The 56,182-nt window shown below is 37.3% G+C and carries 68 protein-coding genes and 1 tRNA gene (2 of these 69 only partly in view); 11 read left to right on the top strand and 58 right to left on the bottom strand.

The features are described 5' to 3' along the window. The 33 genes from carA to rpsL form a co-directional block, all read right to left on the bottom strand. Nucleotides 1–649: the 5' portion of a glutamine-hydrolyzing carbamoyl-phosphate synthase small subunit gene (carA, locus tag AEQU1_RS08460; RefSeq protein WP_111880357.1), read on the bottom strand. 473 nt of this gene lie to the left of the window's left edge; 649 of the gene's 1,122 nt are visible here — the first part of the coding sequence; it begins with the start codon at nt 647–649; the stop codon falls past the left edge of the window. Nucleotides 650–792: 143 nt separating this feature from the next. Then, nucleotides 793–1,302, bottom strand: a complete 510-nt coding sequence (gene rplQ, locus AEQU1_RS08455) for a 50S ribosomal protein L17 (RefSeq protein WP_111880355.1) — start codon at nt 1,300–1,302, stop codon at nt 793–795. Between the two features lie 65 nt (nt 1,303–1,367). Then, nucleotides 1,368–2,360: a DNA-directed RNA polymerase subunit alpha gene (locus AEQU1_RS08450; protein ID WP_111880353.1), complete on the bottom strand. Its 993-nt coding sequence runs from the start codon at nt 2,358–2,360 to the stop codon at nt 1,368–1,370. Nucleotides 2,361–2,381: 21 nt separating this feature from the next. Next, on the bottom strand, nt 2,382–2,987 hold the full coding sequence (rpsD, locus tag AEQU1_RS08445; protein WP_111880352.1) for a 30S ribosomal protein S4: 606 nt from the start codon (nt 2,985–2,987) through the stop codon (nt 2,382–2,384). Between the two features lie 89 nt (nt 2,988–3,076). Next, nucleotides 3,077–3,478 (bottom strand): 30S ribosomal protein S11, encoded by a 402-nt coding sequence (gene rpsK / locus AEQU1_RS08440; protein WP_111880350.1) that lies wholly within the window; start codon nt 3,476–3,478, stop codon nt 3,077–3,079. Between the two features lie 11 nt (nt 3,479–3,489). Beyond that, entirely contained in the window at nt 3,490–3,864 is a 375-nt protein-coding gene (gene rpsM, locus AEQU1_RS08435; protein ID WP_111813983.1) for a 30S ribosomal protein S13, read from the bottom strand. Between the two features lie 3 nt (nt 3,865–3,867). Continuing rightward, nucleotides 3,868–3,984: a type B 50S ribosomal protein L36 gene (gene ykgO / locus AEQU1_RS08430; protein WP_009779203.1), complete on the bottom strand. Its 117-nt coding sequence runs from the start codon at nt 3,982–3,984 to the stop codon at nt 3,868–3,870. A gap of 44 nt (nt 3,985–4,028) precedes the next feature. After that, nucleotides 4,029–4,244 (bottom strand): translation initiation factor IF-1, encoded by a 216-nt coding sequence (gene infA, locus AEQU1_RS08425; RefSeq protein ID WP_068763107.1) that lies wholly within the window; start codon nt 4,242–4,244, stop codon nt 4,029–4,031. 2 nt (nt 4,245–4,246) lie between these two features. Then, complete coding sequence (gene secY, locus AEQU1_RS08420) at nt 4,247–5,590, bottom strand: preprotein translocase subunit SecY (protein WP_111880348.1); 1,344 nt, start codon at nt 5,588–5,590, stop codon at nt 4,247–4,249. Nucleotides 5,591–5,602: 12 nt separating this feature from the next. Further along, nucleotides 5,603–6,055: a 50S ribosomal protein L15 gene (rplO, locus tag AEQU1_RS08415; protein WP_111880347.1), complete on the bottom strand. Its 453-nt coding sequence runs from the start codon at nt 6,053–6,055 to the stop codon at nt 5,603–5,605. A gap of 13 nt (nt 6,056–6,068) precedes the next feature. Continuing rightward, nucleotides 6,069–6,248, bottom strand: a complete 180-nt coding sequence (gene rpmD / locus AEQU1_RS08410; RefSeq protein WP_111880345.1) for a 50S ribosomal protein L30 — start codon at nt 6,246–6,248, stop codon at nt 6,069–6,071. A 12-nt stretch (nt 6,249–6,260) separates the two neighbouring features. Then, nucleotides 6,261–6,785: a 30S ribosomal protein S5 gene (rpsE, locus tag AEQU1_RS08405; protein WP_068763104.1), complete on the bottom strand. Its 525-nt coding sequence runs from the start codon at nt 6,783–6,785 to the stop codon at nt 6,261–6,263. Nucleotides 6,786–6,793: 8 nt separating this feature from the next. After that, entirely contained in the window at nt 6,794–7,150 is a 357-nt protein-coding gene (rplR, locus tag AEQU1_RS08400; RefSeq protein ID WP_111813973.1) for a 50S ribosomal protein L18, read from the bottom strand. An 11-nt stretch (nt 7,151–7,161) separates the two neighbouring features. Next, nucleotides 7,162–7,704, bottom strand: coding sequence for a 50S ribosomal protein L6 (gene rplF, locus AEQU1_RS08395; RefSeq protein ID WP_111880343.1), 543 nt, complete (start codon nt 7,702–7,704; stop codon nt 7,162–7,164). A gap of 15 nt (nt 7,705–7,719) precedes the next feature. Beyond that, on the bottom strand, nt 7,720–8,121 hold the full coding sequence (gene rpsH / locus AEQU1_RS08390) for a 30S ribosomal protein S8 (protein WP_111880342.1): 402 nt from the start codon (nt 8,119–8,121) through the stop codon (nt 7,720–7,722). 85 nt (nt 8,122–8,206) lie between these two features. Beyond that, nucleotides 8,207–8,476, bottom strand: coding sequence for a 30S ribosomal protein S14 (gene rpsN, locus AEQU1_RS08385; RefSeq protein ID WP_111880340.1), 270 nt, complete (start codon nt 8,474–8,476; stop codon nt 8,207–8,209). Nucleotides 8,477–8,479: 3 nt separating this feature from the next. Next, nucleotides 8,480–9,031: a 50S ribosomal protein L5 gene (gene rplE, locus AEQU1_RS08380; RefSeq protein WP_111880338.1), complete on the bottom strand. Its 552-nt coding sequence runs from the start codon at nt 9,029–9,031 to the stop codon at nt 8,480–8,482. A gap of 2 nt (nt 9,032–9,033) precedes the next feature. After that, on the bottom strand, nt 9,034–9,348 hold the full coding sequence (gene rplX / locus AEQU1_RS08375) for a 50S ribosomal protein L24 (RefSeq protein ID WP_111880423.1): 315 nt from the start codon (nt 9,346–9,348) through the stop codon (nt 9,034–9,036). 13 nt (nt 9,349–9,361) lie between these two features. After that, nucleotides 9,362–9,730 (bottom strand): 50S ribosomal protein L14, encoded by a 369-nt coding sequence (gene rplN, locus AEQU1_RS08370; RefSeq protein ID WP_111880337.1) that lies wholly within the window; start codon nt 9,728–9,730, stop codon nt 9,362–9,364. A gap of 2 nt (nt 9,731–9,732) precedes the next feature. Next, nucleotides 9,733–9,996 carry a 30S ribosomal protein S17 gene (gene rpsQ / locus AEQU1_RS08365; RefSeq protein WP_014782644.1) on the bottom strand — a complete coding sequence of 88 codons (264 nt, stop codon included), beginning with the start codon at nt 9,994–9,996 and terminating at the stop codon, nt 9,733–9,735. A 15-nt stretch (nt 9,997–10,011) separates the two neighbouring features. After that, nucleotides 10,012–10,203 carry a 50S ribosomal protein L29 gene (gene rpmC, locus AEQU1_RS08360; RefSeq protein ID WP_111880335.1) on the bottom strand — a complete coding sequence of 64 codons (192 nt, stop codon included), beginning with the start codon at nt 10,201–10,203 and terminating at the stop codon, nt 10,012–10,014. An 11-nt stretch (nt 10,204–10,214) separates the two neighbouring features. Next, nucleotides 10,215–10,634, bottom strand: coding sequence for a 50S ribosomal protein L16 (rplP, locus tag AEQU1_RS08355; protein WP_014782642.1), 420 nt, complete (start codon nt 10,632–10,634; stop codon nt 10,215–10,217). Nucleotides 10,635–10,652: 18 nt separating this feature from the next. After that, nucleotides 10,653–11,381 carry a 30S ribosomal protein S3 gene (gene rpsC, locus AEQU1_RS08350; protein WP_111880333.1) on the bottom strand — a complete coding sequence of 243 codons (729 nt, stop codon included), beginning with the start codon at nt 11,379–11,381 and terminating at the stop codon, nt 10,653–10,655. A gap of 4 nt (nt 11,382–11,385) precedes the next feature. Further along, entirely contained in the window at nt 11,386–11,796 is a 411-nt protein-coding gene (gene rplV, locus AEQU1_RS08345; protein ID WP_111880332.1) for a 50S ribosomal protein L22, read from the bottom strand. 6 nt (nt 11,797–11,802) lie between these two features. Further along, entirely contained in the window at nt 11,803–12,081 is a 279-nt protein-coding gene (gene rpsS / locus AEQU1_RS08340; RefSeq protein ID WP_111880330.1) for a 30S ribosomal protein S19, read from the bottom strand. A 3-nt stretch (nt 12,082–12,084) separates the two neighbouring features. Beyond that, nucleotides 12,085–12,909, bottom strand: coding sequence for a 50S ribosomal protein L2 (rplB, locus tag AEQU1_RS08335; protein ID WP_111880329.1), 825 nt, complete (start codon nt 12,907–12,909; stop codon nt 12,085–12,087). A gap of 26 nt (nt 12,910–12,935) precedes the next feature. Next, on the bottom strand, nt 12,936–13,226 hold the full coding sequence (rplW, locus tag AEQU1_RS08330) for a 50S ribosomal protein L23 (protein ID WP_045079239.1): 291 nt from the start codon (nt 13,224–13,226) through the stop codon (nt 12,936–12,938). A 7-nt stretch (nt 13,227–13,233) separates the two neighbouring features. Beyond that, nucleotides 13,234–13,863, bottom strand: coding sequence for a 50S ribosomal protein L4 (rplD, locus tag AEQU1_RS08325; RefSeq protein WP_111880327.1), 630 nt, complete (start codon nt 13,861–13,863; stop codon nt 13,234–13,236). Then, the gene (gene rplC / locus AEQU1_RS08320; RefSeq protein WP_111880325.1) at nt 13,863–14,474 is read right to left on the bottom strand and encodes a 50S ribosomal protein L3; all 612 of its coding nucleotides are present in this window, start codon (nt 14,472–14,474) and stop codon (nt 13,863–13,865) included. Before rplC ends, rplD begins: the two co-directional genes overlap by 1 nt. A 180-nt stretch (nt 14,475–14,654) precedes the next feature. Continuing rightward, the gene (gene rpsJ, locus AEQU1_RS08315) at nt 14,655–14,960 is read right to left on the bottom strand and encodes a 30S ribosomal protein S10 (protein ID WP_010181931.1); all 306 of its coding nucleotides are present in this window, start codon (nt 14,958–14,960) and stop codon (nt 14,655–14,657) included. Between the two features lie 8 nt (nt 14,961–14,968). Further along, on the bottom strand, nt 14,969–17,104 hold the full coding sequence (fusA, locus tag AEQU1_RS08310) for an elongation factor G (RefSeq protein ID WP_111880324.1): 2,136 nt from the start codon (nt 17,102–17,104) through the stop codon (nt 14,969–14,971). A 3-nt stretch (nt 17,105–17,107) separates the two neighbouring features. After that, on the bottom strand, nt 17,108–17,584 hold the full coding sequence (rpsG, locus tag AEQU1_RS08305; protein ID WP_111880323.1) for a 30S ribosomal protein S7: 477 nt from the start codon (nt 17,582–17,584) through the stop codon (nt 17,108–17,110). A gap of 60 nt (nt 17,585–17,644) precedes the next feature. Beyond that, on the bottom strand, nt 17,645–18,019 hold the full coding sequence (gene rpsL / locus AEQU1_RS08300; RefSeq protein ID WP_014782632.1) for a 30S ribosomal protein S12: 375 nt from the start codon (nt 18,017–18,019) through the stop codon (nt 17,645–17,647). Between the two features lie 187 nt (nt 18,020–18,206). On the opposite strand from rpsL, the gene AEQU1_RS08295 reads away from it, so the two are divergent. The 5 genes from AEQU1_RS08295 to rlmB all read left to right on the top strand — a co-directional run bounded on the left by AEQU1_RS08295 (nt 18,207) and on the right by rlmB (nt 25,903). Continuing rightward, a complete protein-coding gene (locus tag AEQU1_RS08295; protein ID WP_111880322.1) occupies nt 18,207–19,904 on the top strand; it encodes a BamA/TamA family outer membrane protein in 1,698 nt (565 codons plus the stop codon). A 119-nt stretch (nt 19,905–20,023) separates the two neighbouring features. Further along, entirely contained in the window at nt 20,024–23,116 is a 3,093-nt protein-coding gene (locus AEQU1_RS08290; protein ID WP_111880321.1) for a SusC/RagA family TonB-linked outer membrane protein, read from the top strand. A gap of 18 nt (nt 23,117–23,134) precedes the next feature. Then, a complete protein-coding gene (locus tag AEQU1_RS08285) occupies nt 23,135–24,577 on the top strand; it encodes a RagB/SusD family nutrient uptake outer membrane protein (RefSeq protein WP_111880320.1) in 1,443 nt (480 codons plus the stop codon). A 21-nt stretch (nt 24,578–24,598) separates the two neighbouring features. After that, nucleotides 24,599–25,024: a hypothetical protein gene (locus tag AEQU1_RS08280; protein ID WP_111880319.1), complete on the top strand. Its 426-nt coding sequence runs from the start codon at nt 24,599–24,601 to the stop codon at nt 25,022–25,024. 138 nt (nt 25,025–25,162) lie between these two features. After that, nucleotides 25,163–25,903 (top strand): 23S rRNA (guanosine(2251)-2'-O)-methyltransferase RlmB, encoded by a 741-nt coding sequence (rlmB, locus tag AEQU1_RS08275; protein ID WP_111880318.1) that lies wholly within the window; start codon nt 25,163–25,165, stop codon nt 25,901–25,903. Here the strand turns inward: rlmB and AEQU1_RS08270 are convergent. Continuing rightward, nucleotides 25,898–26,659: a rhomboid family intramembrane serine protease gene (locus AEQU1_RS08270; RefSeq protein ID WP_111880317.1), complete on the bottom strand. Its 762-nt coding sequence runs from the start codon at nt 26,657–26,659 to the stop codon at nt 25,898–25,900. The genes rlmB and AEQU1_RS08270 overlap by 6 nt on opposite strands. Before the next feature lie 90 nt (nt 26,660–26,749). On the opposite strand from AEQU1_RS08270, the gene AEQU1_RS08265 reads away from it, so the two are divergent. Beyond that, complete coding sequence (locus AEQU1_RS08265) at nt 26,750–28,027, top strand: replication-associated recombination protein A (protein WP_111880315.1); 1,278 nt, start codon at nt 26,750–26,752, stop codon at nt 28,025–28,027. Here AEQU1_RS08265 and AEQU1_RS08260 read toward each other — a convergent pair. The 6 genes from AEQU1_RS08260 to radC are packed head-to-tail and all read right to left on the bottom strand — an operon-like array spanning nt 28,024 to nt 33,510. After that, the gene (locus AEQU1_RS08260) at nt 28,024–28,821 is read right to left on the bottom strand and encodes a hypothetical protein (protein ID WP_111880314.1); all 798 of its coding nucleotides are present in this window, start codon (nt 28,819–28,821) and stop codon (nt 28,024–28,026) included. The two genes, AEQU1_RS08265 and AEQU1_RS08260, sit on opposite strands and share 4 nt — an antisense overlap. Continuing rightward, a complete protein-coding gene (locus tag AEQU1_RS08255; protein WP_111880312.1) occupies nt 28,818–30,233 on the bottom strand; it encodes a DUF5723 family protein in 1,416 nt (471 codons plus the stop codon). The genes AEQU1_RS08260 and AEQU1_RS08255 overlap by 4 nt, the downstream gene beginning before the upstream one ends. A gap of 4 nt (nt 30,234–30,237) precedes the next feature. Beyond that, nucleotides 30,238–30,783, bottom strand: a complete 546-nt coding sequence (locus AEQU1_RS08250) for a hypothetical protein (protein WP_111880311.1) — start codon at nt 30,781–30,783, stop codon at nt 30,238–30,240. A 50-nt stretch (nt 30,784–30,833) separates the two neighbouring features. Further along, nucleotides 30,834–31,523 carry a YjjG family noncanonical pyrimidine nucleotidase gene (locus AEQU1_RS08245; protein ID WP_111880309.1) on the bottom strand — a complete coding sequence of 230 codons (690 nt, stop codon included), beginning with the start codon at nt 31,521–31,523 and terminating at the stop codon, nt 30,834–30,836. Beyond that, a complete protein-coding gene (locus AEQU1_RS08240; protein ID WP_111880307.1) occupies nt 31,513–32,808 on the bottom strand; it encodes a DUF7033 domain-containing protein in 1,296 nt (431 codons plus the stop codon). Before AEQU1_RS08240 ends, AEQU1_RS08245 begins: the two co-directional genes overlap by 11 nt. A 6-nt stretch (nt 32,809–32,814) precedes the next feature. After that, nucleotides 32,815–33,510 (bottom strand): DNA repair protein RadC, encoded by a 696-nt coding sequence (gene radC, locus AEQU1_RS08235; protein ID WP_111880305.1) that lies wholly within the window; start codon nt 33,508–33,510, stop codon nt 32,815–32,817. 130 nt (nt 33,511–33,640) lie between these two features. On the opposite strand from radC, the gene AEQU1_RS08230 reads away from it, so the two are divergent. Continuing rightward, a complete protein-coding gene (locus tag AEQU1_RS08230; protein ID WP_111880303.1) occupies nt 33,641–34,081 on the top strand; it encodes a DUF1569 domain-containing protein in 441 nt (146 codons plus the stop codon). 180 nt (nt 34,082–34,261) lie between these two features. Here AEQU1_RS08230 and AEQU1_RS08225 read toward each other — a convergent pair. The 15 genes from AEQU1_RS08225 to mraZ form a co-directional block, all read right to left on the bottom strand. Beyond that, nucleotides 34,262–34,335 (bottom strand) — tRNA-Arg (locus AEQU1_RS08225). A gap of 12 nt (nt 34,336–34,347) precedes the next feature. Next, the gene (locus tag AEQU1_RS08220; protein ID WP_111880302.1) at nt 34,348–34,797 is read right to left on the bottom strand and encodes a GatB/YqeY domain-containing protein; all 450 of its coding nucleotides are present in this window, start codon (nt 34,795–34,797) and stop codon (nt 34,348–34,350) included. 154 nt (nt 34,798–34,951) lie between these two features. Then, the gene (ftsZ, locus tag AEQU1_RS08215; protein ID WP_111880300.1) at nt 34,952–36,904 is read right to left on the bottom strand and encodes a cell division protein FtsZ; all 1,953 of its coding nucleotides are present in this window, start codon (nt 36,902–36,904) and stop codon (nt 34,952–34,954) included. Nucleotides 36,905–36,946: 42 nt separating this feature from the next. Next, nucleotides 36,947–38,305: a cell division protein FtsA gene (gene ftsA / locus AEQU1_RS08210; RefSeq protein WP_111880298.1), complete on the bottom strand. Its 1,359-nt coding sequence runs from the start codon at nt 38,303–38,305 to the stop codon at nt 36,947–36,949. 4 nt (nt 38,306–38,309) lie between these two features. Continuing rightward, a complete protein-coding gene (locus AEQU1_RS08205) occupies nt 38,310–39,026 on the bottom strand; it encodes a cell division protein FtsQ/DivIB (protein WP_111880296.1) in 717 nt (238 codons plus the stop codon). After that, nucleotides 39,016–40,371: a UDP-N-acetylmuramate--L-alanine ligase gene (gene murC / locus AEQU1_RS08200; protein WP_111880295.1), complete on the bottom strand. Its 1,356-nt coding sequence runs from the start codon at nt 40,369–40,371 to the stop codon at nt 39,016–39,018. Before murC ends, AEQU1_RS08205 begins: the two co-directional genes overlap by 11 nt. Continuing rightward, entirely contained in the window at nt 40,368–41,462 is a 1,095-nt protein-coding gene (gene murG / locus AEQU1_RS08195) for an undecaprenyldiphospho-muramoylpentapeptide beta-N-acetylglucosaminyltransferase (RefSeq protein WP_111880293.1), read from the bottom strand. The genes murC and murG overlap by 4 nt, the downstream gene beginning before the upstream one ends. Next, nucleotides 41,459–42,649 (bottom strand): FtsW/RodA/SpoVE family cell cycle protein, encoded by a 1,191-nt coding sequence (locus tag AEQU1_RS08190; protein ID WP_111880292.1) that lies wholly within the window; start codon nt 42,647–42,649, stop codon nt 41,459–41,461. The genes murG and AEQU1_RS08190 overlap by 4 nt, the downstream gene beginning before the upstream one ends. Before the next feature lie 26 nt (nt 42,650–42,675). Next, nucleotides 42,676–44,013 carry a UDP-N-acetylmuramoyl-L-alanine--D-glutamate ligase gene (gene murD, locus AEQU1_RS08185; RefSeq protein WP_111880421.1) on the bottom strand — a complete coding sequence of 446 codons (1,338 nt, stop codon included), beginning with the start codon at nt 44,011–44,013 and terminating at the stop codon, nt 42,676–42,678. A gap of 1 nt (nt 44,014) precedes the next feature. Next, nucleotides 44,015–45,247 (bottom strand): phospho-N-acetylmuramoyl-pentapeptide-transferase, encoded by a 1,233-nt coding sequence (gene mraY, locus AEQU1_RS08180; protein WP_111880290.1) that lies wholly within the window; start codon nt 45,245–45,247, stop codon nt 44,015–44,017. Between the two features lie 3 nt (nt 45,248–45,250). Next, nucleotides 45,251–46,714 carry a UDP-N-acetylmuramoyl-L-alanyl-D-glutamate--2,6-diaminopimelate ligase gene (locus AEQU1_RS08175; protein WP_111880288.1) on the bottom strand — a complete coding sequence of 488 codons (1,464 nt, stop codon included), beginning with the start codon at nt 46,712–46,714 and terminating at the stop codon, nt 45,251–45,253. Beyond that, on the bottom strand, nt 46,711–48,711 hold the full coding sequence (locus tag AEQU1_RS08170) for a penicillin-binding protein (protein ID WP_111880287.1): 2,001 nt from the start codon (nt 48,709–48,711) through the stop codon (nt 46,711–46,713). Before AEQU1_RS08170 ends, AEQU1_RS08175 begins: the two co-directional genes overlap by 4 nt. 40 nt (nt 48,712–48,751) lie before the next feature. Next, nucleotides 48,752–49,072: an FtsL-like putative cell division protein gene (locus tag AEQU1_RS08165; protein WP_111880285.1), complete on the bottom strand. Its 321-nt coding sequence runs from the start codon at nt 49,070–49,072 to the stop codon at nt 48,752–48,754. 1 nt (nt 49,073) lies between these two features. Further along, nucleotides 49,074–49,970: a 16S rRNA (cytosine(1402)-N(4))-methyltransferase RsmH gene (rsmH, locus tag AEQU1_RS08160; protein WP_111880420.1), complete on the bottom strand. Its 897-nt coding sequence runs from the start codon at nt 49,968–49,970 to the stop codon at nt 49,074–49,076. Then, nucleotides 49,957–50,430, bottom strand: a complete 474-nt coding sequence (mraZ, locus tag AEQU1_RS08155; RefSeq protein ID WP_111880284.1) for a division/cell wall cluster transcriptional repressor MraZ — start codon at nt 50,428–50,430, stop codon at nt 49,957–49,959. The genes rsmH and mraZ overlap by 14 nt, the downstream gene beginning before the upstream one ends. A 205-nt stretch (nt 50,431–50,635) precedes the next feature. Between mraZ and AEQU1_RS08150 the strand changes: the two genes are divergently transcribed. Both AEQU1_RS08150 and yihA read left to right on the top strand, forming a co-directional pair. Beyond that, nucleotides 50,636–51,400, top strand: coding sequence for an alpha/beta fold hydrolase (locus AEQU1_RS08150; RefSeq protein WP_111880282.1), 765 nt, complete (start codon nt 50,636–50,638; stop codon nt 51,398–51,400). A 53-nt stretch (nt 51,401–51,453) separates the two neighbouring features. After that, nucleotides 51,454–52,065 carry a ribosome biogenesis GTP-binding protein YihA/YsxC gene (gene yihA, locus AEQU1_RS08145; RefSeq protein ID WP_111880280.1) on the top strand — a complete coding sequence of 204 codons (612 nt, stop codon included), beginning with the start codon at nt 51,454–51,456 and terminating at the stop codon, nt 52,063–52,065. A 6-nt stretch (nt 52,066–52,071) separates the two neighbouring features. On the opposite strand, the gene gldC is transcribed toward yihA, so the two are convergent. Together gldC and gldB are read right to left on the bottom strand one after the other, a co-directional pair. After that, a complete protein-coding gene (gldC, locus tag AEQU1_RS08140; RefSeq protein ID WP_111880279.1) occupies nt 52,072–52,410 on the bottom strand; it encodes a gliding motility protein GldC in 339 nt (112 codons plus the stop codon). Next, complete coding sequence (gene gldB, locus AEQU1_RS08135; protein ID WP_111880277.1) at nt 52,410–53,366, bottom strand: gliding motility lipoprotein GldB; 957 nt, start codon at nt 53,364–53,366, stop codon at nt 52,410–52,412. Before gldB ends, gldC begins: the two co-directional genes overlap by 1 nt. A gap of 194 nt (nt 53,367–53,560) precedes the next feature. Here gldB and nadE point away from each other — a divergent pair, with 194 nt between their 5' ends. Continuing rightward, a complete protein-coding gene (gene nadE / locus AEQU1_RS08130; RefSeq protein ID WP_111880276.1) occupies nt 53,561–54,349 on the top strand; it encodes an NAD(+) synthase in 789 nt (262 codons plus the stop codon). A 164-nt stretch (nt 54,350–54,513) separates the two neighbouring features. Beyond that, nucleotides 54,514–55,146, top strand: coding sequence for a response regulator transcription factor (locus AEQU1_RS08125; RefSeq protein WP_111880274.1), 633 nt, complete (start codon nt 54,514–54,516; stop codon nt 55,144–55,146). Here AEQU1_RS08125 and dnaG read toward each other — a convergent pair whose 3' ends face one another. Next, nucleotides 55,147–56,182 carry the 3' portion of a DNA primase gene (dnaG, locus tag AEQU1_RS08120; RefSeq protein WP_111880273.1) on the bottom strand. Its footprint extends 923 nt past the window's final position, so 1,036 of the gene's 1,959 nt are visible here — the last part of the coding sequence; the start codon falls outside the window, past its right edge; its stop codon occupies nt 55,147–55,149. It lies immediately after the preceding gene.

Genomic DNA, 56,182 nt, shown 5'->3' with positions numbered 1-56,182 from the left:
TATCTGAAAAAGTGGCGTTGTATGGAAAAACTTTTATGTAGCAATCTCTTTTATCAAGATTTCGGAGGATGTTTTTCTTTATTCCCAAATCCAATGCTGAAATTTTAAATTTGGCATTTTCGTTTCCAAAGAAATAAGGGGCTGTAGTAGAAACTTTTGAAGCAAGCTCCAAACCGTTCATTTCAGGCACTTCAGCCAATTGCTTTTTAAGCCCTTCAATGTTATCAACTTCGGTAGAAATTACCGCATTCATTGCGCCATTGTCGCGAATGTAGCTTACCAAGGCTCGTGTATCAACATCGCTGATGGCTAGCAAATTGTTTTTGTTTAGAAATTCTTCCAAAGAGTCATCTGCAGCAGCTCGTGAATAATGGTAGCTGAAATTACGGACAACCAAACCTGCAATTTTGATTCCATCAGATTCCACTTCATCTTTATTAACACCATAATTCCCAATATGGGCGTTAGTGGCAACCATAATTTGTCCAAAGTAGGATGGGTCAGTAAAAATTTCCTGATAGCCCGTCATACCTGTATTGAAACAAACTTCTCCAAAGGCTGAGCCTTCTTTGTTTCCAACCGCTTTTCCGAAGAAAATGGTTCCATCTGCGAGTAAAATAAGTGCTTTTTTTCGTGTTTGATATTTCATTTATAGAAGGTTTCAAGTTTCAACCCTTTGACAAGCTCAGGGTGACAATTTTAGGTTTCTCAAAAATCTTTGCAAAAATAGTATAAAAAAAAGGGATAAACGAAAACGCTTATCCCTTTGTTATTTAATGAATTTAAATTCATCTATTCTTCTTCTTTCTTAGCTTTACTTTCAGCTTTTGCTGGAGCGGCTTTTGCAGCTGGTGCAGCAGCATCAGCTTCAGTAGGAGTTCCGCTTCCACGACGACTTCTACGCGTAGTTTTCTTCTTGGTAGCTTTGCCTACATTATAAATTTCGTTGAAATCTACAAGCTCTATCATTGCCATATCAGCGTTATCACCTAGACGGTTACCCAATTTAATGATTCGGGTGTAACCTCCTGGACGATCACCAACTTTTGGTGCAACAGTTCTAAAAAGTTCTGCAACTGCTTCTTTTTGACGCATTTTTGCAAAAACCAAACGACGGTTATGGGTAGTGTCTTCCTTAGATTTTGTTACCAATGGCTCAACAAATTTTTTCAACGCTTTCGCTTTCGCTACTGTAGTGTTGATACGTTTGTGTTCAACAAGTGAACAAGCCATGTTTGCCAACATTGAATGTCTGTGGGCGGTTTTTCTTCCTAAGTGATTTATTTTTTTTCCGTGTCTCATGACATTTTTGTTTTAATCATCATCTTGCTACGACCCATTTTGGGGAGCAAAATATGACGTATTAACTAATCTTTATCTAATTTATATTTTGCAAGATCCATTCCGAAGTTTAGGCCTTTTACATTTACAAGCTCTTCAAGCTCTGTAAGCGATTTTTTACCGAAGTTGCGGAACTTCATCAAGTCATTTTTGTTGAAAGAAACAAGATCTCCCAAGGTATCAACCTCTGCAGCTTTCAAACAGTTTAGCGCACGAACAGAAAGGTCCATATCTACTAATTTTGTTTTAAGCAACTGACGCATATGAAGGGATTCTTCATCATAAGTTTCAGTTTGTGCAATCTCATCAGCCTCTAAAGTAATACGCTCATCGCTGAACAACATAAAGTGGTGAATCAATGTTTTTGCAGCTTCGGTCAAAGCATCTTTTGGGTGAATAGATCCGTCTGTAACGATTTCAAAAACTAATTTTTCGTAATCTGTTTTTTGCTCTACACGGAAGTTTTCAATGCTGTACTTCACATTTTTTATTGGAGTGTAGATAGAATCTGTAAAGATGGTTCCTAAAGGAGCGTTCGCTTTTTTGTTCTCTTCAGCGGGAACATAGCCACGACCTTTTTCGATAGTGATTTCGAAATTAAGATTCACTTTTGGATCCATATTGCAAAGAACCAATTCTGGGTTCAATACTTGGAATCCTGAAATGAATTTTTGGAAATCACCAGCCTTTAACTGCTCGTTTCCAGAAACGGAAATAGTAACGGTTTCGTTGTCTATCTCGTCAATCTGTCTTTTGAAACGAACTTGTTTCAGGTTCAAAATAATTTCGGTAACATCTTCCACTACACCAGCGATGGTAGAAAATTCGTGATCCACACCTTCGATGCGAACCGAAGTGATGGCGAATCCTTCCAAAGAGGAAAGTAGTACACGTCTTAATGCGTTACCAATGGTAAGTCCGTAACCTGGTTCCAAAGGACGAAATTCAAATTTCCCTTCGAAATCGGTAGAATTTACCATTATAACTTTATCAGGCTTCTGAAAACTAAATACTGCCATAATTGACTTTCTGTGTTTTTATTATTTAGAATATAATTCGACGATAAACTGCTCGTTAATGTTTTCTGGAATCTGGATTCGCTCAGGGACAGAAACAAATGTTCCTTGTTTGGTTTCGCTATTCCAAGTGATCCACTCATACACATGACTTGCATTTGCCAACGAATCGTTGATTGCGCTAAGAGATTTTGATTTCTCTCTAACGGCCACTACATCTCCAGCTTTCAACTGGTAAGATGGAATGTTTACTTTTTCACCATTAACGGTGATATGACGGTGAGAAACTAATTGTCTAGCACCAGAGCGACTTGGAGAAATCCCCATACGATACACTACGTTATCTAGACGAGACTCCGCCAATTGAAGCAATACTTGACCTGTAATACCAGGTGCAGCAGTTGCTTTTTTGAACATGTTTCTGAATTGACGCTCCAAAATACCATAGGTATATTTTGCTTTTTGCTTCTCCATCAATTGGATTGCATATTCAGATTTTTTTCCACGACGACGTGTGTTACCGTGTTGCCCTGGAGGGTAATTTCTCTTTTCGAAAGATTTATCGTCTCCGAAGATTGCTTCCCCGAACTTACGGGCGATTTTAGTTTTTGGACCAGTATATCTTGCCATTTCTAATTTAAGGTTATGAAGGAAAACTAAATTAAGGTCTTACGTTAATCCTTTAGTTTTTTACCCTTCAGATTGATATTTATAATTAATTAAACTCTTCTTCTTTTTGGAGGACGGCATCCGTTGTGCGGCATTGGCGTAACATCGATAATCTCTGTAACTTCAATTCCTGCGTTGTGGATGGATCGTATTGCAGATTCTCTACCGTTTCCTGGCCCTTTTACATAAACTTTTACTTTACGCAATCCGGCATCGTGAGCAACTTTTGCGCAATCTTCTGATGCCAATTGAGCTGCATAAGGAGTGTTTTTCTTAGATCCACGAAAGCCCATTTTACCGGCTGAGGACCAAGATATAACATCTCCGTTTTTATTAGTTAACGAAACGATAATGTTGTTGAAGGAAGCTGTAATGTGTGCTTCACCAACTGATTCAACATTAACCTTGCGTTTTTTAACTGTTTTTGTAGTCTTAGACGTTGTCTTTGCCATAACTCTAGGTTTTATTTAGTTGCTTTTTTCTTGTTAGCAACAGTTTTACGTTTTCCTTTTCTTGTACGAGAGTTATTCTTAGTACGTTGTCCTCTTAACGGAAGACCCGATCTGTGACGAATACCTCTGTAACAACCAATGTCCATTAAGCGTTTAATGCTCAATTGAACTTCACTACGTAATTCACCTTCGATTTTGAAAGACGATACAGCGTCACGAATAGCACCGATTTCATCATCGTTCCATTCACTTACTTTTTTGTCTTCGTTAACCTCGGCTTTTTTCAGAATATCTTGGGCACGGCTTTTACCGATTCCGAAGATATACGTTAACGCGATTACACCCCTTTTGTGCTTCGGGATATCTACACCTGCGATTCTTGCCATAACTTATCCTTGTCTTTGTTTGAACTTTGGGTTCTTTTTGTTAATTACATATAATCTGCCTTTTCTGCGAACAATCTTGCAGTCGGCACTTCTTTTCTTTACGGATGCTCTTACTTTCATCTGTTTCTGTTTTTATATTTCAATGAACCGTGAGGTCCGTTGTATTAGTATCTGTATGTTATTCTTGCCTTACTTAAATCATAAGGGCTCATTTCTAATTTCACTTTATCTCCGGGCAACAATTTAATGTAGTGCATACGCATCTTGCCTGAAATGTGTGCTGTTACAATATGACCATTTTCCAATTCTACACGGAACATCGCGTTTGATAGTGCTTCCACTATACTTCCATCTTGTTCTATTGCGCTTTGTTTTGCCATAATTATGCTACTGCCTTTCTATTTTTGCCGCTTTTCATCAAACCATCGTAATGACGGTTCAACAAATACGAGTTTACTTGTTGCATTGTATCAATAGCCACACCAACCATAATCAATAGTGATGTACCACCGTAAAATAGTGCCCAACCTTGCTGAATGCCTAATAACTTAACCGCAAATGCTGGTGCAATAGCGATTAATGCTAAAAACACAGATCCCGGAAGGGTAATTTGTGACATTATTCGGTCTAAATATTCAGCCGTTTGTGATCCTGGCTTAATACCTGGAATGAAACCACCGCTTCGCTTCAAATCGTCAGCCATCTTGTTTGTCGGAACAGTGATAGCTGTATAGAAATAGGTGAATATGATAATCAATATTGCGAAAACCAAGTTGTACCATAATCCAAATATATCACTGAATGTAGCTTGAATTCCCTGAGCAAAATCACTTTCGGAAAGACTAGCAACTGCAGATGGTACAAACATAATTGCTTGCGCAAATATAATTGGCATTACCCCAGAAGCGTTCAATTTTAATGGAATAAATTGTCGTGCTCCGAAAATATTCTTTTCGTAACCACCACTTGCTGTTCTTCTTGCATATTGTACAGGTATCTTTCGAACTGCCATTACCAACATAATTGATAATAGAATAATTATAAACCAGATAACCAATTCAATAAGTATCATAATCAAACCACCGTTTGATTCAATAACTCTTGAAACAAATTCCTGAGCAAATGATTGTGGCAAACGTGCAATGATACCTACCATAATAAGTATGGAAATACCGTTACCAATTCCTTTGTCGGTGATTTTTTCACCCAGCCACATTGCAAATATTGTTCCTGTTACCAATATAATTACTGAAGAAACATAGAACATTAAGCTTTGGCCCATTATAAAAGCTTCTGCTGGAACACCCATTGCTGGAAGGCCTGCAAGATAACTTGGGGCTTGCACCAAACAAATTCCTATCGTTAACCAACGTGTAATTTGATTGATTTTCTTACGGCCACTCTCGCCTTCTTTCTGTAATTTCTGAAGGTAAGGAACAGCAATCTGCATCAACTGTACAACAATGGAAGCAGAAATATATGGCATAATACCTAATGCAAAAACAGAAGCGTTAGCAAAAGCTCCTCCTGTAAATGCGTTTAGTAATCCACCAATACCACCGGCATTGAATTTACCTGCGAACTGTGCCAACATATCTGCATCAATTCCGGGAAGCACTACTTGCGCACCAAAACGGTAAACCAATAGCATTCCAAGAGTAAGCAGAATGCGATTACGCAGTTCCTCTATTTTCCAAACATTTTTTAAGGTATCGATAAATTTCATCCTTAGCTTTTGTTACAATGTTACTACTTCGCCACCGGCAGCTTCAATAGCTTCTTTTGCCGAGGCAGTGAACTTGTGAGCAGATACCTTTAATTTTGCTTTTATTTCGCCTCTTCCTAAAATCTTCACCATTTCGCTTTTTCCAGCAAGACCCAAACCTACTAGAGCTTCGAAGTCAACAGTATCATTTATTTTTTTGTCATCAACCAATTGTTGCAAAGTATCAATGTTGATACCTTTGTATTCTTTACGGTTGATGTTTGTAAATCCAAACTTAGGAACACGACGTTGTATTGGCATTTGTCCACCTTCAAATCCAATTTTCTTGGAATAACCTGAACGTGATTTTGCACCTTTATGTCCGCGGGTGGCAGTACCACCTTTACCGGAACCTTGTCCGCGACCTACTCGCTTGCCTTTGTTTTTCGCCGATCCTGCGGCGGGTTGTAAGTTACTTAAATCCATTTTTAATGTGTCCTTATTTGGTTTCAACAGAAACCAAGTGATTAACTTTATTGATCATACCAAGAATGTTTGGCGTATCTTCATGTTCAACAGTTTGGTTCATCTTGTGAAGACCCAAAGATTCCATGATTCTTTTTTGGTTTTTTGGGCGCTTTATAACGCTTCTTACCTTTGTTACTTTAATTTTTGCCATCGCTCTGATATTTTATCCTTTGAATACTTTTTCAAGTGAAATTCCACGTTGGTTGGCTACAGTTTGTGCACTTCGCATTTGCAAAAGAGCATCAAAAGTAGCTTTTACCACGTTGTGTGGGTTGGAAGATCCTTGTGATTTTGACAATACATCGTGAACTCCTACTGCCTCCAATACGGCACGAACAGCACCACCAGCAATAACTCCTGTACCAGGCGCAGCTGGAAGAAGATTAACTCGGGCTCCGCCGTATTTTCCTTTTTGTTCGTGTGGAAGAGTTACTTTGTTAAGTGGAATGCGAACTAAGTTTTTCTTAGCATCTTCAATAGCTTTTGCTATTGCGCTTGCAACATCCTTGGATTTACCAAGTCCGTGGCCTACCACTCCTTTTTCGTCTCCAACAACTACAATAGCTGAAAATCCGAAGGCACGACCACCTTTGGTCACCTTGGTTACACGTTGTACACCTACCAAGCGGTCTTTCAATTCAAGTCCTCCTGGTTTTACTAATTCTACGTTTTTATAATCTTGATACATAATATGACTTAGAATTTAAGGCCACCTTCTCGTGCACCTTCAGCTAATGATTTTACTCTTCCGTGGTATAAGTAACCGCCTCTATCAAAAGCAATGGCTTCAACACCTGCTTTAACAGCTTTTTCTGCGATTGCTTTTCCTACCAATTTTGCCGCTTCAACTTTGTTTACTTTTGAAGCGTCAATGTCTTTATCTCTTGAAGATGCAGCGGTAATGGTCTTTCCATTTACATCGTCAATAATTTGAGCGTATATTTCTTTGTTGCTGCGGAAAACAGCTAAACGTGGGCGACTTTCGGTCCCCTCTACCGTTTTTCTGATCCTCATGCGCAAGCGCTCTCTTCTTTCGTACTTTGATAATGCCATAACTCTATTTGTTATGCAGATTTACCTGCTTTTCTTCTTAATTGTTCACCTACAAATTTAATACCTTTTCCTTTGTAAGGTTCTGGTCTACGGAAGCCACGGATTTTTGCCGCTACTTGTCCTACCAATTGCTTATCGTGTGAAGTTAATTTTACGATTGGATTTTTACCTTTATCAGATACCGTTTCAACTTTTACTTCTGGAGCAATTTCCAAAACAATGTTGTGAGAATATCCTAAAGCCAAATCCAATTTTTGTCCTTGGTTGCTAGCGCGGTAACCCACACCTACCAATTCCAATTGCTTGGTCCATCCGTTGCTTACACCTTCAATCATATTATTGATTAAAGATCTATAAAGACCGTGCTTAGCGGTATGATCTTTCGAATCTGAAGGGCGTTCAACCAATACTTGTCCGTCTTCAACTTTCACCGTTACATCAGCATATTGCTGTGTTAACTCGCCTAATTTTCCTTTTACGGTAATTACATTGTCTTTTACATCAACTGTAACTCCTTGTGGGATTGCTACCGGGTTTTTACCTATTCTTGACATTTCTTTGTCTATTTTTTAGTAAACGTAACACAATACTTCGCCACCTACATTCTGTTCCTTGGCTTGTTTGCCGGTCATAACTCCTGAAGAAGTAGAAACTATGGCAATACCCAAACCGTTCAGAATACGAGGAAGTTCTGTTGAACCTGCGTATTTACGTAAACCTGGTTTACTTATTCTTTGAATTTTCTTGATCACTGATTCTTTAGTAAGCTTGTCGTATTTCAACGCAATTTTGATGATCCCTTGCGGGGTACTTTCGTCATCAAATTTGTAGCTTAAAATGTAACCTTGATCAAAAAGGATCTTTGTAATCTCCTTTTTAAGGTTTGAAGCTGGAATCTCTACTACGCGATGTCCGGCTTTCGCAGCATTTCTAACACGTGTTAGATAATCTGAAATTGGATCTGTATTCATTTATTTCAATTTTCGGAAGTGGTTTTTGGACTATTCCAAACCTACGACCAGTTTATACTTTTTCTTTTGAACAGTAAATATGTTCTTACCAAGATGCTTTGCGCACTCCTGGAATTAACCCTGAATTTGCCATTTCACGGAAAGTTACACGTGAAATTCCAAAAGTTCTCATATACCCTCTTGGTCTTCCGGTTAATTTGCAACGGTTGTGCAAACGTACTGGTGAGGCATTTTTTGGTAGTTTTTGTAAACCTTCCCAATCACCAGCTTCTTTTAAAGCTTTACGTTTGGCAGCATACTTCAATACCGTTTTTTGTCTCTTAACCTCGCGGGCTTTCATTGATTCTTTAGCCATCTCTTAGTTCTTTTTAAAGGGTAATCCCAATTCTTGTAGTAATGATTTCGCTTCTTTATCAGTAGCTGCAGAAGTAATGAATGTAATATTCATCCCTTCAATTTTCTTCACTTTATCGATATCGATTTCTGGGAAGATAATTTGCTCAGTAATTCCCAAAGAGTAATTTCCTCTTCCGTCAAAACCGGTTGCTTTAATTCCGTTAAAGTCACGTACCCTTGGCAAAGCTGAAGTTACCAATCTATCCAAAAATTCATACATACGCTCTCCACGCAACGTAACTTTCACACCAATTGGCATGCCTTTACGAAGTTTGAAGTTTGCAACGTCTTTTTTAGAGTTTGTTGAAATCGCTTTTTGCCCAGTTATTTTTGTAAACTCATCAACCGAATAGTCAATAAGTTTCTTATCAGCTACTGCTGCACCCACTCCGCGGGAAACAACGATACGCTCTAATTTAGGTACCTGCATGACGTTTTTGTAACCAAATTCGTCAGTAAGTGAATTGATCACTTTGCTTTTATACTCTTCTTTAAGTCTTGGTGAATATGCCATAACTATATTGCTTGATTCGATTGTTTTGAAAACCGTACTTTTTTACCATCTTCGGTTTTATACCCTACACGTGTAGCTTTTCCAGATTTTGGATCAACCAACGAAAGGTTTGAAATATGGATAGGAGCTTCTTTCTTTGCAATTCCACCTTGTGGGTTTTTTGCACTTGGCTTCTCATGTTTTGAAACCATATTTACTCCTTCTACGATTGCTTTGTTTTTGTCAAGGAATATTTTCATCACTTTACCTTCAGAACCTTTGTGGTCCCCGGCAGTAACTACTACTGTATCGCCTGATTTTATTTTAAGCTTTGTCATCTTAGTTTTCATATTAAAGCACCTCTGGTGCCAATGATACTATTTTCATAAATTGCTTGTCACGAAGCTCTCTTGCTACTGGTCCGAAAACACGTGTTCCTCTCATCTCGCCTTGGGCGTTCAAAAGTACACAAGCGTTGTCGTCAAAGCGGATGTAAGAACCGTCAGGTCTTCTTATTTCCTTAACAGTACGAACTACAACTGCTGTAGAAACTGCTCCTTTTTTAATACTTCCGTTTGGAGTGGCTTCTTTTACAGAAACTACAATTTTATCACCAATTGAAGCATACCTTCTTTTAGTACCGCCTAATACACGAATAGTAAGTACTTCCTTAGCACCGGTATTATCTGCGACTTTGAGTCTTGATTCTTGTTGTAACATAATTACTTCGCTCTTTCAATTATTTCTACTAATCTCCAACATTTGGTTTTACTCAAAGGTCTTGTTTCCATGATCTTTACAGTATCACCTTCGTTACAGTTGTTTGTCTCGTCGTGTGCTACGTATTTTTTCGTTTTCAAAACGAACTTTCCGTACATAGGATGCTTTACTTTTTTCACCTCTGCAACTACAATGGACTTGTCCATTTTGTTGCTGGTTACTACACCTATACGTTCTTTTCTTAAGTTTCTTTTAATTTCTTCCATCTTTCAGCTGTACAGTTATTGCACTTCTCTATTAGTTAGTTCCGTCGCTAATCTTGCTATCACCCTTCTTTGGGATCTTAGTTGAATTGGATTTTCCAACGGCGAAATGGTATGAGCCATTTTAAGGTCTGAATAAGCTTTTCTAGAGTCAGCGAAAGCTTCCTGAAGTTCAGCCGTTGATGCTTTTTTAATTTCTGATTGTTTCATCGTTCAAAAAATTATGCTTGGAAATCCCGAGACATTACAAATTTAGTTTTAACGGGAAGCTTTTGTGCCGCAAGGCGTAAAGCTTCTTTTGCTGTTTCAAGGGTAACACCAGATACTTCGAAAAGCATTCTTCCTGGTTTTACTACAGCAGCGTAATATTCTACAGCTCCTTTACCTTTACCCATACGTACTTCAAGAGGTTTTTTGGTAATTGGCTTATCGGGAAAAATCATAATCCAGATAGAACCTTCTCTTTTCATAAATCGAGTAGCGGCAATACGAGCAGCTTCAATTTGTCTTGCTGTAAGAAATTCTGATTCCAACGATTTTATACCGAAGGTTCCGTACGCTAGCTGATTGCCACGACCGGCATCGCCTTTCATACGGCCTTTCATTTGTTTACGGTACTTTGTTCTTTTAGGTTGTAACATTTTCTTCTATTTAAAAAATTACTTTCTGCGACGTGCTTTGTTGCCACCGCGTCCTGCTGGAGCTCCTTTACCACCACCTTTTTTGCCAGTTGATAAACCAACAAGTGGGGAAAGCTCTCTTTTTCCATATACTTCGCCTTTCATAATCCATACTTTAACACCCAATCTACCATAGGTAGTGTGTGCCTCAACTAAAGCGTAGTCAATATCGGCTCTAAAAGTTGATAAAGGAATACGACCTTCTTTGTAAGATTCTGAACGAGCCATTTCAGCTCCGTTCAAACGTCCAGAAATCTGTACCTTAATACCTTCAGCATTCATTCGCATTGTTGCCGCGATTGCCATTTTAATAGCACGACGGTATGAAATACGGCTTTCAATTTGGCGTGCAATACTTGCAGCTACCAAAAATGCATCAAGCTCAGGTCTTTTGATCTCGTGAATGTTGATCTGTACCTCTTTATCTGTAATTTTTTTAAGCTCTTCTTTTAGCTTGTCTACTTCCTGACCACCTTTACCGATAATGATACCGGGACGGGCAGTGGTTATAGTAACGGTTACAAGCTTAAGCGTACGCTCAATAATTACTCTACTCACACTAGCTTTACTTAAACGAGCGTGGATGTATTTCCTGATCTTGTCGTCTTCGGCAAGTTTATCGCCGTAGTCGTTGCCTCCGTACCAGTTGGATTCCCAACCTCTAATGATACCCAGGCGATTTCCGATTGGATTTGTCTTCTGTCCCATTTAATTAATTGCTTTGTGTGTTATCGTTAGCTGCCAATACCAGTGTTACGTGGTTGGAGCGCTTTCTAATTCTGTGTGCGCGGCCTTGTGGTGCTGGACGAAGTCTTTTCAACATTGTTCCACCATCCACACGGATTTCCTTAACAAAAAGATCTGCATCTTCCAATGAAGCGTCTTCGTTCTTTTGTTGCCAGTTATTAATGGCAGACAAAAGTAGTTTCTCCAATTTGCGTGAAGATTCTTTTGAACTAAACTTCAAAATATTAAGTGCTTTGTCTATTTTCTCACCACGAACCAAGTCTGCCATTAAACGCATTTTTCTTGGTGAAGTGGGGCAATTGTTCAATTTAGCAAAGTACATTGTCTTCTTTGCTTCCTTGATTGCTTCTGCTCTTTCTCTTTTACGAACTCCCATGGCCTATTATTTTTTACCTTTGTTTTTAGCACCTGCGTGACCACGGAATGATCTTGTAGGTGAAAATTCTCCTAGTTTATGCCCAACCATGTTTTCTGTTACATACACAGGAACAAATTGGCGCCCGTTGTGTACAGCGATGGTTTGACCAACAAAATCTGGTGTAATCATAGAAGCACGTGACCAAGTCTTGATTACAGTCTTCTTATTATCATCAACATTTTGTTGAACTTTCTTGTCTAGTTTGTAATGAACGAACGGTCCTTTTTTTAACGATCTTGCCATAACTTATTTCTTTCTTCGTTCTAAGATATATTTATTACTCGCTTTCGTTTTAGTACGGGTTCTGTAACCTTTTGCAGGGATACCTTTTCTAGAACGTGGATGACCTCCAGAAGATTTACCTTCACCACCACCCATTGGGTGATCAACAGGGTTCATCACAACTGGTCTTGTACGTGGTCTTCTACCTAACCATCTACTTCTACCAGCCTTACCAGAAACTAATAATTGGTGGTCACTGTTTGATACAGCACCAATGGTAGCCATACAGTTTACCAAAATTAATCGGGTTTCACCTGAGGGAAGTTTAACGGTAGCATATTTTCCATCACGAGCCATAAGCTGCGCGAATGCACCAGCACTACGAGCCATAATAGCTCCTTGACCGGGACGAAGCTCGATGCAAGAAATAATAGTACCTAATGGAATAGCTGAAAGTGACATTGCGTTTCCAATCTCGGGAGCTACTGCATCACCGGATAGGATATTTTGCCCAACTTGTAATCCGTTTTGCGCAATTACATATCGTTTTTCACCATCTTGATAGTTCAAAAGTGCGATAAACGCAGTACGGTTTGGATCGTATTGTATACTTGCAACAGTAGCAGGAACACCTGCTTTGTCACGTTTAAAATCGATAATTCGATATTTCTTTTTATGACCACCACCTATGTAGCGCATGGTCATTTTACCTTGACTGTTTCTACCACCAGATCTTTTGTTCGGAGCAAGTAAAGACTTCTCCGGCTTATCGGTTGTAATGGCGTCAAAACCATTTACAACCCTAAAACGCTGACCCGGGGTGATTGGTTTTAATTTTCTTACTGACATTTGTGTCTAATTAGATCTAAGTTACCTTAGATGTTACTGTAAAAATCTATTGTATCACCTTCCGCCACCTGTACAATTGCTTTTTTGTAAGCATTCGTTTTACCAGTCTGGACACCTGTTTTTGTATAACGGGTCTTCCTATCAGGGCGGACATTCATTGTGCGAACTTTTTCAACAGAAACTCCGTAAGCAGCTTCCACCGCTTTCTTGATTTCTACCTTATTCGCCTTTGGGTTAACTACAAAGCCAAAAACATTTTTGTCTTCAGCATCCTTAGTAGCTTTTTCCGTAATTATAGGTTTAATTAAGATGTTCATCTTGTTTCTATTTACTTAAGTTTGTTTCAATTCCTTCCAAAGAACCTTCAAACAGCACTAAACTGTTTGCATTCATAATTTTATAAGTACTTAATTGTGAGTTAGTTATAACTTCAGTACCTTTCAAATTGCGAGAGGACAAATATACATTATTATTTAAGTCTCCCAACACAAATAAAGATTTTTTGTCATCAAGACCTAAACTCTTCAAAACCGAGGTAAAATTCTTGGTTTTTGGAGCGTCAAAATTAAGGTCTTCCATTACAAAAATGGCTTTATCGTTAGCCTTCATCGATAGAGCAGATTTACGTGCCAAACGCTTTAGGTTTTTGTTCAATTTAAAAGAGTAGCTACGTGGACGTGGTCCAAACATTCTACCACCACCTTTAAATACACCAGATTTGATGCTACCCGCACGAGCAGTACCAGTTCCTTTTTGTTTCTTTATCTTTCTGGTAGAACCAGAAATTTCAGCACGTTCTTTAGCTTTGTGAGTTCCTTGTCTTTGATTGGCAAGATATTGCTTCACATCAAGATAAACTGCGTGATTGTTAGGCTCTATTCCGAACACATCTGCAGAAAGTTCAACTTTCCGACCTGTGTCTTTTCCGTTTATGTCTAATACAGCTACCTTCATTATTTCTCGATCATTACATAAGCGTTTTTATGGCCAGGAACTGCTCCTTTTACCACAAGTAGATTCTTTTCAGGAACTACTTTCAAAACTCTTAAATTTTCAACTTTTACTCTTTCGTTCCCCATTTGGCCTGCCATTCTCATTCCTTTGAATACTCTCGCAGGATAAGAAGCAGCTCCAATAGAACCTGGCGCACGTAAACGGTTGTGCTGACCGTGAGTCGCTTGCCCCACACCACCAAAACCGTGACGTTTAACAACCCCTTGGAAACCTTTACCTTTAGATGTACCCGCAATATCTACGAACTCACCTTCAATAAAATGCTCCACAGTAATTGTGTCACCTAATTTGTATTTTTCTTCAAATCCCTTGAATTCAACAACTTTGCGTTTTGCAACGGTTCCTGCTTTTTTTGCGTGCCCTTCAGCAGCTTTAGTTACAGTCTTCTTGTCATCGAAACCAAGTTGAAGAGCATTGTACCCGTCAACCTCTATGGTTCTGACTTGGGTGACAACACAGGGTCCTGCTTCAATAACGGTACACGGAATATTCTTTCCGTTCTCGTCAAAGATGCTGGTCATCCCTATCTTTCTTCCAATTAACCCAGACATATTTAATTATTTAGTTATTATTACTTATTTTAATATTTCTATTCAAAAAAACAGGGTCAAAATAAATTCAACCCTGAATATTATTTTGTTTCCGTTTTTCCCTTGCTTACAAGCTCAGGACATTTTATAAAGGAACATTCCGTTCCTCCTGATAAGATTTCCGCCTTCGCGGAAATGACACTATACTTTAATCTCTACTTCTACTCCACTTGGCAACTCTAATTTCATTAGAGCATCAATTGTTTTTGAAGAAGAACTGTAGATATCCAAAAGTCTTTTGTAAGAACTTAGTTGGAATTGCTCTCTACTTTTCTTGTTCACGTGTGGAGAACGCAATACGGTAAAGATTTTTTTGTGTGTTGGCAAAGGAATTGGTCCTGTAACTACAGCTCCAGTACTCTTTACAGTCTTAACGATTTTTTCAGCAGATTTGTCCACTAAATTGTGATCGTAAGATTTTAGTTTTATTCTTATTTTTTGACTCATTGCTGAAATTAATTTACGTTAGCGGTTCCTCTTGCTGCTGCTATTACACTTTCTGAAATATTAGAAGGTGTTTCAGCATAATGTGAAAATTCCATAGTTGAAGTTGCACGACCTGAAGACAATGTTCTTAATGTGGTTACGTAACCAAACATTTCAGAAAGTGGCACTTCAGCCTTGATAACTTTTGCTCCGGCGCGGTCACTCATATTAGTGATTGTTCCACGACGACGGTTAAGGTCACCAACAATATCACCCATATATTCTTCTGGCGTAAGTGCCTCAAGTTTCATAATAGGTTCAAGTATTACTGCTCCTGCTTTTTTGGCAACTTCTTTGAAACCAATTTTGGCAGCTAGCTCAAAAGATAGCGCATCAGAATCCACAGGGTGGAAAGATCCATCTTTTAAAGTAACTTTCATACTGTCAACTTCAAAACCTGCAAGCGGGCCATTAACCATTGCTTGTTTGAAACCTTTTTCAACAGAAGGGATAAATTCTTTTGGCACGTTACCACCTTTTACAGCGTTTACGAATTCCAAACCAATTTTACCTTCTTCAGCTGGTTCAAGTGTGAAAACAATATCAGCAAATTTACCACGACCACCAGATTGTTTTTTGTAAACTTCTCGGTGATCAGCAACTTTTGTAATAGCTTCTTTATACTCAACCTGTGGCTGACCTTGGTTTACTTCAACTTTAAATTCGCGACGCAAACGGTCTACAATAATATCTAAGTGAAGCTCTCCCATTCCGGAAATAATAGTCTGTCCAGAAGCTTCGTCTGTACGTACTTGGAATGTTGGGTCTTCTTCGGCAAGTTTTGATAAAGCCATACCCAATTTATCAACATCTACTTTTGTTTTAGGCTCCACCGCGATACCAATAACGGGATCAGGGAAGTCCATACTCTCTAAAACAATTGGGTGTTTTTCATCAGACATGGTATCTCCAGTCTTAATATCTTTAAAACCAACTGCCGCTCCAATATCTCCAGCTTCAATAAAATCGATAGCATTTTGCTTATTGGAATGCATTTGGTAGATACGGGAAATACGCTCTTTTTTTCCTGAACGATTGTTCAAAATATAAGAACCCGCATCCAAACGCCCTGAATAAACACGGAAGAAAGCCAAACGACCCACGAAAGGATCTGTTGCAATTTTAAATGCTAATGCTGCAAAAGGAGCAGTAACATCTGGCTTGCGAATTTCTTCTTTTTCAGTATCTGGGTTAACCCCGATAATACCTTCTTTATCCATTGGAGAAGGTAAGTAACGACAAACAGCATCTAAAAGAAACTGAACGCCTTTGTTTTTAAATGAAGAACCACATACCATTGGAATGATACTCATATCCATTACCGCAGCACGAAGCGCAGCATGCACTTCATCTTCAGTAATTGAATCTTCATCTTCCATATACTTTTCAAGCAAGTTTTCATCATAAGCAGCAACTTCTTCAATAAGTTTACCACGTAATAATTTAGCTTCTGCTTTAAGGTCTTCAGGAATTTCAACAACATCAAAGGTTGCTCCGAAAGAATCTTCATGCCAAATTACAGCACGGTTCTTTACAAGATCAACAATTCCTTTAAAGGTATCTTCTTCACCAATATTCAATACAATAGGCACCGCATTGGAACCCAACATATCTTTTACTTGCTGACAAACCTCCATAAAGTTTGCTCCTTGACGGTCCATTTTGTTAACGAAACCAATACGAGGCACTTTATAGTTATCCGCAAGCCTCCAGTTAGTCTCAGATTGTGGCTCAACACCATCAACTGCACTAAAAAGAAACACCAAGCCATCAAGAACACGCAGCGAACGGTTTACCTCTACGGTAAAATCAACGTGGCCGGGAGTGTCAATAATGTTGAAATTGTATTCATGCGTTTCAGGAAGCACTTCGGCATTTTCCATTGGAAACTTCCAAGTACAAGTGGTAGCAGCTGAAGTAATAGTAATACCACGCTCCTGCTCTTGCTCCATCCAGTCCATGGTTGCAGCTCCATCGTGAACCTCACCAATTTTATGGCTTACCCCAGTATAAAAAAGGATACGCTCTGTAGTTGTAGTCTTACCGGCGTCAATGTGCGCGGCAATCCCAATATTTCTTGTGTATTTTAAATCTCTTTGTGCCATTTTTTAGAATCTGAAATGTGAGAATGCTTTGTTAGCTTCTGCCATTTTGTGAGTATCCATACGTTTCTTTACAGCAGCGCCTTCTTCTTTGGCAGCAGCAAGAATCTCACCTGCAAGTTTTGCAGCCATGGATTTCTCGTTTCTTTTTCTTGAAAAGGTAATTAACCATTTCATTGCAGTTGCAATTTTACGGTCTGGGCGTATTTGCATAGGAATTTGGAAGGTTGCCCCACCAACTCTACGACTACGCACCTCTACGTGAGGCATAACATTGGAAAGTGCATCTTTCCAAAGCTCCAACGCAGTTTTTTCCTCGTCTTGTTTCTTTTCATCTACAATGTCAATAGCATCATAGAAAACTTTGAAGGCGACACTCTTTTTTCCATCCCACATCATGTTGTTTACGAAACGCGTAACCAACTGGTCGTTAAACCTTGGATCTGGTAAAAGTGGTCTTTTTTTGGCCTGTCTTTTTCTCATTTGTTTTTTGTTAATGGTTGAGAATCAATTTTTCAATTTATTCTTAACCCGTTTTCATTTTTACTTCTTTGGGCGTTTTGCTCCGTACTTAGATCTACGTTGTGTGCGGCCTGCAACACCTGCGGTGTCTAAAGCTCCACGAACAATGTGATACCTAACTCCTGGCAAATCTTTTACCCTTCCACCTCTAACCAATACTATCGAGTGCTCTTGGAGATTGTGACCTTCGCCTGGGATGTATGCGTTTACCTCTTTACCGTTTGTAAGCCTAACCCTTGCTACTTTACGCATAGCAGAGTTTGGTTTCTTAGGTGTAGTAGTATATACACGCGTACAAACACCACGACGTTGTGGGCACGAATCCAAAGCAACCGATTTACTCTTCTTGGTTATTTTGGTCCTTCCTTTACGTACTAATTGTGAAATTGTTGGCATATAAAATATGTATTATTAATGTTTAAAAATAAAACACCCCTATTTTTAGGGGATGCAAATGTAGAAATATTTTTCCACTAATCAAACCTTACTGAATTAATTTTCAGCATACTTTCATAATTTTTTTATTTTGAATATGAAATGGCAACTTGAAACGTTAGTTTTACAATGCTAATTATCGCCCCGTTTGAAAAAAATTCTGTACATTTTTCTATACCTTAATATATACAACTGCTTTTTCTTCGGAATATACGCGCAAGAACTTACGCTTTCCATACAGGCAGAAAAACCTATTTCCCAAGGAATAAAGGATTCTTTATTAATGCAAAAATCTTTTAAAGACCTTGCTACACTACAAAAAGAAACAGACACGCTTCATCTAAAGTTCCAACGCATGGGGTTTATTGAAAGCGAACTGCTTCAACTTCAAAAAAAAAATGATAGTAGCTATGTTGGAGAATTCTTCCTTGGAAAAAAATATAGCGTAATTAAAGTTTATTATTCTGAAGTAGATTTCAGCAAAAAAGAGCTCCAAATTGTTTCCTCTGAAATTAGCGATGAATATTTTATCCTCCCCTTTGAAACAATTCCAGCTTCACTGAGGAAGCTAACTACACTTCGCAACCAAAAAGGAAATGCCTTTGCCAAGCTAAAATTGACAGAACTTGAAAAAGATGAGGCAGGAAACTTAAATGCAACTCTATTTGTTGAAAATGGAAACATACGCACCATAGACTCAATTGCTATAAAAGGATATGATAAGTTTCCAAGATCATTTTTAAAATATTATGCAGGAGTTAAAAAAAGAAAGCTTTTCAATCAAAAAAAATTGGTGGAACAAAACGAAAATATAAACAGTTTAGGATTTGTAAACACAATTAAACCTCCCGAAGCTCTTTTTAGAAAAGACTCTACTACTGTCTATTTTTATTTGGAAAAGCAGAACAATAATCTTTTTGACGGTATACTGGGTTTTGCCACCAACGAAGAAACCCAAAAGCTGGAACTAAATGGCTATCTCAATCTGGAACTGAACAACAACCTAAATTATGGAGAGCAACTTTTAATAAACTATAAGGCAGATGGACAGGAACAAGTAAACTTTAGGGCCAAAATAACTTTACCTTATTTACTGAAGAGCCCATTTGGATTAAGTGGCGAATTGAAAATTTTTAAACGAGACAGCACTTTCATAACTGCCGCACAAGAAATTCGGGCTACATACCAGATAAACCCAAAGTCAACAACCTATATCGGCTATAAAGGGTATGACTCCAGCAATTTGCTTGACGAAGTAATTGCGGGTACGCCCATTGAAGATTTTAAATCGAAGTTTTTTATTTTGGGAGCTACCTATGTAAAATCACAAAACAAAAAACTCTTTCCAATAAAAACTAAAATATTACTTGACACAGGTATTGGTTCCCGTGAAAAAGAAAGCACCAGCGAAGATCAATTATTTTTTGAAACCACCCTTAATAACATTTTTAACCTCAATTATAAGAATTCAATCTTCGTGCAGAATACAACGAGCGTCCTTATCAGCGACACCTATCTTGTAAATGAATTATTCAGGTTTGGCGGTATAAACAGCATACGGGGCTTTAATGAGAATAGTATAGACGCATCACTTTTCTCTGTGATTAACACTGAATACAGATACCAATTCACAGACGAGGTATACCTTCATAGCATAATAGATGTAGGATATTTTGAGAACCAAACTATATCATTGAAACAAAAACTATATAGCTTCGGACTGGGCCTAGGATTAAAGACAAAGGCAGGCTTATTTCGGTTTAATGTAGCAAACGGTAATTCAGAAAATCAAACCTTCACACTCTCAAACACTAAAATTCACATAAGTGTTTCTTCAAAATTTTAAAGTATCGCACTAAAACAATCTTCATTGCTAAATAAAACTTAAATTTTGGGATTAAATACTTGTGTAATTAACTTTTTATTATGATTTTTGCCGTTGGCTAATTCAAATAATTTATAAAAATGAGAACAAAGTTTAGTGGAATTTTAACGCTATTATTAGCGTTAGTTGTGCAGCTTACCTTCGCGCAGCAAAAAACTATTACAGGTACGGTGACGGACGACACAGGTCTGCCATTGCCTGGTGCAAACGTTATTATTAAGGGCACAAGTTCTGGAACACAGACAGATTTTGACGGAAATTTTACCGTCTCTGCAAATGTGGGACAGACCATTGCTTTTAGTTATGTAGGTTTCAGCGCCAAGGAAGTAAAAGTAGGATCTCAGAATACTATCAACGTTTCATTGCAGCCAGATGCTGCTGCTTTAGAAGAAGTTGTTGTTACTGGGTATTCTACAAGAAACCAAACGGTACAAACTTCGGCAGTTGTTTCAATTTCAGCTGCAGAACTTTCCCAAATGGCTCCAACAACCAGTATAGACAATATGCTGCAAGGAAAAGCCGCGGGTGTGCAGGTAACTGCAGCCAACGGTAAGCCAGGTCAAGGAGCTTTTGTTCGTATTCGTGGAACAGGATCTCTTGTTGGTGGTGCATCTTCTCCACTTTATATTGTGGATGGCGCTCCAATTAGAGAACAAGATCTTGCAAACATTCCCAATGAAGACATTGAGAACATTACCATTTTAAAAGATGCCGCTACTACTGCTCGTTACGGGTCGCGTGGGGCAAACGGTGTAGTTGTAATTACAACCAAAAATGGTAATAGAAATAAAGATGCTGTAATCCGTTTTAGTTCTAGATATGGGGTTTCTTCTATGATAAACCCAAATTACACTATGATGAATGCATCTGAAAAAATGCAATATGAAGCAGAGCTTTATGCATTAGGTGTTAGTGGTGCTGCAGGTTTACCTGGAGTAACTACACAACCTGGTTCTCCAGAACGTCAACAACTTTTAGACAGAGAAATAGACTGGAGTGACACTATTTTAAAAGATGGTATAATTCAGAACAACAGTGTAGCTATCTCTGGCGGTGCAGACAAAGTAGATTATTATTTTTCTGTATCAAACGATAGAAACACAGGTATCATTGATAATATTGATGGTTTCGAAAGATTAGGAACACGTTTAAATGTAAATTTCGACGCAAAAGAATGGCTTTCTGTTGGTGTTAACGTTGGTTACTCCCGATCTATGAGCGACGAACCTCGCGATAGAAACAATACTCAAAACCCATTCCGTGGAATACTTGATTACAACGCATACGAAACTGAGTTTTTACTTAACGAAGACGGAACTACACAAGTTGATGATAACGGAAACCCTATCTACAACCCTACCCATACAGGCTTTCCTATTCGTGGAGCTTTATTATCTGAGCCTTCAGAAGATATTGACAACCAAACAATTGGTAGTGTAGACGCAGTAGTAACATTCAGCAAAAACTGGAGTTACGGTTTTAACGTTGCCGTTAACTGGGGTGCAACTAGACGAGAGAGCTATTCTAAGCCAGGTGGAATATTGGACGTGATTTTAGAAGGTGCTGATAATCCAACAGGAAATAAATTTGATGACCAACAACACAGATTAGATTTCACGGTAAGTAACCGTTTGGTTTATAATTTAAAGAAAAACAATCACAGCTTAAACGTTTTGGGTCTATATGAATACAACATGAATGAGTTTAACCGTGCTTTTGTAAGAAGTAAAGGTTTCCCATCAGCATTGTTAACAACTCAAAGCAACGCCGCTACTCTTGATGATGGTTTCACTAACAGAAGCAGATTAACATTAGTTTCTTACGGAGCATTTGCAGATTATGACTATAAAGAAAAATATCTTCTTTCTGCTTCCGTTCGTCGTGATGGTTCTTCTAACTTTGGTACTGATGTAAGATTCGGAACTTTCTACAGTGGAAGTCTTGGGTGGAACATTGCTAAAGAAGATTTCTTTGCAATTGACGCAGTAAATGACTTGAAGATTAGAGCTGCTTATGGAACTGTAGGTAACAGAACGGGTATTAACCGTTATGCCTCTCAGGGTACTGTAGACTTTGGTTCATACCCAGGTGGATCTAGTACTATTCCAGCTCGTGTAGCAAATCCAGAATTACAGTGGGAAACAACTGAAACATATAACGTTGGTTTAGAACTTAATATGTTCAATAAAAGAGTTAGTTTGGTGTCTGATTATTTTATTAGAAACACTAGTGATCTTCTTTTTCCAATTCCAACAGCTTATGAGGCAGGTATAATTGACCCAACTAATGTAAAAGGTATTGCTGGAAACCTTGGAGAAATTCAAAATAAAGGTCTTGAAATTTCATTAAAAGCTGATATTTTCAGAAGTCCTGATTTTACTTGGACTTTGGGTGGAAATATTATCTTCCTAGATACAGAAGTTGTTTCTTTACCTGATGGAGAAGATGTTACTCCAACAACAGCATTTAATATTCGTTATAGTGAGGGAAGAAAAATTAATGAGCATTTTTTAATACGTTATGCTGGTGTAGATCCTGGAACTGGACGTTCTTTATTCTATGGTGCTGATGGCAACACTTATTTTGCTTCAGACCTTCCAACAGATGAAAATGACAACCGTGTATTTCAAGGAAAATCAACCATTGCTGATAAAGAAGGTGGATTTTTCTCAAACATCACATATAAAGGATTTGGTCTTCGTACAGATTTTGTTTTCAAAGCTGGAAACTGGATCAATAACTTTGTTCGTTCTGATCGTGAATCTGATGGTTTAGCAATTGCAGATAATCAAGCTACAAATGCTTTCAATTATTGGCAACAACCTGGAGACACTGGAGTACTTCCTAGTCCAATTTATGCTGCAGACGATGCAACTGTTTCAGGAAATTCAGACAGATGGCTAGAAAAAGGAGATTATATCCGTATGCGTAATGTAACGTTATCATATAGTTTCCCGAACAAATATTTAGAAAAAACTCCAATAAGCTCTTTAAGAATTTATGCACAAGGACAAAACCTTTTGACCTTTACAAAATTCTGGGGTGATCCTGAAGTAGGTCTTTCATCTGGAGAAACTATTTCTTTTGCAGATGCAGTAGCACCGGGTGAAGCAACATTGTATAGCTATCCAAACACCAAATCAATCCAAGTAGGTTTGGATGTTAGTTTCTAATTCTAAAAAAAAAGTAAAATGAAAAAAATATTTTATAAAATAACAGTTTTAGCATTAATCATAGGGGGCTTTACCTCTTGTGATAATGAACTGGATCAAGTACCTTTTGATGAATTTGGTACTGAAAATGCCTATGTAACGGCTGCCGATTTTGAAAATGCAATTCGAGGTGTATATGCATCACTAACTTTTGATTCCTTTTATGGAGGAAGCGACTCAGGCGGAATGCTTGATGCACCGGATGTATTGTCAGACAATGTTACTTTCGCCCAAAAGGGTCGAGGAACAAGAAGAACACTTCACAACTGGCGTTATGGAGCTTCTGATGAGCCAATGGGAGGTTTGTACGAGCGTGCATATCAATTAATATATCGTGCAAATGTACTTTTATCTAAAAGTGAAACATTTGAAGGTGAAAACAAAGCTAATATAATTGCTGAAGCAAAAGCTTTAAGAGCATTGGCACATTTTGACCTTGTAACATTTTTCGGAAAAATACCAACCCAATCTGGTGATGCTAATGGAAGTTTAGGTATTGCTTATTTAACAGAACCTGATCCTTTGGCAGAACCTGCTAGAGAAACAGTTGGAAGCGTATATGATAAATTGGTAGTGGATCTAAAAGATGCCGCAGCAAATATCAATGCTGATAACGGAGCTGGAAGAATGGGCAAAGATGCCGTTAATATTCTATTATCAAGAGTATATTTATATATGGGTCAATGGCAAAATTCCATTGATGCTGCTAATGCTGTTACTACCCCTATCGCTCCCCGCAATAAAGTTGTTGGTGTTTGGGAAGATGGAAATCAAGAAGGTTTAGCCTTTTACATACCAGTTGAAGCACCAATTCTAAACAATAGTATAGGTGTAACTTGGAGTCAAGGAAGTAATACTACTTTAATTCCAGAATATGTTATCTCTTTTGAACTTTATAACCTTTTTGCTGATGATGACATCCGTAAAGATGCTTATACATTTCAAGCTACTAATGCCAACAATGGTAACCTTTTGAGCTTTAATGCAATAAAAAAGTTGTATAAAAGAGATGGTGGAGCTCCTGGAAAAGTGGACATTAAAATATTCCGCGCTGCAGAAGCTTCTATGAACAAAGCTGAGGCTTATTTCAACTTAGGTTTAGAAGGTCAAGCAAGAACTGCCTTGGATGCTGTTAGAACTAAAAGATATTTAACACCTCCAAGTGGCGAAACCGGTACTGCTTTACGTGATGCAATACGTTTAGAAAGAAGATTAGAATTTGCTTTTGAATATCAGCGTTTCTTTGACTTAAAAAGATGGGGACAAGCTGTTGAACGTTCAAACGCTGGTGACTTAGCTGATGGTTCAGGAACAGCATCTGATCAATTATCATTACCTGCTGCAAGCAATAAATTTCAATTACCTATTCCGCAAACAGCAAAGGATCTAAACCCTAACCTTGTTCAAAATCCTGGGTACTAATAATTCTTAAAATCTATAAAAATGAAAAAAGTTAATATATTACTTGTAATACTTGCCTTAGCAATCGTTACTGTTTCTTGCGAGACGTATGACGACTATAACGCAGAACGCAAAACTACTGTAGGTTTTATTACCCTCACTAAGAACATTAGTGTTCCAGAAGGTGGTTCCAAAACAGATAGCGTTAGTCTTTTTGTATCTGATTTATCAAGTTCTGCAAGAACTTTTACAGTGATTACTGTACCAGTAGATACATTGCCAACTGCGCCTGAGAACTATTCTTTTGAAAGTACAGTTACCGTTCCAGCAAATACACGTGAAGTAAAATTTGGCGTTACTGCTATAGATAATTCTATTGATGATACTAGACGTTTTTTCCGTATCGCAATTCAAGGAGACGCTAATATTGTTTCTGGAGGAAGAACTCTAATAGGAGTTAAAAATTAATTTTTAACTTACTAATATTTATAAAGCATCCCTTTTTCAAGGGATGCTTTTTTTTTAATGCCTATTTATAAAAATACATTCGTTATTCTCTTTACCTTTGCAACCAATATTATATAAATTGAAGACTAAACTATAAGTATGCGAGATAAAACCAGTACCATTTTTGGAATTTACCCCGTAAAGGAAGCACTGTCTTCAAAAATTGTTTTTGATAAAGTTTTTATTCAAAAAGGAATTGATAGTGATAAGATTGAAAATATCATCAAAGATCTTGAGAGAGAAAACATTCCGGTAAGCATTGTTCCTTTTGAAAAACTTAACAAACTTACAAAAGGAAATCATCAAGGCATTGTTGCAGTTACCTCTCCAGTTGCTTTCCATTCATTGGAAGAAGTAGTTGAAAAAGTTTTAGAAAATAAAAAAGCACCTCTATTTTTAATTTTGGATCAAATTACTGATGTTAGAAATTTTGGAGCAATCTTAAGAACAGCTGAATGCACAGGTGTTGATGCGGTTATTATACAAAAAACAGGAGGCGCACCCGTTTCCGGTGATACAGTAAAAACCTCTGCTGGTGCAATTTTTAAAATTCCAATTTGTAAAGTAGAGCATATAAAAGACGCTATCTTCTATCTTCAAGGCTCAGGAATAACAACTATTGCCGCTACAGAAAAAACCCAATCAGAAATATATTCTTTAGATTTAACAGCACCATTGGCAATCATCATGGGTTCTGAGGATAAAGGAGTTTCAAAATCTGTTTTGAGCTTGGTAGATCAAAAAGCTTCATTACCCCTACTCGGTGAAATAAATTCATTAAACGTGTCTGTAGCTTGTGGAGCATTGCTTTATGAAGTAACACGCCAAAGACGTTTATAACTGCTTATCAGTTTTATTTTCGGGATTCTTTTTTAAGCTATATATTATTCTAATGCCAAGAGGTTTTGGTTCTAACGCCTCTTCTTTCGGAAGTTCTTTTGGCAATTCAATAAAATTACCATTTTCATCAAACTGCTTTAAAAATGGATCATTTTCAGGGTTATAATCTTCTTTTTCCCAATCATACTTTTTGTTTTCTATAGGAATTTCTTTGTATATAAATGCAAACAAAATTCCAACAAAAAAACCTGAAAGATGTCCTTCCCAAGAAATATCGGGATTTACAGGAAACACATACCAAAGCATTCCTCCATAAAGAAAGACAACAACCAATGCCAGTGCAGTAAGTTGAAACTGTTTGGAAAAGATTCCCCTAAAAAACAAAAAAGCCACAAGTAAGTATACTACCCCACTTGCACCAATGTGCAAAGACGCCCGGCCAATACACCAAGTGGCAAAACCTGTCAATAGAAGACCAAAAAACAATACTTTCCAACGTACATTTCTATAAAAATAAAATAGCGCAGCCGTCAAGACAAATAAGGGAACAGAATTGTTAAATAGATGTTCTAAATTACCGTGAATAAATGGACTAAAAATTACACCACGTAAGCCCTCTATCTTTCTGGGATAAATACCATAGGAATTGAAATTATATCCAAAAACACTTTCTACCCAAAAAACTATCCATAACACCATAACAAAAAGTAAAGGATAGAGAATTACGGAATTAGAAAATTTCAATTGATTTGACATAAATACTTAATTACAAAAACAAACCCAAAATCAAATTTATGATAAATTGTCAGTGAAACCGATTTATTAAAATTGTAATTTTGCATATATATGAACGCTCCACTCGCCGAACGAATTCGCCCCAATAATCTCGAAGGATATTTAAGTCAGCAACATTTGGTTGGACCTAAGGGTTCGCTTACCTCCCAATTAAAAACCGGAATGATTCCCTCAATGCTTTTTTGGGGACCGCCCGGAACGGGGAAAACCACGCTCGCAAATATTATAGCCAATGAAAGCGGAAGGCCTTTTTATACATTAAGCGCAGTGGACAGCGGTGTGGCGGCAGTTAGAGAAGTGATTGAGAAAGCGAAGAAAAGCGACACACTGTTTTCTACAAAAAACCCGATTCTTTTTATTGATGAAATACATCGTTTCAGCAAATCGCAGCAAGATTCACTGCTTGGCGCTGTAGAAAAAGGCTGGATAACACTTATAGGTGCTACTACTGAAAACCCAAGTTTTGAAGTAATCCCTGCACTTTTATCGCGGTGTCAGGTTTACGTTTTGGAAGCTTTTAGCCGCGAAGATTTGGAAGCCCTGCTCAAAAAAGCCATCAAAGAAGACAAACTTCTATCCTCTAAAAAAGTAAAATTGCAGGAAACTGAAGCGTTAATAAGGCTTTCAGGCGGTGATGCAAGAAAACTCTTGAATATTTTGGAGTTGGTGATTCTTTCGGAAAGCAGCGACAAAGTTTTAATCACCAACGAACTCGTAATGCAAAAAGCACAAAAAAACACGGTGCTTTATGACAAAACTGGTGAACAACATTACGATATCATTTCAGCTTTTATAAAATCAATTCGAGGCAGTGATCCGAATGCTGCCGTATATTGGTTGGCCAGAATGATTGAAGGCGGTGAAGACATAAAATTCATCGCTCGCAGAATGGTAATTCTCTCTTCCGAAGATATTGGGAATGCAAACCCCAATGCTTTATTACTCGCTAACAGTACCTTTCAAGCAGTAAATACCATCGGTTATCCAGAAGCTCGAATTATTTTGAGTCAATGTGCAATATATTTGGCAACGTCACCTAAAAGCAATGCATCCTACAAAGCCATTGGCGAGGCACAACAAACTGTTCGGCAAACAGGCGACCTATCTGTACCTTTATCTATAAGAAATGCCCCAACGAAGCTTATGAAACAATTGGGCTACGGAAAGGAATATGAGTATGCGCACAATTATGAAGGCAATTTTGTTCCGCATGAATTTTTACCTGAAGAAATAAAAGGTACCACGTTTTATAAACCTGGAAACAACCCAAAAGAAAATGCGTTGAAAAATTATTTAAAACAGCTTTGGAAAGAAAAATACAATTTTTAGTTCTGGGACAGATAGATCATTTTAGAAGAACCATTTCCAACAATTAGATTCCCCGAAGGATCAAAAGCAGCATCAGATACATTTCCGGAAGAATCCATATATCTCACCACATTGTCCATCACTATTATTTTTCCTTTTAGCAAGAGTCCATCTTCAGAACTAGCAGATTCTTCATATAAAGAATAACCTTCTGTGGTTTTTCTAAGTAAAAAGGTTTTTCCATTATTGGAATAATTTGAAAATTTTGCGTCGGGAAGCAAGATTCCCGAAACTCTTGAAACTTTTGGTTTTGTTAATTCAGGCTCCTCTGAATTTATATTTGTTTGTTTAGAAACCGCGGTACTATTGCTACTATCAGTTAGCAGCACCAAATCTTTTTGATTCACCCCCATTGCTTCAACACTATTAAATGCTTTTCTAAGCGCATCTTGATATGTTTTATCATATTCTTTATACTTGCTTTTTCCTTCTTGGCTTCTGTATATTTCGTTATCGTTACAGTCTTTTAATACTATTTGTAATTTTGTTCCTAATATACTTTTAAGCTCTTCAACATTTGCATAAAGACCATCACAACGGTTGGCATTGGGAGCAGAATCTGCCAAATAAGCATTGAATCCGCTTTTGTCAAAATAAAATTTTGACATAGAGTTCATTTGATACAGATCTCTACCCTTTAAAAAATCAAACTGTTCAGGAATTACAACGTAGCTGTAATCACTCAAATTTGTATTTTGTGAAAAAGCGTTTGTGGCAAGTAAGAAAGAAATTGAAAGTAGTAAAAATCGTGTCATTCTTCGTCAATTATAATATTAAAACCTAATTGTAAAGATACACTTTTTGCTTTTGCCAAATTGCTATATTTTATCAGGTTATCAGCAGCTATATAGACATTAAATTTTCCAATATCTGCTGAAACACCAAGGCCAACATTAGAAAACGAATAGGAATCTACGGTATAAGTTGCTTTCGCCGAAAGATACTCTGTGAGCCTCCTGTGGTAAAAAAAAGTTCCAGCCATTTGTGGTCCTTTCGGCCTAAAAATAGAATAAAATTGAAGCCCTACATTCTGTTTGTGAAGCGTGCCTCCCCCCATATTTAAACAATCACAAGCCCCAGAGGAGTTAAATCTACCAAAACCAAAACTTAATGCTGCATTAAATTTTACGGGGCGAAATTGTGTATATGACTTATGAAGCGTATCAATAGGAATTTCGCGTTCTATTTCATCCTCTAGATTATTATAATACGGAAATGTAGATTCACCTTGATTCAATGGAGGAAAAACTAGATTTATCCCGTTCAATGTGTAGTCTCCGTGAGCGCGATAACTTTCAACATCTTTTGAATGAAAAATAGCGCCAACATCCTGTGCACTCGCAGAGAAAGTGAAAGCTTCATTAATATCATAAGTAAAACCCAAGTCCACTCCTACTCCTAAGTTACCTCCAAAAAAAGCACGCCCCAAAATTTCACTTGTAACCTGAGCAGAACCATCCAATTCCCGTAGTGAAGCATAACCAGAGGTTTCTACAGTAACATCTGCATTTCGAACAGTATGCTCGTAGATATTTTCAGCATTTTCATCTCCCAATGTAGTTACAAAAGTTCCCGTATTATCAACACTTCTATAGCTAAACATGCTGGAATATAATTTAATCCGCGCTCCTACTGTTAGTTTATCCGTAATCTGTTTATTTACTCCAAAATGATACACGGTCATAAAATCACCGGTCGTGCTTATTTCTCCCAAATCGAATTCATAATTCAAATAATCGCGGTTTCCTTCCCACGCAAGAATTGCCAAATCTCTTGGGAAGTAAGTTATAAAATCAAATTCTTGATAAATACCTCCCGAAAAATATATTTCATTCTTCGCACGCCACCCAAAATTGATAATTTCTAACTGCTGTGTGGCTGTGAAGAAATCAGTATTCTTCATTTCGAATATTTTTTTTGTTATCCGGTCATTTATATTGTCATTTCCATCTTTAAAAATATCATATACTGATACTCCCGATGAACCTCCATTAAAGTGTATTTGGGACAAAAAAGGAATCCCATAATGTTTTTTTTGGGTTACTTTCATTCCAGGATTGAGCATTAATGACTGGGGAACATCATCAAAACCATAAAGTATTTGCTTATTTTGAGAAATAGCAAAGAAGCCCAAAAGGGATAGTATGATAGTTAAAAAATTTCGCATGGTATTAGTATTCCAAAAAGTAGGTGGTTTTGGATTTTAGATTCAATGTACCTTCCAAATTTTCATCAGAAGAAGGTATGGTTACCGAAACCACAACCTTATTTGCTTGCGTAATTTGCAAAATATCATCGCCTTCTACATTTTCAATAAATTCCGTAATTATGGGAGCGGCTAGCGTGCCTTCCGCAACCGAAGTGCCTGTAACATATGTGGTATCGTTGGTTTCACTTAAAAATTGAAAATCTACTTGAAAAGTTCGGGGAATGCTATTTGTAAACTTAAAATAGAACTCAGCTCTTTTCAGGCTTTCCTGTAAGCTACTATCGTCCAGAAATTTAATCTCGGTAGTATCACGAACGGTAAGGATTGGACTGGAATTTATAGTATCAAAAAATTGATCGGCCCGAAGGTTGAAATAAATCAAGTCCAGTTCAACAACTGGAGTTAGGGCAATATCCTCGGCTTGGTCAAAATTGGTATCCTGTATGCAGGCCGTAAAAAAAAGACATAAACATACCGCAAAGATAGGTAGGGATAGGGATTTATTCATAAGTGGGGATAATTTACTTGTGGTTAACGTATTTTTATGCAGGATTATTACTACAAATACTTTTTAATTTCCGAAAGTTTAGTAACAGAAAAATAAGTGTCGGCCACAATTTCATTTCTGAAATTAAAAAATAATGTATGCATTCCCACGTTTTCTGCTCCAACAATATCAGCTTCAAAACTGTCGCCAATCATTATACTTTTTTGTGGCACGGTGGAAGCTTTTATGAGAGCAGTTTCAAATATAACAGGATTGGGCTTCTTTAACCCTACCTCTTCTGAAGTGGTGATAGAGAAAAAATATTTTTTTATATCACTGTTTTTAAGCTTGAGATACTGTACTTCCTCAAAACCGTTAGTTATTATGTGAAGATTATATTTTTTAGAAAGGTATTCAAGAATTTCAATTGCATCATCAAAAAGGTGATTGTCTATAGGAAGTTCTTCAATGTAGCAAGTTGCCAGTATATCTATTGTTTCAAGTGGAAATTGTATATTGAAAAAATCAAAAGTCTCGGTAAGTCGTCCCCTTCGAAGTTGCTCTTTTGTAACCGTTTCTTCCCTATATTTTTTCCAATAAATTAAATTAATGGGCTCGTATTCTTTCAAGAAATCTTTTACAGGTAAATCAATTTCATGTTTTTGAAAAACTCGTTCAAACGCCAAAGCAGAGTTTTTGTCAAAATCCCACAGGGTATGGTCTAGATCAAAAAAAACGTCTGTAATATTACTATTGGGCATATTCGTCTAATTTTTCAGAAAATATGTTCCGCCAAACTTTATTGTTTTCTGTGTAAGCAAAGTCCTTGTTTGAAAAAATCATCGTAAAAGTTCCATTAACTTTAGCTACCGCATTTATGGTACTGTTTATCGTTTTTTCAATATCTGACGCATATTTCTTTTGAAAAGCAAATGTGGTCATTGCTGCTGGATGAACTACTAAAGGTGTTTTAATTTCGTAATCCAAATCATAGAAAAGAAAAGGCGTGCAAGTGCCGGCCCTAAAGCCAACCGTATCACGAAATACCATGGTATAATCTTTTTTCACTTCCAGCTCTACTAAATGGCGGTATATATCAGGTAGGTTTACCAAATATTCAGAATTCATGGAACTCCCCAAGGAACGATTTGTAATTTCTTCCATTCGGCGCTTTTCACTTTTCAGCAATTCATAATTACTCAATGAGCCATATGAAAAAATAAGCCCCACTTCTTTATAATCAGACACATATTTTATGAGCATTTTGAACTTCTGCCTATGCGTGTTCATGCTTTCATCAAAGACAAGGGAATTGCCCAAAAGAAAGAAAACGGTAAGATTAAATTTGCTTCTTGTGGCTTTGTTTACAATCCATTTAAATGTGTCCAATGGATCGCGTTTTAATCCCGATATTACTTGAGTACGGGCTATAATGTTTCTGAGCTTCCCTTGAAAAAAACTATTTGCATACCCCACAAAAGTACGAAAAATACCTTTTTGTTTATAAGCGTATGGCTGGGCGGCCTCGATTACAGGGTGAACCGTTAGTTTTTTTTCTGGGAAAATCATTTCGGGAAAAGCTTCCAAAAGTTTTTCCTTGAAAATATATGTCCAAATATCTACAACAGGTTGATGGAGAAATCCCTCTTTTAAAGCCAAGCTTTCCGATGCCATAAAACGCCCAGTTTCATCTTTTACATGAGGTAGATATTCCTCATAACGAGAAATCATATAAAAACTGGCAGAAAAGATATCAAATGGCAAATGGCTTTGCGCTGAAACCGAAAAAAAACCAAATGTATCACCCCATTTTTTTACAGTTATGTCAATAGACTCAAAACCTTGTTGTTCCAAAAGACCATAACTTTGAAAGAAAAGTTCGTTACCCAAAGGCTTTTTCACATAAGAAATTTTAGGACCAGTATGTGAAATAAACTCCTCAATTACAGATGTGAACAAAACATCAATACCCAAAATGCGCAAGCAAATATGCTTAAAGATATAGGAAATACGGGGGGTAAGTTTTTGGGTGTAGATTAAAATCATAGCGGATTACAGCATATTTTCATCGGCAAAGCTAAAGTACGCTTTTTCGGTAATTATGAGGTGATCCAGCACTTTTATGTCCAAGCTATCTCCAGCTACTTTCAATTTTTTAGTAAGTTGAATATCTGCTTGGCTAGGCCTTAAGGTTCCTGATGGATGATTGTGAGCCAAAATAATACCCACAGCTCCAAGCTGCAAAGCTTCCTTAAAAGCCAATCTAACATCTACCACTGTTCCGGTTATTCCACCTTTACTTAGTTGGGCGCTCTTTATAACTTTGTTGGAATTGTTTAAATATAATATCCAAAATTCTTCGTGTGGAAGTTCGCCAATAATGGGCTGTACATATTCGAAAACCGAGTTACTGGAAGTAATTTTTTTACGTTCCAAGGCTTCACCCGTTCTTCTTCTTCGCCCCAGTTCCATTGCTGCAGCTATACTTATTGCCTTGGCCTCTCCTATCCCTTTGAATTCAATTAATTCAGGAATGGATAGCCTTCCCAGTTCGCTTAAATTATTATCGACCGACGCTAAAATTCGTTGGCTTAAAGAAACGGCACTTTCATTGCGACTGCCTGAACCAATAAGGATTGCAATTAGCTCGGCATCACTAAGAGCTATTCGTCCTTTAAGTAGTAATTTTTCGCGCGGGCGGTCGTCTTCGTTCCAGTTTTTTATGGAAAAAGAAGTGTTTTCTTCCATATGTAAGGCTTTTTTATAAAGATAACTAGGAATGCGGAAACCGCATAATTTTTTTGAAAACAATTTTAAGGGTAGCCGATTATCGAATTTTTAATGAATAAATTTATATCTCAATTTTAAATTTTAAATAATGAAATCACTTTTTGAGACAGAATCCTTAACAGAAATAAAAGATAGGTTAAATTCACTAACTTCAGAAAGCGAAAGAAAGTGGGGGAAAATGGACGTTGGCCAAGCACTTCACCACTGCCAACAACCCTTAAATATTTCATTGGGTAAAATAAATTTAAAAAAACAGTTTTTTCCTTTAGCGTTTCTTTTCAAAAAATCTCTTTATAACGACAAACCTTGGCGACAGAATTTGCCGACTGCAAAGTCTTTCAAAATTTCAGAAAACAAGAATTTTGAAACCGAACGCGCTGAGCTTGAAAAATTAGTGGATGAATTCCACACAAAGAAAAATAAAACACAATGGGATCCACATCCGCTTTTTGGAAAATTTACGCCGCAACAATGGGGGCAAATGCAATACAAACATTTGGACCATCATTTAAAACAATTTGGCGCCTAGAAAAAAGAGTCTTGATAATGAAAACGGAGAAAAAAAGTTCCTTGAGCTTGCTCAAAATTGGGGTAATTTACGAACGGGATTACCTGTGGTGATCCCTCAAAGCTCGGCTTTGAAAATGAAAAGGGAGAAAAAAGTTTCTTGAGCTTACTCAAAACTTTTTTCTCCCTTTTCATTTATTCGTGACCGCGAAGGGATTCAAACCCCCAACCCTCAGAGCCGAAATCTGATGCGCTATTCAGTTGCGCCACGCGGCCATTAAAATTATTTTAAGACAATCTAGCCTTCACCACTGTTGAAATGGTTTTACCATCAGCTTTTCCCGCAAGCTGTGCGCTAGCCAAGCCCATTACCTTTCCCATATCTGCCATTGATGATGCTCCCGTTTCAGTAATTATTTTATCAACAATTTTACTTACTTCTTCTTCACTTAACTGTTGTGGCAAAAACTGTTCTATTACTTTTGCTTGTATCAATTCTGGTTCAGCCAGATCAAGTCGATTTTGCTTTTCATATATAGCAGCACTATCCTTTCTTTGCTTTACCTGTTTTTGAAGTAATTTTATTTCTTCATCTTCAGTCAATTCTGTTTTAGAGCCAGTTTCAGTCTGCGCCAAAAGTAAAGCAGATTTTACGGAGCGTAATGCCTCTAAAGATTGTGCATCTTTTGATTTCATTGCGGCTTTCATTGCCTCCATTACCTTTTCCTGTAAGCTCATTTCTGTGTGATTTTTTGTAGAGTGCGAAGATACTTAATAAAGCGGAAACTGGAAACAGTTAAATTTAGATTGTTGAAATCAAAAAGTCGTTAAAAAAAAAGGCCCGAAATCAAAAACTGAAATTCGGGCCCTGCCTTAAGTGAAAAGGTATTACTTAGTCTACATTATCATGTAGAAATGAATTGTTTTTACGCAGCTCAATCTCATCGTCATCCGTATTCACGGAAGTTCTAGAAATATTGGTTTCATTTTTGCTTTCGTTCAGATCAATGCCCATACGTTTGTATGCAGGTTGCTTTTCAATCTCATCAATACGCGAAGGACTATTCTTGAATTTATAATTGAACTCCTTCATTTTTCTTTTGCGCTCTTCGGTACGATCACTCAAAATTTTTGAGATTGGCGAATTTAATGGATCTCCTTCATCATTAGTGTCTGTACTGTTTTTATCCGGCTCAGAAAGAGTTCTTTTTTCAAAAACAATCTCCTCCTCCGGAATTTCGTCGGCAATTACTTTTGAAGGCTTGGCATTGTTTAAACGGTTTTCAACTTCCTGATAATCGTCCAAACTATAACGCTTAATTCCTTCACCCGAAACTTCTGTTATAGGAATAATCTCAACGTGATCCTGAACTTCAATTTCTTCCAAATTAAAGAAAACTGTTTCTTCTTTTTTTTCGTTTTCTGAAGATTTTTTAAAAGAATTAATTGGAAGATCAAACATTAGTATCTGTTCTTCTGCATCATTTTCAAAAGTATTTTTCTTTTCTTCTTCCTGTTTTTTTGGAGCCTCAACGATAACAAACTCGTTTACATTTATTTTATTGACTTCCACTTGGCTGAATTGGTCAATATTTTCAGCTTCAACTTCTTCATAGGAAACATGCAAGTTTTTAAGTAACTCGGAAGTCTTGATATACCCTTTAAAAGGCAATTTTTCTTCCACCTCCTCGTCATCAAAAAGCGTATGCTTTACTACTGGAGCTTCTGCTTTTAGGGCTTTTTCAGGAAACCGAATGGGAGAAGCTGTAGCTTTTGGCGTAAGGGTCTGTTCCGCCTTTTGCTCGTCTTCAAGCGTATGAATTATTTTTTTTGTTTCTGTATTTACTATTTCGTTTTGTTGCTCAAAGTTAAACCCCGTTGCAATCACGGTAATTGAAATAGAACCCTCAAGGCTTTCTTCTTCACCCACACCCATAATAATGTTAGCACTATGGCCAGCTTCGTCTTGAATATGGTCACTTATCTCGCCAATTTCATCAATGGTGATCTCATCTGTTCCAGAAACGATAAGCAGTAGAACGTTTTTGGCACCTTTAATTTTATTGTCGTTCAGCAATGGTGAATCCAAGGCTCTTCCAATGGCTTCTTTTGCTCTATTGGCTCCAGAGGCTGTAGCGCTTCCCATAATGGCGGTACCACTATTAGCAAGTACGGTTTTGGCATCCCGAAGGTCAATGTTTTGAGTATAGTGGTGTGTGATTACTTCGGCTATACCACGAGCAGCGGTGGCCAAAACTTCATCAGCTTTTGAGAAACCAGCCTTAAAACCTAGGTTTCCATATACTTCACGTAACTTATTGTTATTGATAACCACCAAAGAATCTACATTTTGGCGCAACTTTTCAACCCCAATATGGGCTTGTTCATTTCTGGTTTTTCCTTCAAACTGGAACGGAATAGTAACTATCCCCACTGTAAGAATATCCATATCCTTAGCCATTTTTGCAATAATTGGCGCTGCACCAGTACCCGTACCTCCGCCCATTCCGGCAGTGATGAAAATCATTTTGGTGTTTGTGGTAAGCATACTGCGAATCTCTTCCATGCTTTCCACAGCAGACTGCTCACCCACTTTAGGATTTGCACCTGCTCCCAAACCTTCTGTAAGGGAAACTCCCAACTGAATTTTATTAGGTACCGGACTGTTTTCCAATGCTTGTGAATCTGTATTACATATTACAAAATCAACTCCCTTTATGCCCTGGCTGAACATATGGTTTATGGCGTTACTTCCTCCCCCGCCTACTCCAATTACCTTGATTACGTTGGATTGGTTTTTCGGCAGATCGAAGGAAATGTTGTCAAATTCTGTTTTGCTGCTCATATTTTTTTCTATTTGTGGTCTTTTTCTTTTTTCAATTTTTTATTACTCCGCGTTATCCAAAAACTCTTTGAATTTTTCGGCCCATTTATCAAAAAACTTTTTTGATGTCTTCTGTTCTTTTTCTTTGAATTTTTCTTCCTCTTTTTCAATCTCTAGGTCAGCTTTCGGTACTTCAGCCTTCTCCTCTTTTTCTTGTTCACTTTCTTCGTGAGAAAAACGTTTCATTAATGAAGATTTTTCTTTGCTTTCCAAACTATTCAGCACAAGACCAACTGCTGTGGCATACATAGGGCTGGTGGTTTCTGAATCACTATCCCCAGCTAAATGCTCGTTTGGATAGCCTATTCGTGTATCCATGCCGGTAATATATTCCACCAATTGCTTGATATGCTGAAGTTGCGCTCCACCTCCTGTAAGTACTATTCCTGCAATAAGTTTCTTTTTTTGATCTTCGTGCCCGTAATTTTTAATTTCCATATACACCTGCTCGATAATCTCGATTACACGTGCGTGGATTATTTTTGAAAGATTTTTTAAACTTATTTCTTTCGGCTCTCTACCACGAAGACCTGGAATAGAAACTATTTCGTTGTCTTTATTTTCACCTGGCCATGCTGAGCCAAATTTTATTTTCAGCAATTCTGCCTGCTTTTCAATAATAGAACAACCTTCTTTAATATCTTCAGTAATCACATTTCCGCCAAAGGGAATTACAGCTGTGTGCCGAATTATTCCATCTTTGAAAATTGCCAAATCTGTCGTACCCCCTCCAATATCAATTAATGCAACACCTGCTTCTTTTTCCTCTTGGCTCAAAACTGCTTTTGCAGATGCCAAAGGCTCCAACGTAATTGCAGATAGTTCTAAGCCTGCACTTTTAATACATCTTCCAACATTTCTGATAGAAGAAACCTGCCCAACAACCACGTGGAAATTAGCTTCCAAACGTGCGCCGTACATTCCTATAGGTTCCTTTATTTCAGCTTGTCCGTCAACTTTAAAATCTTGTGGCAATACATGCAATATTTCTTCACCAGGAAGCATTACCAATTTGTGCACTTGATTACAAAGTCTGTCAATATCTTCTTCACTAATAACATCTTCCCCATTGGGGCGCGTAATGTAATCGCTGTGTTGTAAACTACGTATGTGCTGGCCTGCAATACCAACAACCACTTCTTTTATTTTCATCCCCGAAGAAGTTTCAGCATCCTGAACCGCCTGTTGAATGGACTGGATGGTTTGGGTAATATTGTTAACAACCCCACGGTGCACACCAAGACTTTTGGCTTTTCCGATTCCTAATACTTCCATTTTGCCATAATCGTTCTTTCTACCAATCATAGCGACTATTTTGGTAGTCCCAATGTCCAATCCTACAGCAATATTTTCGTTTTCCATGGCCTTACTTTTTTGTGGCTATTACCTGACTGTTAAATTTCAGGTTTACCATATTGTACCCATATAGCGTACTGTCTTGTTTTGTTTTTTTATAAAACGCTTTAAAGTTTTGAAACTTTTTTTCAATGTTTTCCGGTTTTCCAAAAAGCACTTTAAAATTCACTTTTCGAAGCTCCAGCTCAATGTCTCCATCTGGCTTTCGATTTATACCTACCACGCTGCTTCTCATAAAATCATCCTTCTCAATTTTAAGCATCAATGGAGTAACTTCATTGAAATTATTTTTTGAAGTCCCCGTAATTATGGGTACTCTCGCAGAATAAACATCAGACAACGGCATCATTTTACCATCTGCGTCTAAATAATAATCTGGCGAAGCAGACACTCTACCAATAGGTTTGCGCTGTTCAATTTTTGCCCCCAAAGCACCATCAACCGATATATAGACCTGAGCGTCACGAACCATAGGGTTTTCACGCAGTCTCTGCTCCATCTTCTTCAAAACTAAAGTTTCTTTGCCTATGCTCGTAACCTTCTCTTGATTTTGTATCAACAATTTATTAACTGTATTGTAGGTGATAAAAGGACTATTTTCATCTACAAATTCAACGTCTAGTTTTGTAATTTTTCGAGCATTGTTTCTCTTTTTGGTAAAGCTGAAAAGGAATGCCATCAACCCTAGCAAGAAAATAAATTTTATGATTTCGAGACTACGCTTCATTCTTCAGTTTTAGGGTTATTTTATTTACTTCAGCACCAATGTCTCCTGCACCTACCAGTAGTTTTATCCTGCACTTCGATTCCAACAACACTTCAGCTATAGCTGATTTGAAGATCAATCTTTTATGTTGCGCATCTATTTGATTTAAAAGCCATTCTGAAGTAATTCCTTCAATGGGTTCTTCTCGGGCTGGGTAGATATCTAACAATACTACTTCGTCAAACTGTGAAAGACTTTTAGCGAAACTAGCTGCAAAATCTCTGGTTCTACTAAAAAGATGTGGTTGAAAAACAATCTGTTTGTGATCGTTCGGATACATTTCATCCACTGCTTGAAACAATGCATCAATCTCTGTTGGATGATGTGCGTAATCATCTATTAAAACCAAATTCTCTGATTTAATTTTATATGAAAACCGCCTTTTTACTCCTTTAAAAGTTGCCAATGCTTTGGACAGGCAATCGGTCGGGGAGCCTGCTAAAATTGCCATGCCCAAAGCCATAATGGCATTTGTAAGATTATGGTGACCGGGAAGATGGAAGGTTAAATTTTCCAAAGTTCCGTTCGGGGTTTTTAAATCGAAAAGATATGATCCGTCTTTTATTTTCACGTTTTGCGCTTCATAATCTGCCGGTTCTTCAACCCCAACAGTTATTCCATCCAACGGAAGATTATTTTTAATAAAAATATTTTCGTCCTTTTCAACTAAACTTGCAAAGGTTCTAAAAGCGTTTTCTATTTCCGAAGCATCTCCATAAATATCCAAATGATCAGCATCCATAGAAGTTATACAAGCAATATCCGGACGCAGTTGCAGAAATGAACGGTCAAACTCATCAGCTTCCACCACAGTTATTTCACTGCCTTTGTAAATAAAGTTTGAATTGTAGTTCTCTGCAATTCCACCTAAAAAAGCTGTTACTGGCATATTGCATTCCGCTAATAAATGTCCCAAAATTGCAGAAGTTGTTGTTTTACCGTGTGTTCCAGCAACAGCCAGACAAAGTGTATTTTTTGAAACTTCACCCAAAAGTTCGGCGCGTTTCATAATTGAAAAATCTTCAGAAAAGAAATGAACCAAAATTTTATTTGCCTTCGGAATTGCTGGCGTATAGACAATCAATACATTTTCACTTGAGAGGACTTCTTTTTGAATTTCAGAAATTTCATCAATAAAAGTCACGGGAATTCCTTCGGCAATCAATTCATCCGTTAAATCTGTTGACGTTTTATCATATCCAAAAACAGCTTTGCCCTGCATTTTAAAATAACGAGCAAGCGCACTCATTCCAATGCCACCGATGCCAACAAAATAAAAAGTTTGTATGTTTTTAAGGTTACTCAATTTCTATCTTTTAATAATTTTTCAATCTCTTCAACTATATCCTTTGTAGCATTTGGTTTTGCCAGTTTTTTAATATTTTCGGAAAATGTCTTCTGCTTTTCTTCGGAAGAAATCAATCCAGAAAATTCATTTTCAAAATTAGAATCCAGATCACTTTCTTTAAGTAACAATGCGGCATTTTTCTCTGAAATTGCCATCGCATTCTTGGTCTGGTGATCTTCCGCCACATTTGGCGAAGGAATAAATACAACAGGTTTTCCTACCAAACACAATTCTGAAACCGAAAGCGCTCCCGCTCTTGATATAATGAAATCACTCGCCGCATATGCCAAATCCATGCGATTTAAAAAAGCATGAACCTGCACGGTTTCGGTTGCTTTGTTTTTATAGGTTTCTTCGTAAAATTTTCCACATTGCCAAATGACTTGCAAGTTGTTTTTTTCAAAAAATGGCAATGATTTTTCAATCAATTCATTTATTCGCCGCGCGCCTAAACTTCCTCCCAAAACCAATAATGTTTTCTTCTCTTTTTTTAAATTGAAGAAAGCCATGGCCTCTTCTTTTTTGGAAGAAATTTCAAGTAAATCCTGACGAACAGGATTGCCTGTAAGCCTTATTTTTTCTTGGGGAAAGAATTTTTCCATCCCTTCATAAGCCACACATATTTTTTCAACTTTATTGCTCAACCACTTATTCGTGATTCCAGCATGGCTGTTCTGCTCTTGAATCAAGCAAGGAACACCTCTTAAAGCTGCCATTCGAAGTAATGGAGCACTGGCATAACCACCTGTGCCTATAGCAATATCGGGCTTAAAATCCTTTAGAATTTTCTGGGATTTCTGCAAACTAGAAACAAGTTTTAACGGAAAAGCCAAATTTTGAAGTGATAAACTTCTTTGTAAACCTGAAATCCAAAGACCTTTAATTTTATAACCTGCTTGCGGAACTTTCTCCATCTCCATTCTATCCTTTGCGCCTACAAACAAAAATTCAGCCTCGGGGAAACGAATTTTTAACTCATTCGCAATAGCAACCGCTGGGTAAATATGACCTCCGGTTCCTCCGCCTGATATGATGAATTTATGTTTCAAATTGCTTCGCTTAAAATATCCAATGGATTTTCTTCTTTTTCTTCTTTTACAACAACTTCTCTTTTAGCACTTACGCTTAAAACCATACCCAACGCCAAACACGTCATCCAGATGGAGGTTCCTCCACTACTTATTAATGGCAAGTTTTGACCGGTTACTGGGAATAACTCCACCGCAACTGCCATGTTTATCATCGCTCTAAAAATGATTGGTAAACCAACGCCAATAACAAGTAATTTTCCAAAAATAGAGGTTGATTTATGCGCTACGACAACAATTCTGAAAAGAAGAAACAAATAGAGAACCATTAAAAACAAACCACCTAACAGGCCAAATTCTTCAACAATTATTGCGTAAATAAAATCTGAAGAAGACTGAGGCAAAAAGTTTTTCTGAACACTTTTACCCGGACCTAAACCAGTTACACCGCCTGACGCGATTGCTATTTTCGCTTTTTCTATTTGATAGTCTGCTTCGGTATCTTTATCATCACTAAAATTTTCAACACGACTAATCCACGTATCTACACGATTGGGAAAAACTCCTGGAAATGCCTTTGCGGCCAATACAAACAAGGTTAGAAAAATTAGGCCGGCACCAAGAATGATTCCTAAATATCTCAATGGATAACCGCCGATAAAAACCAATATCACAATCATTAAAAAGAAAATGGCAGTAGTAGAAAAGTTAGCTGGCAGAATTAAAGCAAGTACAATAAATACAGGAATCCAAAGCGGCAAGATTGTTTCTTTAAAAGTAACGGTTTTATCCTTGATTCGCGATAAATAGCGCGCAACATAAGTCATCAAAACCACACCGGCCAATGTTGAAGTCTGGAATGTAACCCCCACAAAAGGCACCCGAATCCAACGACTCGCGTTAGCACCTTCAATTGTAGTTCCTTCGGCCATAGTAATAATTAAAAGCAATATTACTACGGGAACTGCAATAATTGACAAGCCACGGAAATAGTGGTATGGAATTTTATGTACACCATACAAAATGGCAAACCCTAAAACTAAATGCGCAAAATGTTTAAATAAATAAGGCAGTGTACTTCCATCTCCATACAAGTACGCAAGATTACTGCTCGCGCTATAAACAGGCAAAAAGGAAAATAGCGCCAAAAGGCCTACTACTCCCCAAATTGCTCGATCGCCCTGTATGTATTGAAAAATGTTTTTCACTGGAAATATCTTGTATTTAAAAAATGTTATAAATTCCTAACTGCTTCCTTAAATTGTCTTCCACGGTCTTCGTAGTTTTCAAATAAATCAAAACTAGCACAAGCAGGGGAAAGAAGTACAGTGTTATTTCTTTCTGCCAATTTATATGCAACTTGTACTGCCATTGCCATTGAATCTGTTTCAATTATTGTATCAACAACGTTTCCAAAAGCATTAATGATTTTTTCATTATCAACTCCCAAACAGATAATTGCCTTTACTTTTTCGTTTACCAATGGCAAAAGTTCACTATAATCGTTTCCTTTATCCACTCCTCCTAAAATCCAAACGGTTGGATTCTCCATACTGTCTAGAGCGTAAAAAGTTGCATTCACATTTGTGGCTTTAGAATCGTTTATGTAAAGTACATTGTTGATTTTCAAAACTTTTTCAAGTCGGTGTTCAACGCCTTGAAATCCTTCCAAACTCTCACGAATTGTCTGTTTTCTAATTCTCAATAAAGTGGCAACTGTTGAAGCAGCCATTGCATTTTTAACATTGTGTTCTCCTTGGATTCCTATTGTTGCGATTGGCATATTGAATTCTTTATTATTTATTTTTATTATTATTTCGTTATTTCTTTTAAATGCTCCCTGATTCAGTTCTTTTTTAGTTGAAAAGGGTAGCGGTTGCGATTTTATTGGGTTTTGCGAAAGCCATTTAATTATTTCCACATCGTCTGCGTCATATATAAAATAGTCCTGCGACGTTTGATTCATCGTTATCCTGAATTTTGAAGCGATATAATTTTCATATTTATAATCATATCTATCCAAATGATCTGGACTTAAATTGGTTAAAACTGCAATGTGTGGTGCAAAGGTTTCAATGCCGTCAAGCTGAAAACTGCTGAGTTCCAATACAAAATTTTCATACTTTTCTTCGGAAACCTGTTCCGCGAAACTCTTCCCAATGTTTCCTCCCAAAGCCACATTCAATCCTCCGTTTTTCAGCAAATCATAAGTCAAACTTGCGATGGTTGTTTTTCCGTTACTTCCGGTAATTCCTACTATTGTTGCTTTGGTATATTTTGCAGCAAACTCAATTTCAGAAATAACCTTCACTCCTTTCTCGTGCAGCTTTTTAATGATTGGTGCCTTATCGGGAATTCCCGGACTTTTCATCACTATAGCTGCTGTAAGAATTTTTTCTTCGGAATGGCCTTCCTCTTCCCATTCAATCCCATTATTTATAAGAACTTCTTTGTACTTCTCTTTTATCTTTCCGAAGTCTGAAACAAATACTTCGAACCCTTCCTTTTTGCCTAAAATGGCAGTTCCAACTCCGCTTTCGCCTCCTCCTAGAATCACCAACAGTTGCTTCACTTTATCTAATTTTAAGTGTAACAATAGTAATTATGGCCAGAAAAATTCCAACGATCCAAAATCGTGTTACAATCTTACTTTCGTGAAGCCCCTTTATTTGATAATGATGATGTAAGGGCGACATTCTGAAAATCCGTCTTCCTTCACCAAACTTTTTCTTCGTGTATTTAAACCAACCTACTTGCAAAACCACCGAAAGATTTTCCATCAGAAAAACGCCGCAAAGGATTGGTATTAATAATTCTTTTCTAACTGCAATTGCAATTACCGCTATAATCCCACCAATTGTCAAGCTTCCTGTATCGCCCATAAACACTTGTGCTGGATAGGCATTATACCATAAAAACCCGATAAGCGCCCCTACGAATGCCGTGATGAAAATGGTCATCTCTCCCGTATTTGGGATGTACATAATGTTTAGGTAGTCAGAAAGAATAACGTTGCCGGAAACCCAAGCAAAGAGCGCGAGTGTCACTCCAATAATTGCGGATGTTCCCGCCGCTAGTCCATCAATTCCGTCAGTGAGATTTGCGCCATTGGAGACTGCGGTGATAATAAAAATTACAATTGGAATGAAAATCAGCCATACATAGCTTTTGTAATTTTCTCCAGCCCAGCTAATTAATTCTGAATAGTTAAACTCATTTTCTTTTACGAAAGGAATAGTGGTTAGCATCGCTTTGTCCTTAACATAAAATTCATTGGTTGGTCCTTTTGCTATTATTTCAGTCTCTGTGCCCGGATCCACAATATTTCGTTGAACAACAATATCTGGATGAAAATACATTGTGGCGCCCACAAAAAGCCCTAAACCCACTTGGCCGATAATTTTAAATTTACCCGGCAAACCTTGCTTGTCGTTTTTAAATTTTTTGATATAATCATCAATAAAACCGATGGTTCCCATCCAAAGTGTAGTAACAATCAGCAGGATTACATAAATATTTTCAAGCTTCGCAAAAAGTAAAACTGGAACCAAAGTGGCAAGAATTATAATGATTCCTCCCATAGTTGGCGTGCCCGCTTTTTCGTTTTGGCCTTCTAAACCTAAATCCCGGATAGATTCTCCAACTTGTTTTCTTCTCAAATAATTAATTATTTTTTTTCCATAAACCGAAGCGATAAAAAGCGAAAGAATAACCGCCAAAATAGCTCGGAACGTAATAAAATTGAATAAGCCTGCGCCCGGCAAATCGTATGTTTTATCCAAATATTCAAATAGGTAATAAAGCATTGGCTATTTGTTTAGGGTTGCTAAAAGTTGGTTCACTATTTTGAAATCATCAAAATCAAAGCGTTCTCCGTTAATTTCTTGATAGGTTTCGTGACCTTTTCCGGCAATTAAAATGATATCATTTTCATTTGCCATTTGGCAGGCAGCCTTTATGGCTTCTTTTCTGTTGGTGATTGAAATTGTTTTTTTATAATGTTCGGCAGGAACGCCTGTCTCGATTTGTTCTATGATTTTTTCAGGATTTTCAGTACGTGGATTGTCGCTAGTGAAAACCACTTTTGTACTCAATGAAGCTGCAATGTTACCCATAACAGGACGTTTTTGCGCATCTCGATCGCCCCCGCAGCCTACAACTGTAATAACTTCTTCATTACCTGTTCGAATACTGTTTATGGTTTCTAAAACATTTTTCAATGCATCTGGTGTGTGTGCGTAATCTACAATTGCTGTAATTTTCTTTTCAGATATCAAATATTGAAAACGGCCGTCTACACTTTCCAAAGTGCTCATTATTTGAAGTATTTCTAATTCCTCCAATCCTAAAAGTTTTGCAGTTCCGAAGATGGCCAATAAATTATATGCGTTAAAACCGCCTATCAATCTCACCCACAATTCCTGATTATTTATTTTTAAAAGTTGCCCTGTGAATTGGCTTTCCAAAACTTGAGCTTTATAATCTGCATAGGTTTTTAAAGCGTAGGTTTGCTTTTTTGCTTTCGTATTTTGAAGCATTACCACACCGTTTTTGTCATCAACATTTACCAATGCAAAAGCAGTTTTAGGCAATTCATCAAAAAAGGATTTTTTTACATCGCGGTATTCTGCGAAATCTTTGTGATAATCTAAATGATCGTGTGAAAGATTAGTAAAAACACCACCCACAAAATGAAGTGCTTCGGTACGTTTTTGATGGATTCCGTGGGAACTTACTTCCATAAAACAATATTCCACACCCGCATCAACCATTTTGCGCAGATATTTATTGATCGTTAAAGAATCTGGCGTTGTATGTGTAGCTTTGAATTCTATATCGCCAACCATTATTTTTACAGTGGAAAGCAAGCCAGCTTCCATTCCAGCTTTTTTGAAAAGCTGATATAAAAGTGAAGAAACCGTTGTTTTTCCATTGGTTCCGGTTATTCCAACAAGTTTCAATTCAGCGGAAGGATTTCCGTAATAGTTAGCGGCCATAATTGCCAAAGCTTTATGCGAATCTGAAACTTGAACGTAAGTGATTCCATTCACAATATTTTCAGGCAAGGTTTCGCAAATAATTGCCAATGCGCCTTGGTCTGCAGCTTTTTTAATAAACTGATGCCCATCTGAAACAGTTCCTTTTATTGCAATAAAAACATCGTTTAAAGAAACTTTTCGCGAATCAAATTCTAGATTGTTTATGGCCATAGAAGTACTTCCAACGACGCTTTCGATGGTAACTTTGTACAATATGTCCTTTAATAATATCACGATAGATTCAAGGTTATTAATTGTCCTTTTTTAAGATTTTCTCCAGATTTTATAGATTGGCTGGAAACAGTTCCGTTGCCAACAACTTGTACTCGCATCCCAAGGTTTTCCAATAATGAAACGGCGTCCATTCCTGCCATTTCGGTAACATTGGGAATCGTTTTGGCGGGTTGCTGCAACTTTGTGTAATACTTTTCAAAATCTTTTTCAATCACCGGATCTATTTTTTCAACTCCTTCCACGGAATCGATATTCGGAGAATCAGTAAATATTTTTTGTGCAATTCTTTTAAAAACAGGTCCGGAAACATCGGCGCCATAAAATCCTTTTTTGGTACTTGGCTTATGAATAATCACGATGCAGGAATATTTTGGATTTTCCGCTGGAAAAAAGCCTGCAAATGAAGAAATATAGCGACGGTTATTCTTCCAGTCTGGCATCCAATATTCGGTTTGGGCGGTTCCTGTTTTGCCTGCCATTGAAAAATCTGGAGAATAGAGTGATTTTCCAGTTCCGCGTTTCACTGTATTCTTAAGTATTTCTCGTACCTGTTTCAACGTTTCATCGGAGCAGATTTGAGGGTTTATAACCTTAGTATCGTAAGTTGTTACTTTTTCATTCCAAGCTCTCACTTCTTGTATAAAGCGAGGTTTTACCATTACCCCATGATTTGCAATTGCGTTATAGAAAGTAAGTGTTTGCAAAGGCGTCAATCGTAAATTATAGCCATACGCCATAGATGGCAACGCATTCTTGCTCCATTTTTTATCGCCCGGCTCTGGTATCATCGGTTTCCCCTCGCCTTTAATTGCCACTCCCGTCTTTTCGTTTAAATGCCAACTTTTTAAACGATCAATGAATTTATTCGGATTTTTAGAATAATTGTCATTTATAATTGTGGCCATTCCAATGTTTGAAGAAACTTCCAAAACTCGTGCGGCAGAAATTTTTCCAAAACCTCCCCGGTGGGAATCATTAATAGGCCTCCCGTAAAATAATTTTCTACCATTTCCAGTATCAATTACGGAACTTGTGTCAATAACTTTATCTTCCAAAGCAGCCATAAAAGCCATTACTTTGAAAGTAGATCCAGGTTCATGGGATTCACCGATCGCGTAATTTAGTTTTTCATAATAAGTCCCATCAGAAGTGCGGCCCAAATTTGAAACTGCTTTTATTTCACCGGTTGCCACTTCCATTACGATTACCGTCCCGTGTTCGGCTTCGTAGTATTCCAATTGCTTTAATAATGCGTGATGCGCAATATCTTGTATGTTTACGTTTATTGTTGAAATAATATCGAAACCATCTTGCGGTTCAATTTCGTTTTCGTCGTAAACCGGTTTCCACTGACCTTGAGCAATTTTTTGCTTTAAGCGATGTCCTTCCTTTCCAGTCAATAAATCGTTAAATGCACCTTCAAGACCCACGGCATAATAGCCGGGACGATCAAAAGCCTCATCGCCAACGGTCCGCTGTGCAATTAAACCAATGGGATGTTCACGAACAGTTCGTTGTTCCACGATAATGCCGCCTTTGTAGGGTCCTTTTCGAAAAAGAGGCAAATTTTTCACTTTAATATAATTAGAGTAGCCCAAATTTTTAACCACCAACAGGTAGCGGTTTTTATCTGCGCGGGCTTTTCGAAACATGTTTTGGTAATAGGAAACCGGTTTTCCAAACATTTTGCTCAAGCCTTCGGAAAGCGGCAGCAAGTTTTCTTTGAAATCTTCGGAAGAAACCGTTACTGCATCAAAACGAATATCATACTTAGGAACGGAAGTAGCTAAGAGACTGCCATCATCTGCATAAACGTTACCTCTATTTGCAGGAATTACAAAGTTCTTTGTAGTATTTTCCTTTGCCAGTTCACGATATTTCTCGCCGTCTACAAACTGAATATTCATCAACTTAATGCTGATGGCAAGCGCGAAGAGAAACATACATCCGGCAATGATGTATAAGCGGTTCAATATGTTTTTTTCTTCAAAAGCCATGTTCGGTTATCAGTTCTCGATTTTCAATTATTATATTTTTTTAGTCTTTTTTTTTCACAATCAGGATTCTCTTAGGCGGTGTTCCAGACGGTTGCAGTCCGCGACTTTCCATTGCTGCTATTATTTTACTTTCCATTCGGGCTTGCATCAACAACATCCGAACGTCCACATACTCGCTTTTCAATTCTTTAACCTCAGCATTAAGCTTTGATATTTTATGCACTTTTTTATCCGCAGTGTGAGAACTACCTATCATCACCAAAGCCAAGACTGAAAGAAAAATAATAAAGCGCCAGTTTTTCAGCGCGTCATCACTTACCAAAAACTTTCCTTTTATTATGTTATAAAAACCGTCTTTCATTTTATATTTTCTCAGCAATACGAAGCTTTGCACTTCGGGCGCGGTTATTCTGTTTTATTTCTTCTTTCGAAGGAATTATAAATTTCCCAACTGCTTTGAAAGGAACTTCCACTCTTCCAAAAACATCTTTTTCAGGCTCGCCTTCAAACATCCCGTTACGGATATAGCGCTTTACCAATCTGTCTTCCAAGGAATGATAGCTTATTAAACTGATTCTTCCGCCAGCTTTTAAAACTTCATTTGTTTGAAGTAAAAATTCCTTCAAAGCTTCCAACTCTTGATTTACTTCAATCCTAATAGCCTGATAAATCTGGGCTAGAATTTTATTCTCTTTATGTGCGGGCAGAAATCTGCTGAGCACCTTTTTTAGCTGTTCACTCGTTTTTATTTTTTCTTCTTGCCTTGCCTCAATAATTACACGCGCCATTGCGGCAGCACTTCGTAGCTCACCATAGTCTGACAGTACATTTCTTAATTGCACTTCTTCATATTTATTGACAACCGTATACGCCGAAAAGTTTGTGTCACGATTCATACGCATATCTAAATTGGCTTCAAAACGTGTTGAAAATCCTCTTTCGGCAACATCGAACTGATGCGACGAAACACCGAAATCACCCAAAATTCCATCAACTGTTTTATAGCCATGGAATCTTAAAAATTGTTTCAAAAACCTAAAATTTTGGTTGATGAGCAGAAACCTTGGGTCTTCAATCGCATTTTCCAAAGCATCTTTATCTTGGTCAAAAGCAATAAGTTTTCCGCTTGGTCCTAATTGATTTAATATTTCTCGGGAGTGTCCGCCCCCGCCAAAAGTAACGTCCACATAAACTCCATCGGGTTTTATATTTAGCCCTTGGACTGTTTCATTCAGCAAAACCGGGTTATGATATTCCATCACCATTACTGCTTTTATTCCCCATTACTTCTTCGGCCAAATCAGCAAAATCATCTGCAGCATCATCAATGGCTTGTTCATACTTATCTTTGTCCCAAATCTCAATAATATTTATTGCGGAAGAGAGCACTATTTCTTTACTAATCCCCGCAAAAGAAAGCAGGTCTTTAGGGATCAATAAACGGCCTGTAGCATCAAGCTCTACTGTTTTTACACCAGCAGTAAATCTTCTAATGAAATCGTTATTTTTTCTGCTAAAACGATTAAGTTCGCCCATTTTCAGCATTAGAGCATCCCACTCCTTCATTGGATACATTTCCAAACAAGGCTGAAACACGGCACGTTTAATCACAAACCCTTCTGGCGCTAAAGATGCCAGCTGCTTTTTTAAAGGCGCAGGCACCATGACCCGTCCCTTTACGTCTGCCTTACATTCGTATGTGCCTATTAGATTGAGCATTGTGAATATTCCGTGTTTGTAATTTGTAGTTTCAAATATATATAACTTTTACCACATTTTACCACATTCTACCACTTTGTTGATAAGTTTCACCACTTTGTAGATAAAGTGAAATCGGAGCAGTAATCAACAAAGCGTAATTATAAATAGATCTTATGAAATAATTTTGTTTACTTTTGTCATTCTAAATTGCAGCAACCAACGCATGTCGGAAAACTTAAAGAAAGAAGGAAAATTTTCATATTTAGAAATAGGTGAAGGCACTCCAATAATCATCCTTCATGGGCTTATGGGGGGATTGAGTAATTTTGACGGGGTTGCTAATTTCTTTCCTCCAAAAGGTTACAAAATCCTAATTCCGGAATTGCCTATTTATAAAATGACTTTATTGCGAACAAATGTGAAAAATTTCGCAAAATACGTATCGCAGTTTATTGACCATTTGGGCTACGAGGAAGTAATTCTATTGGGAAATTCCCTAGGTGGACATATCGGTCTACTCTGCACAAAAATGTACCCTGAAAAGGTGAAAGCATTAATAATTACTGGAAGTTCTGGACTGTACGAAAGTGCCATGGGCGAAAGCTACCCAAAACGTGGTGATTATGAATACATAAAACAAAAAGCCGAAAACGTTTTTTATGACCCTGCAGTTGCCACAAAGGAAATTGTAGACGATGTTTACGAAACCGTAAACGACAGAAATAAACTAATTAGAACACTGGCAATTGCAAAAAGTGCCATTAGGCACAATATGGCGAAGGATTTGCCAAAAATGCACAATCCAACCTGTATTATCTGGGGAAAAAATGATAATGTTACTCCTCCAGAGGTGGCAATAGAATTTGATGAACTTTTACCGGATTCTGAACTTTTTTGGATTGATAAATGTGGTCACGCCGCCATGATGGAGCATCCGGACGAATTTAACAAATTACTTTATTCCTGGTTGGAAAAGCGAGGCTATTAACGATTCAGGTTTTTAAAACGCGTAATTTCCAGAATAACTTATAATTAAAAACAATGCAAATTAAATCTGCGGAATTTGTGATGAGCAACAGTGATGTTGCCAAATGTCCAAAAGACCGTATGCCCGAATACGCTTTTATTGGCAGAAGTAATGTGGGGAAATCTTCCCTAATAAATATGCTTATGTTGCGCAAAAGCTTGGCAAAAACTTCAGGTAGACCAGGAAAAACGCAACTTATCAATCACTTTCTCATCAACAAAAACTGGTATTTGGTAGATTTGCCGGGTTACGGTTACGCCCGCGTTTCAAAAAGCAGCAAGAAGGTTTTTCAAAAATTTATTACTAATTATTTTGAGAAGCGAGAACAAATGGTACTCGCATTTGTTCTAGTAGACTGTCGCCATGAACCCCAGCCCATCGATATGGAATTTATGCAATGGATGGGTGAAAGCGGAGTTCCTTTCAATATTATTTTCACTAAAGCAGATAAACTAAAGCCAAAAGTATTGGAACGAAGTATTCAAGTTTACAGTGAAAAAATGCTAGAGACCTGGGAAGAAATGCCACCCTATTTTATTACTTCGGCGAGTGATTCTTCAGGGAGAGACGAGGTTTTGAATTATATTGAAGAACTTAACAATACAATTCAAACCTCAGAATTTTAATTTTTGTTACTCCTTCTTCAACTCTAACTTTTCCGCAAAATAATCGCAAAAATCACGCATTGTGGCGCTCATTTTATCATCATTCGTGGCACGTTGAAACGTGTCTGCCATAGCGCTTAACGTTTGGTGAAAAAATATTTTCATTTCATCCACAGGCATGTCTTTCGTCCAAAGATCTATTCTAAGAGATTCCTTTTTTTTACTATCCCAAACAGAAAGCATTACTGCCTTTGTTTCTTCATTTGAGACACCACCATCTTCAGCAGTCCAATGAACGGTCTCAGGAATTTTATTTTCGTCAAGGCCTATGTTTAGTTTTATTTCAGAAGTATGTTTTATTGCCATTATTTCTTTGGTTTGTATTTTGAATTTGTAAATATTTCGTCGGCATCTGTAATCATTAATTGCTGGATGTCTGTGTCATTATTTTCCATATAGGCACGCACAATTTTCCATCCCAAATAACGTCCCAACATTCCGGGAGATTCGTTGTCAATGTCTAGATAAAATTTTGAAAATGGCGCAGGACTTATAAAACGAGCACCCAGTTTAGAGTCAGTGCTATAAAGCAATTCTTTCTCCACAAAATAGCGCCACATATATTCCTCATTCTCCTCAGCCCATTGAAATTCTTCTTCAGTGTAACCTATTTTTTCGGCATCGTTAATATTTGGAAGCCAAAGATCCTTCAAATAAAGATTTTTCCCAAAATATACAATCTGACCCAAAAATGTAGCTTTACTCGGCGGCTGTATATATAGTCTTGCATAAGCATCCGCAACGTCTGGCTCAATCTGAGATGGCTTCATTTCCTTTGAAATGTATTTATCAATACCTTCGTAAAAACGATGCTCACTACCCAAATAATTATCTAAGCCTATTATCAACATATTATTCGAAAGAATCACTTTATTGCGATAATCTACGTCTGAAGTTGTAGTTACAACCACGGGAGTCTGAAATTTTGGAAAATAGTATTTTATATGCTGAAACAATGTGACAAGCATCTCATTAAACACTTCATTTTTTGGAAAAGTTTTCGCCACTTCACTTTCTAGTTGATCTTGAAGCGTATCATTTAATTTTTCTATCCAAATACTGTCGTTGTATTGCTTCGGAAAAAATGCAGGGTATTCTGTTTTCAATTTAGGAAGATCTGCTGGAGTGGCTTTAGCAAACTCTCTATCAAAACGAATTATCTCGAAATTTATAGGGATTTTTTCAATTTCCTTTTCAACCTTGTTTTCATTGTTACACGAAAAAAGGAGAACCCCGAAAATGACCAATAGGCAATATTTCATCTGTATAAAATATTTGAGAAACAGGAATATGGAATGCCCAAATTACCAATTTTAGTTAATACACTATTTGTTAAGGGGCTTTTCATAACAGAAAAAATGTTGTTATTGGTTAACGCCATTCCTTTATATTAATTTTATCTTTAACAACTTTTGCGCTGCAAAGGTATTATTATAAAAGATTAAAAACACAGAAAATGCAAACCGAAAAAGTAATAGATCACATTGTAAATTGGTTAAAAACCTATGCAGAAAACGCAAAAATGAATGGTTTTGTAATTGGTATAAGCGGAGGCATTGATTCTGCCGTAACTTCAGCGTTATGCGCAAAAACAGGACTTGACTTAGTATGTATAGAAATGCCCATACATCAAGCACCTTCCCAAGTAAATCGTGCTTATAACCATATAGCATGGTTAAAAGAAAATTTTCCAAATGTCACTAAGATTGAAGTGAACCTTACCTCAGTTTTTGATTCAATGATTGAAGCATTACCAAAAGTTGAAAAAGAAGAAGATCGCTTCATGTCACTTGCAAACACTCGGGCACGATTGCGTATGACAACGCTTTATTATTTTGCAGCGCTGCAAAAATATTTAGTTGCAGGTACTGGCAATAAGGTGGAGGATTTTGGCGTGGGGTTTTATACAAAATATGGTGATGGGGGCGTGGACTTAAGCCCGATTGCTGATTTAATGAAAAGTGAAGTTTATAAAATTGCCCTACAAATGGGTATAAATAATGAAATCATAGAAGCAGCTCCCACCGATGGGTTATGGGGCGATGACCGAACCGATGAAGACCAAATTGGCGCAAGTTATGATGAGCTAGAATGGGCAATGAAAATGAAAGAAGCTGGTAAAATTAGCTCAGACTTTTCCGGAAGGCAACAAGTAGTTTTTGATATTTATAATAAATTGAATAAAGCCAATAAACACAAAATGATCCCGATTCCCATTTGCGAAATCCCCAAAGAACTGAAATAGCATTGCTACTTATCGAATAATTTAACCATTAAACGAAAGGTTTATTATTCTTCTCCTTAAGATTTTATATATCCGAAATGTAGTATTAATATTACTATCATAAAACTTAATAACTCCCCAAGTCTGATGGTTTTATATATTGAAGAATCTATAAATACAATAAGATGAAAAAAGTTGTAATTGCAGACCACCACCCTATCACTAGAAAAGGGATTGCTGTTTTGCTAAATAGCTCAACCGATTATTCAATAGTCGGCAAAGTAGCAAGAGGGTCAGAATTATTGAAATGTTTAGAAAAAGAACGTCCAGACATTCTAATTTTAGAGCTAGATATTCCTGAAATCAACGGGTTTCATGCCCTGCGAAGCATTCGTGAAGAATTTCCAAAAACACGAATAGCCATTTTTTCATCACACCCTGAAGAAATTTATGCACTGCGCTCCATAAAATCTGGTGCTGCTGGTTATATTCCAAAAACATCCTCTAAAGAAATATTTCTTCAAGCAATTAAACGTATAGCAATGGGGGGAGTATTTTTAAACGAGGAACTTGCAGCTGCATTGAACAGCAAAGCCATAAACGATAATACTATTGTAGGACGCTATAAAAAACTTTCTGCACGTGAAATTGAAGTGCTCAATCTGCTATCTAATGGCAAACGCAATAAAGACATTGCCACACTTCTTGAAATAAATGAGAAAACGGTAAGCACATACAAAACACGTCTTTTGAAAAAACTAAATGTTACAAGCTTGGCAGATTTGATTAACCAGGCACGGATGTTTCAATTTAATTAATTACAATACTCTGTTTAATTTTTCGGAAAGAACTTTTTTGAGACTAATGTAGTCTACAATTTCCTGCAAGCCTGTTTCTTTTTCGGAACTATTTTCCTGCTTCATGGTTTCGGAGAGTTCATTTATTTTTTGCGAAACCAAATGCCTACGCAGATTTAGAATAGTTTCACTAACCATTTGGGCTATGGTTTGTTCCTTTTCCTTTACATAAATTTCCTTTCGCTCCCAGTTGTGGAGTATATACCTTTCCTCTTCCATCAAAACGTGAGTAACTGCAGATGCCATTTCTGGCTCTAGTTCATTGATAAAAGTTTCTGCTCTAGCCTCAGGATTTTGGGTAAAACGGTTTACCACTTCGTAATACAATTCTTTAAATTCTTGGTTTGTAAATTCAATTTCGTCTTCCTGCAAATCCAAAAATATTTTCTCATAAACCCTTGATTTGTGAATCTCAGGCTTTAATGAAATTTCACCTTTATCGTTTGCTTCAAGAATTAATTCCTCAAAATTCTCTTCCACATTGCCATAAAGAAGTAACAATTCTATTATTTTCTGTTCTAACTGAAACTGCACATCTACTTTTTCAATCTTTTTTTCTGAGGAAACAACCTCAAACGGCTCGCGTGGAGTTTCAGCTTTTTTTGAAGAATCTTTTCTTTCCTTTTGAAAAATTTGAGCAAGTGTATTAAAAAGCACCTGCTCCGAAATATCCATAATACGCGAACATTCCTTTATATATACTTCACGTTTAATAACATCGGGAATTTTAGCAATACTATTGACCATATCGTGAATGGTCTCGCTCTTTTTTATAGGGTCATTTTTCGCATCCAAAGCGAGTAATGAGGCTTTAAAAGTGATAAAGTCTTTGGAGTTTTCCTCCAAAAAAAGCGTAAGCTCCTGTAATGAATTTTTACGCGAAAAACTGTCAGGATCCTCCCCTTCTGGAAAGGTGCAGATCTTAACGTTCATTCCCTGTTCCAAAATTAAGTCGATACCGCGGAGTGATGCGCGAAGTCCAGCCGCATCACCATCA

This window comes from Aequorivita sp. CIP111184 (assembly GCF_900489465.1).
In the GTDB taxonomy this organism is placed as follows: domain Bacteria; phylum Bacteroidota; class Bacteroidia; order Flavobacteriales; family Flavobacteriaceae; genus Aequorivita.
The sequence above is the reverse complement of the archived record's forward strand: the minus strand, read 5'-3'. Positions and strand labels throughout refer to the sequence as shown.

Bases quoted from the DNA above. Each gene is read 5' to 3' on its own strand.
- AEQU1_RS08230 (WP_111880303.1), top strand. From the start codon at position 33,641: ATGAAATCACTTTTTGAGACAGAATCCTTAACAGAAATAAAAGATAGG.
- radC (WP_111880305.1), bottom strand. From the start codon at position 33,510: ATGGAAGAAAACACTTCTTTTTCCATAAAAAACTGGAACGAAGACGAC.
- AEQU1_RS08280 (WP_111880319.1), top strand. From the start codon at position 24,599: ATGAAAAAAGTTAATATATTACTTGTAATACTTGCCTTAGCAATCGTT.
- AEQU1_RS08450 (WP_111880353.1), bottom strand. From the start codon at position 2,360: ATGGCAGTATTTAGTTTTCAGAAGCCTGATAAAGTTATAATGGTAAAT.
- rpsM (WP_111813983.1), bottom strand. From the start codon at position 3,864: ATGGCAAGAATCGCAGGTGTAGATATCCCGAAGCACAAAAGGGGTGTA.
- AEQU1_RS08250 (WP_111880311.1), bottom strand. From the start codon at position 30,783: ATGAATAAATCCCTATCCCTACCTATCTTTGCGGTATGTTTATGTCTT.
- infA (WP_068763107.1), bottom strand. From the start codon at position 4,244: ATGGCAAAACAAAGCGCAATAGAACAAGATGGAAGTATAGTGGAAGCA.
- ykgO (WP_009779203.1), bottom strand. From the start codon at position 3,984: ATGAAAGTAAGAGCATCCGTAAAGAAAAGAAGTGCCGACTGCAAGATT.
- AEQU1_RS08170 (WP_111880287.1), bottom strand. From the start codon at position 48,711: ATGGCTTTTGAAGAAAAAAACATATTGAACCGCTTATACATCATTGCC.
- AEQU1_RS08150 (WP_111880282.1), top strand. From the start codon at position 50,636: ATGTCGGAAAACTTAAAGAAAGAAGGAAAATTTTCATATTTAGAAATA.
- AEQU1_RS08285 (WP_111880320.1), top strand. From the start codon at position 23,135: ATGAAAAAAATATTTTATAAAATAACAGTTTTAGCATTAATCATAGGG.
- rplW (WP_045079239.1), bottom strand. From the start codon at position 13,226: ATGAACATCTTAATTAAACCTATAATTACGGAAAAAGCTACTAAGGAT.
- fusA (WP_111880324.1), bottom strand. From the start codon at position 17,104: ATGGCACAAAGAGATTTAAAATACACAAGAAATATTGGGATTGCCGCG.
- rplR (WP_111813973.1), bottom strand. From the start codon at position 7,150: ATGGCATTATCAAAGTACGAAAGAAGAGAGCGCTTGCGCATGAGGATC.
- AEQU1_RS08125 (WP_111880274.1), top strand. From the start codon at position 54,514: ATGAAAAAAGTTGTAATTGCAGACCACCACCCTATCACTAGAAAAGGG.
- rpsS (WP_111880330.1), bottom strand. From the start codon at position 12,081: ATGGCAAGATCGTTAAAAAAAGGACCGTTCGTTCATTACAAACTAGAC.
- rpsD (WP_111880352.1), bottom strand. From the start codon at position 2,987: ATGGCAAGATATACTGGTCCAAAAACTAAAATCGCCCGTAAGTTCGGG.
- rpsH (WP_111880342.1), bottom strand. From the start codon at position 8,121: ATGAATACAGATCCAATTTCAGATTATCTAACACGTGTTAGAAATGCT.
- rpsC (WP_111880333.1), bottom strand. From the start codon at position 11,381: ATGGGACAGAAGACAAATCCAATCGGAAATCGCCTGGGTATCATTAGA.
- rplN (WP_111880337.1), bottom strand. From the start codon at position 9,730: ATGTTACAACAAGAATCAAGACTCAAAGTCGCAGATAATACCGGTGCT.
- rplV (WP_111880332.1), bottom strand. From the start codon at position 11,796: ATGGGAGTTCGTAAAAGAGAAAGAGCAGAAGCAATCAAGGAAGCAAAG.
- rplQ (WP_111880355.1), bottom strand. From the start codon at position 1,302: ATGAGACACGGAAAAAAAATAAATCACTTAGGAAGAAAAACCGCCCAC.
- AEQU1_RS08165 (WP_111880285.1), bottom strand. From the start codon at position 49,072: ATGAAAGACGGTTTTTATAACATAATAAAAGGAAAGTTTTTGGTAAGT.
- rpsG (WP_111880323.1), bottom strand. From the start codon at position 17,584: ATGAGAAAAAGACAGGCCAAAAAAAGACCACTTTTACCAGATCCAAGG.
- nadE (WP_111880276.1), top strand. From the start codon at position 53,561: ATGCAAACCGAAAAAGTAATAGATCACATTGTAAATTGGTTAAAAACC.
- AEQU1_RS08255 (WP_111880312.1), bottom strand. From the start codon at position 30,233: ATGCGAAATTTTTTAACTATCATACTATCCCTTTTGGGCTTCTTTGCT.
- rplX (WP_111880423.1), bottom strand. From the start codon at position 9,348: ATGACAAAGCTTAAAATAAAATCAGGCGATACAGTAGTAGTTACTGCC.
- rsmH (WP_111880420.1), bottom strand. From the start codon at position 49,970: ATGGAATATCATAACCCGGTTTTGCTGAATGAAACAGTCCAAGGGCTA.
- AEQU1_RS08205 (WP_111880296.1), bottom strand. From the start codon at position 39,026: ATGAAGCGTAGTCTCGAAATCATAAAATTTATTTTCTTGCTAGGGTTG.
- AEQU1_RS08245 (WP_111880309.1), bottom strand. From the start codon at position 31,523: ATGCCCAATAGTAATATTACAGACGTTTTTTTTGATCTAGACCATACC.
- rpmD (WP_111880345.1), bottom strand. From the start codon at position 6,248: ATGGCAAAAATTAAAGTAACAAAGGTAAGAAGCGTTATAAAGCGCCCA.
- AEQU1_RS08220 (WP_111880302.1), bottom strand. From the start codon at position 34,797: ATGAGCTTACAGGAAAAGGTAATGGAGGCAATGAAAGCCGCAATGAAA.
- rlmB (WP_111880318.1), top strand. From the start codon at position 25,163: ATGCGAGATAAAACCAGTACCATTTTTGGAATTTACCCCGTAAAGGAA.
- rplC (WP_111880325.1), bottom strand. From the start codon at position 14,474: ATGTCTGGGTTAATTGGAAGAAAGATAGGGATGACCAGCATCTTTGAC.
- mraY (WP_111880290.1), bottom strand. From the start codon at position 45,247: ATGCTTTATTACCTATTTGAATATTTGGATAAAACATACGATTTGCCG.
- AEQU1_RS08270 (WP_111880317.1), bottom strand. From the start codon at position 26,659: ATGTCAAATCAATTGAAATTTTCTAATTCCGTAATTCTCTATCCTTTA.
- AEQU1_RS08240 (WP_111880307.1), bottom strand. From the start codon at position 32,808: ATGATTTTAATCTACACCCAAAAACTTACCCCCCGTATTTCCTATATC.
- yihA (WP_111880280.1), top strand. From the start codon at position 51,454: ATGCAAATTAAATCTGCGGAATTTGTGATGAGCAACAGTGATGTTGCC.
- rplE (WP_111880338.1), bottom strand. From the start codon at position 9,031: ATGGCATATTCACCAAGACTTAAAGAAGAGTATAAAAGCAAAGTGATC.
- AEQU1_RS08290 (WP_111880321.1), top strand. From the start codon at position 20,024: ATGAGAACAAAGTTTAGTGGAATTTTAACGCTATTATTAGCGTTAGTT.
- ftsZ (WP_111880300.1), bottom strand. From the start codon at position 36,904: ATGAGCAGCAAAACAGAATTTGACAACATTTCCTTCGATCTGCCGAAA.
- rplD (WP_111880327.1), bottom strand. From the start codon at position 13,863: ATGAAGGTAGCTGTATTAGACATAAACGGAAAAGACACAGGTCGGAAA.
- AEQU1_RS08260 (WP_111880314.1), bottom strand. From the start codon at position 28,821: ATGACACGATTTTTACTACTTTCAATTTCTTTCTTACTTGCCACAAAC.
- rpsK (WP_111880350.1), bottom strand. From the start codon at position 3,478: ATGGCAAAGACAACGTCTAAGACTACAAAAACAGTTAAAAAACGCAAG.
- rpsE (WP_068763104.1), bottom strand. From the start codon at position 6,785: ATGTATCAAGATTATAAAAACGTAGAATTAGTAAAACCAGGAGGACTT.
- gldB (WP_111880277.1), bottom strand. From the start codon at position 53,366: ATGAAATATTGCCTATTGGTCATTTTCGGGGTTCTCCTTTTTTCGTGT.
- gldC (WP_111880279.1), bottom strand. From the start codon at position 52,410: ATGGCAATAAAACATACTTCTGAAATAAAACTAAACATAGGCCTTGAC.
- ftsA (WP_111880298.1), bottom strand. From the start codon at position 38,305: ATGGAAAACGAAAATATTGCTGTAGGATTGGACATTGGGACTACCAAA.
- rplB (WP_111880329.1), bottom strand. From the start codon at position 12,909: ATGTCAGTAAGAAAATTAAAACCAATCACCCCGGGTCAGCGTTTTAGG.
- rpsJ (WP_010181931.1), bottom strand. From the start codon at position 14,960: ATGAGTCAAAAAATAAGAATAAAACTAAAATCTTACGATCACAATTTA.
- AEQU1_RS08265 (WP_111880315.1), top strand. From the start codon at position 26,750: ATGAACGCTCCACTCGCCGAACGAATTCGCCCCAATAATCTCGAAGGA.
- rpsN (WP_111880340.1), bottom strand. From the start codon at position 8,476: ATGGCTAAAGAATCAATGAAAGCCCGCGAGGTTAAGAGACAAAAAACG.
- rpmC (WP_111880335.1), bottom strand. From the start codon at position 10,203: ATGAAACAATCAGAAATTAAAAAAGCATCAACGGCTGAACTTCAGGAA.
- secY (WP_111880348.1), bottom strand. From the start codon at position 5,590: ATGAAATTTATCGATACCTTAAAAAATGTTTGGAAAATAGAGGAACTG.
- rplF (WP_111880343.1), bottom strand. From the start codon at position 7,704: ATGTCAAGAATAGGTAAAAACCCGGTAGCAATCCCACAAGGAGTTACA.
- mraZ (WP_111880284.1), bottom strand. From the start codon at position 50,430: ATGCTCAATCTAATAGGCACATACGAATGTAAGGCAGACGTAAAGGGA.
- rpsQ (WP_014782644.1), bottom strand. From the start codon at position 9,996: ATGGAAGAAATTAAAAGAAACTTAAGAAAAGAACGTATAGGTGTAGTA.
- rpsL (WP_014782632.1), bottom strand. From the start codon at position 18,019: ATGCCAACAATTTCACAATTAGTACGTAAAGGAAGGACCAAAATAACC.
- rplP (WP_014782642.1), bottom strand. From the start codon at position 10,634: ATGTTACAACCTAAAAGAACAAAGTACCGTAAACAAATGAAAGGCCGT.
- rplO (WP_111880347.1), bottom strand. From the start codon at position 6,055: ATGGATTTAAGTAACTTACAACCCGCCGCAGGATCGGCGAAAAACAAA.